The following is a 53469-nucleotide window of genomic DNA, read 5'->3' as shown; positions in this document are numbered from 1 at the left end:
CATTGATTTAGATGTTATTTTCAGAAGTGGCTAACTTGTACTTGAAATTTACCATGAAATTTTCACAAAAATAACGGGGACATTTCTGCAATGTCCCCGTTACCGTGGTTAAAGTTGATGCTTTTTGCCGTTTTGACAAAGTTGTGCGCGTTAACTTTGCACTATTCGTAACGTTCGTACGCACAGAACGCCACGTACCCCTTCGCGCGGGCCTGGGCCAACGTCATCGCCACGCGGCCGCCGCGTTGTTCGAGGCCGCGGCAGTGCGGGTCTTTGTGGTAGCGGCCCGGGATGTTCGCACTAACGTAGACAATCTGGCTGTCACCGGTCTTGGGCACCGGCTTGTACGCGTAATGGCGGGTACCGGTGTTAATGCCGGCACGGGCGGGGTTGTGGGTCGTGCCGCGGGTAGTGCTGTAGCGGGTCGTTGCCCGGGATGAGGTGCGGGCGACTGGGCGGGAGCTGGAAACAGCGGGCGCGGGTGTACTGCTGCTAACGGCAGACGCTTCAGTCGTGGTGTCGGTCGTGTCGCTGTCTGTGTCCGTCGTGTCGTCACTGCTTTCGTCCGTATACGACGTGTCGTAATCGTCACTGTCGTCCGTGGAGTCTTCTTCCTCGTCGTCACTGTCCGCGTACTCGTCGGGATCTTCGTCATCGGCGTCGCTATCGGCGGTGGCTACCGTGCTCTTTGCAGGTTCCGCAGATGAGGTATCTTGTTGTCGCACCGCCACCGCGGTAATCGTCAAGACCAGCGCCGCGAGAATCAGTATCGTCGCCCGGTTTGGGGTCATTTTCTTCTCACCCCAGTTCAGAATAATGTACAGCCACAGGGCAATCACTAAGCCCCACAGCACAATCCAACCTAATGTGTTCATAATTTCCTCCAATTTTACACAATAGGCATGAGTATACCGGATTGCTGAGGTGGAGGGAATACCGAAAATAATGGAATAACATCCCTTATTTACGAAAATAGCGGTTTAAAAAAGATTACAAACAAACAAAAAAATGCCTCCCGCAACATTTTGCAATGGAAACATTTAATTGGCCAAAGCTGTGATTACTATTTGTTAACAAACATTCCCTCTAAATCTGTAACCGTAATTGCCATGATTACGTCGCCATCAAGCTTATGCGGTTCACCAATGTCCTTGAATCCTCTTTGTTCATAAAATCCACATGCATCCGCCAAAGATTCAACAACGAAAAGACCAGCTCCAACCTGTCGAGTGACTGCCAGAACTTCTTTTAAAATTACGCTAAGAATTCTTTTGCCTACACCTCGGCCCTGGTACTCATCTGCGACCGCAAACCATATCAATTCGACAGTTGGAATAGCCATATTCTTGGCTTTATGGGGAATATGCGTTTCCCTACGAAATTTTTTGAACACTGTACGGGTGCCCGCACACAGCGAATAGAACGCAATAATGTTGCATTGTTCATCGAGGATTAGCGTGGTTCTGAACAGATGATTTTGTTCCATAGTTAATGCTCTTCGCTGTAAAAACTCATCAATACGTTGGTAATCCTTGGCCACATTATGAATTTGTTCATTCACTCTTGCCGGCATGCAGGTGAAGTTTTGTAAAGCCGCCTGATTGTCTAACTCGCTGATTCGCACCTTAGAAAATTCCACTAACGCTATCCTCGCCGCTTATCGATGATTTTTATATCTGATCTTTCATTCATGTCACGTGCAATTTGTTTTAACTGCTTTTTCCGGGCAGCTGTGGTTTTTTCGTAAATCATTCGCAGCATCTTGTCGTATGCCTTCTGTGTTACATACGGGTTCAGTTGACCCATTGACATATAATCATCCCCTAAAAGAATTGCTTTCCGCACTCCTACAGTAGCACACGTTTATGTTTTTTAATAGCACATTTTTCTTCGATGCTTATCGATTTTAGAACGCACTACACGTTATTAAATAAACAATATTAACCAATTGCATCTCAGAGACCATTTCTTCAGCGATCATCGCAAACAATATAAATTTTTAAATAAAAAAAGCACCGATGCCTGTTTCCACCAGTGCTCTAAAATAACGCTTCTACTGCTCTTCCTTCACCCGTCCCAGCACGTGCTTCGCCTTGGCGTGCGGGTACGGCTCGTCGTCCTCGGTGTAATACCCGACGCCGACCACGGTGGCCGGGGTGGCGGTGTTGTCCGCGCCCACCGGCACAATCACGTGGTCGCCCTCATCGTAGAGGTCCTGATCGGCGATGTAGTCGTACTTGCGGTCGCTGTCCTTGAACTGCACCTGAACGTAGATGCGCTCGTTTTGCCGCTGGCCATACGCGAACCGGCTCGGGTTGAACGCCTCGCCGATGGCACTCTGGCTGATGGCGTTGTACAGGATGTAGAGGATGTTCGGCCACTTAGCGGGCAGACTCGGCCGCAGGTAGGTGCCGCCGATTTGGCGCACGGTGCCGTCTGCAAACTCCATCTCCAGCAGGTACTGCGCCGGCGGAATTCCCGCCTGGCCGACGTGCTTGTTCCACCACTCCACATCGTCCATGTTGACGGTGTAGTCAAACTCGCTGAGCTGCTCCAGCAAGTCGGTTATGAGCAGCTCGTTGTGCAGCCGGCTGACGTTCTCGATATCGCCGTCTTTTTGCCCGTACTCCATCGTCGCCGTCTCTTGGTTGAGCTCAATCATTTCCTGCAGCTCATCCTTGGACTCATCCAGCGACAGTTTAAAGCGCGTCAGGTGGAGGTCATCTGGTGCGTCCGGGTCATCATCCGCCGCCGCATCCCCGTCCGGCATGTCGTCGGCGAACTGCTTGGTCAGCTCCGGCGCCTCACCGTCGAAGCCGAACTGCTTCTTCAGCAGGTCGCCGAACATATCGGCCAGGTGGCGCGCCGTGTTCTGCGCGTACGGCACGACAGCGAAAATGTCGAGGTCGTCCCAGCCGGTTGCCTGCGCCAGGAAGCGGTTCAGCTTGGTCTCCACCTCACTGGCATCCTCCGCTGGCATCGATGTGGTGAGCTTAATGCCTGTTTCATCGCTGTGGTCGATGGTGACAAAATCGGCGTCGGGCGCCATGGGTAGCGGCACCGACTGAATGTCCCGCACCAGGGCCAGGTACACCCGTGCGTGCTGCTCGTCAATCAGGGTTGCCCGCAGCTGCTCGGCATCTTCATCCGGATATGCCTGCGCGGACAGTGTTACCAGGCCGGTGCTACTCAACGTCAGCGTCGTTTCCATGGTGTCGCCGTTTTCTGGTTTCAGCATCCCCCCACGCGTGGCGGTGATACTTGCCTGCTCGTGGGCCTGGTGTGGCAGGTCGTGGGCCAGTTCGCGCAGCCGCATGAACAGTAGGATGAACTGGGCGCGCAGATTTGGCGTCCCCACATCCTGGCCGTCCGTGGCCGTCAGCTGGTGCCAGTAACCAAACGTCGCGTCCGCCAGCAGCGACGCGTCCGTGATGGGCGCCAGGCTCTGGGCCAGGCTATTCAGGTCTGTCGTTTGCGCCGCGGTCAGTTTTCCGTTCGCCTGCATTTTCGCCAGGCCATCCAGGTTCAGCCCCGCATCGATGGCATCGCGGCCGAACTCCTTACCGAAGTCGTGCTCCTCAGTATCAGTGAATTCGCGGTACCACTTGTCGATGAAGGCGGTTAATGTGTTGTCCATGCCGGCACTTCCTTTCTGCATCCATTTGTTTAATTATAGCGTGTCTGTGGCCGCGTGCTCAATCAGTTATCCGGATTTGTCCGCCACAGATATGGACCGTCGAACAGTTTGCTTGACCATTTCGCCCAGTTTTTGCAACAACATGCTACACCCTTAAAGATTGGCCGCGCGCGTTGTACAATAGAAGTATCAATTTTGCCCCACGAAAGGACCCCACCATGCGCCGCAACATCATGAATCTCGATACCACCACGCCCCAGACCTTCTCCGCCTTCTTCAACCGCACCGGTTACCGCGTTGACCGCGATGCAGACGACATCGAGCGCTTCGAACCCACGCTGCTGGTCACGAACGTCAAGGACGGCAACGGCCGGATGATCACCGACCACCTGTGGTTCAACTACAGCGCGGACTTCCAGGCACTCGGCCAGCTGAAGAGCGGCGAGCTGCTGAAGTTCACGGCCACCCCGCAGACCTACATGAAGGGCCGCCCCGGCGAGCACCACAAGGACTTCCAGCTGACCGACCCCACGGACATCGCGCTGGTGCGCAAGGCCGACCACAAGCCCGTACCTGACACCAAAGACGCCCTGATTGGCTGGATTATGAAGACCAACGAGAAGTTCTACCGCATTTCCGGCCGGATGATTGACCCGGACATGCTCGCGGCCTATGAAGAATGGCTGGCGGGACAGGAATAAGTACAGCAAAATAGCACTGGTGCAATCCTATCAGCACCAGTGCTATTTTGATATTTTAAGTCAAACATTTATTTTTAACGAGCTCAGCGGAACTCATTAATATTTTTAAAACTAACTATCCTGGTCTAACCAACCTTAGAGATCATAGAAGCTATCTCAGTCATACTAATTCCCAGATAAATATCTTCTCTTTGTTTATGCGGTTGGCCAATATCGACGAACCCACGATTTAAATAAAAGTTTCGAGCGACATAAAGCGAGTCAACCACAAACAAACAGGCACCAATATTGTGACACGTTTTGAGTACCCGCCTTAGAATCACCTTTAATACTTCAGAACCAATTCCTTGATTTTGAAATTTTGCCGCAACGCCAAACCACACCAGCTCAATTGTGGGCAATGCTGTATTTCTACCAATTGTAGGCACTGAATATACATGCCGAAACTGCTTGAAAACACGCCTTGTTCCAGCACACAACGAGTAGAACGCCAGTATCTCACCATCATCGTTGACTATCAGGCGCGTTCGCATCAGGTTGTCTGCATCATACTTAATTGCCGACTTGTGTAAAAAATCATCTATCAGCTGGTAATCATACAACACAGCACTAGGATATTTTGATGTAACCAGTGGAATACACGAAAATTGATCAATTGTCCTTTGATCTTTTAGCGCGGCTAAGGGTATGTCGCGTACTGACATATTGTTAATCCGTTAATCGGTCACAATGATTTCTATTTCAGGATGTGCATTTAAAAGCTTCCATGCGTCATCTAGCTGTTTTTGACGTTCGGGAGTAATCGGTTGCTCAACCATCTTAATCATCTGGTCGAATTCCTCCTGTGTAACGTAAGGATTCGTATAACCTTTCACAGAAATCACTTCCTTTCTCTACGGTAATTATATACCATGATTAGCAAAACTCAAAGAAATAATAACGTGTTTTGCTAATTTGCCGTTGATGTTCGGTAATTAAATATTATCAGTTATCCCTGTCAAAGCAGCATTATAAACGAATTAATATGGTAAAAGTGCTAACAATTGCATAACACCAGCCAGACGCCGTGCTAGTAAATATCTGATTATAAAAAACCACTGATGAATTTTACCACCAGTGATTACATTAAAACCTAATTTTTTATATATGCAGCAGTTCCGCCGGTGCCACCTGTGACATGCGCTGGTGCCCATCCGCGGTAATCAGGATGTCGTCTTCAATCCGGACCCCGCCAATGCCAGGCAGGTAAATGCCGGGTTCGTCGGTCAGCACGTTGCCGGGCAGAATCGGCGTCTCCATGAACTGCCCCCACGCACCAGGGCCTTCGTGGATGTCACGGCCAATCCCGTGACCGGCACCGTGGCCGAAGTATTCCTTGTAGCCGGCCGCGTCGATTGCACGGTGGGCCGCCGCCTGCATGGTCTTCCCCAGGGTCCCGGGATTCATGACGTCCGCCATCTCCTGGTTAGCCTGGAACACAATCTTGTAGACTTCATCCATCTTCGGGTCGGGGGTGCCGACCGCGAACGTCCGGGTGAGGTCGGACATGTAACCCTTGTACAGCGCGCCCCAGTCGAGCGTAATCACGTCGCCGGCTTCAATGACCTTGTCCACGGCGAATCCGTGGGGCAAAGCGGAACGGTAGCCGGACGCCACGATGGTCTCGAAGGACACCGCGGATGCGCCCTGGCCGCGCATGAAGAAGTCGAGGTCAGTGGCCACCTGCTGCTCGGTCATCCCCGGCTTAATCGTGGCAATCACGTGCTCGTAGCCGGCCTGGGCGATGTCGACCGCCTTTTGAATCAACGCAATCTCATCTGCCGACTTGATCTCGCGAATCTGTTCAACCATGTGCCAGGTTGGCACCAGCTCTGCCTTGGTGTTCTTGCGCAGCGCATCGTAGTTTTCAAACGTCATGTACGCGGACTCAAAGCCCACGGTCTTAGCGCCCCAGTCATCGACCATCTGGCCCATGTACGGCACGAGGCCCTTGGTGTGCAGCACGATGTCTGCGTCGTGCACCTCACCCTTAGCCGCCTCAACGAACCGGGAGTCGGTCACCAGCGCCGCTTGAGTCTGCGTCACCACGAGGCCGCTCTCGTCCCCACTGAATTCACTCACGTACGACACGTTCACGGGATCAGTGATAATGACCGCGTCCACGCCCTTGGCCGCCATCGCTGCCCGCAACTCTTTAAACTTCGACATGTTTCGCTCCTATCTGCGCGCCAGACTGCCGCGCCCTATGTATTCTGTATTGTTAATTATACGTCTTTTGGCGTGACGCCGGCCATTTAATTTTAATGTGGGGTTAATGGAAAATGTAGCCGCAGCTGGCGGGCGTAATTGCAGGAAATGGGGATTTGGGTCAGGAAAAATACGATGATTCACGTTATTAAATGGTACTGTGGAACTTTATGTGTTCCGCAAAAAATCAAGTGCTGCAATAGCGGCGTTTTAGTTTACGCCCAAACATAACTGGCAAATTGCAGACGGCTAGATGCTACACTTATTCTGCGGACAAGTGTGCCCGCAATTTTGTGTCAATGCGTAGGAGCAACGCGGTGCAGAGTGCTGTTCTGACGGCGATGCAGAAGGGAGGCAGACGCATCAAGACAACAATTGATGTCGTATTGCCTATGCACCAGCAGTCACCCAACTGACTACTGCATTAGCAGTGCTGGTTAAGTTCTTTGTGGACAACCACCACAAGAACCAATAGGCAACTGGCCTAAAAATCATCTGCAGGGAGGCTGCACCCTCCCGTACATAACTTGTTATCAAAGAAAAGTTGCAGTAGAATATATTTGCAGATGATTATACGGGCTCAGTTGCCTACAAACACTCGTGTCGGCCCACGTAAAAAGGCCACGTAGTCAACACCGCCATCTTTTGATGGTGGTGTTTTTTCGTGGCCCCAACCTTTAATTTTCAGCTGCAGGCAAATCGCCCATGAGCTCCCGGGCCGTCCGCAGCACAACTGGCCCGTCCATGACGCCATAGCTGTGCATGTTGATCATCTGTACCGGCACGTCGGGCATCGCGACCCGGAACCGGTCAATTACGAACCGCACTTGTGGCCCCACCAGCACGACAGCCGGGTGAAACTTGGCGTACTTGTCCGGCGCGGACTGCACGCCCGTGGCGAAAATGCGGTAGTGCAAATGTGCATCCGCCGCGGCATCTTGCATGTGCTTCACGAGCAAGCTGGACGACATCCCCCCGGCACACACGAGCATGATGGTTTTCTCGGCCATCGCCATTCCTTCTTTCGCAGCCAGCTACTTATCTGCCCCATCCAGCCGCCGGTACAGCTTGATGAAGTGCCGGGCCATCTCCGTCATCGCCGTGGCGTCGGTCAGGTGCGTCTCGGCGTGCACGAGCAGCACCGAGAAGTCGGGCCCGTTGCCCTGGGCTTCCAGACTCAGGATGTGGTTGTGCGCCTTTTGCGCCGCCGCCGTGGCGTTAGTTGCGCGGGTCACCCACTTGGTGGCCTCGGCGAAGTCACCCTCTTCGGCCGCGGCGATGGCCGTCAGTGCGGCGTCGCGCGCGGTGGCCGTGGCGGTGATGATGTCCATGACGCTTGCTGGATTATCTTCTGGAATTCCCATTGTCCTATCCTCATCTATGTATTGGGTGGCAAATTACACCACCCATTGCGCTTAGTTTTGCTGCTTCTTCTTTGGTTTACCCTTGCTCTTCTTGTCGCGTGCCCGGTTCTTCTTGTGCGGCTTGCGGGCTGGCTCGTCGCTGGCCTTACCCTGCCCGGTTGCGCTGCGTTTGCCGTTTGCCGCCGCAGCGTTTTGGCCCTTCAGTGACTTTGCGCGGGCCACCTTGCGCAGCTGGTCGGCGTCGACTTCGGGCTTCTCGGTGCTAATGCCGCCGTCCACCACGTACGCGCGCTGAATATCATAGTCCGCCGCAAGTTTGCGCAGGTCGCGCAAATCGTGGTCGTCCCCCATCGTGATGACCATCCCCGGCTGACCCATGCGTCCCGTCCGGCCGGCACGGTGAATGTAGGTCGTGGCGGTGCGGGGCACTTCGAAGTTGATGACCGCCGGGAGCTTTGGAATGTCAAGGCCCCGCCCAGCGAGGTCCGTTACCAGCAGCAGTTGCACCTTACCCTTGCGGAACAGCGCGAGGGCATTTTTGCGCGCAATCGAACGGTCGTTACGGTCGAGCACGGCGTAACTAACGCGCTGGTGGCGCAGAATTCCGGCGGCCTTGCTCAAGCTGGAGTTCTTGTTGAAGAAGACGAGCGCGGCAAAATGCGGCTGGCGGGCCAGCCGGCCGAGCCATTCAACCTGATGCTCACGGCCGCCCTGCAGGAAGTAGTGCTGCACAGGGCCCTGGGTCTTGTCGATTGGCCGCACGTCAATCACGCGGGCGTCGCTGCCGAACCACTTTGGCAGTTCGCGCAGAATGGGACTGCTGGTGGCAGAGAAGTATGCCATTTGCACGTCCGCCGGCGCGTCCTGGGCAATTTCGCGCACCTGATCCAGACCAGGCTGGCGCAGCAGTTCGTCCGCTTCGTCCACGACCATGGTCTGCAGGCGGGCCAGGCGGACTTTGCCCGCCCCAATCAGTTCGAGCAGACGGCCGGCTGTGGCCACGATGACCTCGGGGTGCTTCTTGAGCTGTTCCTTCTGCCGCGCCACGTTGGTGTTCCCGGTGATGGCCAGCACACGCACGCCGATTGCCTCCGCGTAGGGCTGCAGAACGTCGCGCGTCTGGATGACCAGTTCCTGGGCCGGCGCCAGAATCAATACCTGCAAGCCGTCGTCGGGGACAACTTTGGTGAGCAGCGGCAGGCCAAACGCCAGGGTCTTCCCGGAGCCGGTTGGGGCAAGACCGATAATGTTCTCGTCTTGTGTCAGTGGTTCCGCCACCGCCGTCTGGATTGGCGTCTGGTCGGTGAAGCCCGCCTTCTGCCATAAATTCTGAAATGGTTCCGCTACTACCAAAATATTTCTCCTCGTTAACGGCAAACCGCGTTCCGCGCCATCTGCCGCCAGTTAATTTTGTTCGTTCAATATCACAACTACGCTAATTATCCTTGTCACGGCCGGTGGGGTCAAGCCGACGGGGCATAATTATTTTACGCGCAATAATTACGCCCTACCAAAAAAGTCGGCAGCCCGCCCAGAAAAAATCTGCACGAACCGCCGACCACGGTTAAATCAATGTTCTTAACATCGAAATACCCTTCCAGTAATCATCGTAAGCATTTTGCGTTTGTTCTTTAAAGTTAGTCCAGGCCCGCGCTTGTGGTTCTGTCAACTGGTAATGGTCGACTGAGATTGCTCCGGAAATTTCTCGCCGAATCGGTAGCACTTCATTATACAATGTCGTCCCCTGACAACGTGGATTGGCAATCACGTTAATTGTTTCCTTAATTTTTCCCGCCACTTCCACCCCAAAAGTAGTTGGATTATCATCAGCAAAACTATGCATCAAATCGATTAGCGCGGCCATGATGTGTAACTTTTCGTCGTTCAAGTCAGACTAATGCCCCTTAGGTAAATTACCTAATCCAGATGCTCCACTTACAGCTGAAGATATTGCGTTGTTCCAAATATTCTCTGCAACTCGGTTGTAGTCAACCCAGCACTTACCATTTTTCATATTATCCCCTCCAAAAAGCGCTTACGTGATTACACACTTAGATTAATATTGTTGACTGTTAATGGCAACCACTACAATTTAAATCATGCAGGCTTTGAGACGTTTTTCACAAATCATCTCATTTTTCCAGTACTGAGTTAAATCACCGCAAGATTATTAATGACGCAACCACAGCTTCACGCACTAAAAAACGATGCCCTAAACTTTGGGACACCGCCTTCAAATTACCACTCAACTGTGTACAATGTGTTCCAGACGCCGTTTATATATACCTACTACGCAAAGGTAGGCTCCACCTTGTACCATGAGTGTCATAAGACAGGCAAACCATTCACAGAAATTGTGCATAATCTGACGTCTTGCGTTAGCTAGTCTTGGTCACTCGAGAAAACGATGCCTGCGTCGGTACGAATCTGGGTCATCACCGTGTGCACCCGACGTGCCAGCAGCAGTTTCTCGTCGCGGGCGGTGGTGTCGCCGGTGTTAATCGCCTTGGCGAAGTACGCCGCCTCGCGAATCATCGGGTTCTGATCCTGGGCGCCGGCCAAATCGACGGTGTCCTCGCTGGTCGTGTAGTCGATGCGCTGAATGCTCTCCGGCGCGTCGATGGTGAGCGTGTCGCGGCCCGTATAAATTTCACTTGGCAAGTAGCTCTGCGTTGTCTTGCCGGTAATCAGGTTGACGGAAAAGTCCGGGTAGTCGAAGTGCATGACCCCGGAGCCGTCAACCCCGGTGCGCAGAATCTGCGGACTGTAGTTGGCCTTGTCCGGCACGCCAAACCAGGAAATCGCCGCGTAGACCAGGTAGACACCGAGGTCTTCCAGGGCGCCCCCATCGAAGGTCGTGGTGAAGACGTTCGGGTTCTTGCCGGAGAGGAATGCGTCGTATTTGGACGAGTACTTCATGTACGTCAACGTCGCGCCACTGATAGGGTGCGTGTGGGTGAACTTGCTGACGCGCTGGAAGTTGTCCTCGTAGATGTGCCGGGCCGCTTCGAAGATGAACAAGTGCGGGTTGGCCTTGAGCGCCGCGTCGATGCCCGCCATCTGCTTGATGTTGGTCACCATCGGCTTCTCCACGATTACATTCTTGCCCGCATTCAGCGCCTGAACGGCCTGCGCAGCGTGCAGACTGTTGGGGCTGGCGATGTACACAACGTCAAAGGCTGGGGACGCGAAGAACGCGGTCAGGTTGGTGAACAGTTCCGCGTTCGCCCGCGTCTCGTCGGCGAACTTCTGCGCCGTTTCCTCGCGGCGCGAGTAAATCGCGGTCAGACTGTACTCACCCGTCTCGCGGGCTGCGGCCACGAACTGCGCGGTGATCCAGTTGGTACCAATAATGCCTAAACGTAACATAAATTTGTCCTCCTCATAAGCTAGTTACGGCCACTAGTTGCGGCGATAATCGGCCCGGGTCCATTGCAGAACGCCAAGGTGCTAACCATGTCCACAATCGGGCCGATTCTTAATTTGAATTCTTAAAAAGCTCCACAATTATTGTAACAGCTTTCACGGATATAATGCCAGTTTTTACCGCGCAAACCCGCAACCAATTTGCGCTTGCTTGTGAGAATTATGTGACATTAGTGAAAAGTAAATAATCTTTAGCAAAACAAATAAAGTAACAAGAGTTAGCTAATCCACATTATTTTGGTATGGGAACAATCCCCACCAGACGGGCAAAACTTTGCGCGGCAGATGTCAATTACGCATATTTTTGTAACATGAAAGTGGCAGAAAAGTTACGTTACACTCGCGGACAAGTGCTAATATGATGTTAGTGAAATAAAGTGTACGGGAGGTAGACAAATGGCTGGCAAGATTTCCTCAGCATTCAACGCAATTTCTCATAGTTTCGGACGCAAGAGTTCGGTTCGGCCCAATCCTGCGCTCGCGCTCGCTGATCTGTATCGCGGTGATTTCAACTTCATCGATAATAATACTCATCGTCACCACAGCCTGCAGGTCTCACCTAAGCTGGACATTTCAATCGATGGCAAACGCCTGCCCGGCAAGATTGTGGGGATTACCACTGACGCCCTCACCTTCCTCGACCACTACGGTTATGAATTAATCATTACCTGCATGGACGGCCTGCCAACGACGGTGTACGACGAAGCCGAAGATGAGACCTACCCCATCATTTACCCCGAATTAGAAGCCGAAGATTAACCAAAAAGCGACACCAAGCTTGGCCATTGTGGTCAACTTGGTGCCGCTTTTTGTGTACCCCAGTTGCTGGTTTATGCACAAGGGGATTATTTGTGCTGTAATGCACGCGCCCGCTACGGCAGCTTCTTGGCCACGATGCAGTGGTACTCAGTGCTGCCCCCGCCCGGAATCTTGGCGTCCGCGGCGTATTCCCAGAACATGGCGGACTTAGCCGCGCGCGCTTTGCTACTAATGACCATCCGCCCGGCAGTCGGTGCCACCGACTTGACCTTGGCGAGCATTGCTGGCGTGCCCATCAGAATTACCTGCACGCCGTAATGCGTCTGCAGCAGTGTCACCAGCTGCTGCAAGTTGCGCGTGAGTTCCGCCTGCTTGGGTACCGTGGTGTAATTGGTCACCTCAATGGCAAGCGGCAAGTCGCCGATGCTTCCGCCCACGTGCTTATAAAACGACGCAGCCTGCTTCCTTGGTGTACTACTGAAGCTGAAGTAGTGGTAGACGCCCACACGCAAGTTACTGCCGGTTGCCTGGCTATAGTTCGCATCGAAGTTATCGTCGAAGTAGCTCGCACCCTCAGTGGCCTTGAGGTAGACGAAGCTCACCTGCTGTTTCTTAAGCGCGTCGAAGTCCTGACTGCCATCGGTCTGGCTGATGCGCACACCGAGCTGTGGGTACTGCTGGGCATTCGGCCGCGGGTTGCGCAGGTGCAGCCACAAGACGCCGCCGACCAGCACGGCAAGGCACAGCACCACGATGACCGTAATCCAAGTCCGCCGGCGTTTGGTGAAGGTATTACTATAGATTGGTTTGACGCGGGGCATGGCTGCACCTCCTTATTTCCCTGGAAATCATTGCTTCGGCTTGGCCCGCCGCATTGCATACGTCAGCCAAAACAGCAGCAGTGCGGGCAAAATCAGCGTCTTGGCCAAGTCGTGATGGCCGGTGTACTGGGCGATGAGGGCCACCACGACCAGCGCGATGACGACCAACCACAAAAAGCGTACCAGCAGCGCATTGTTTTGCATTCGGAATCCCTCCATTTGTCGTGGCCAACTTACGGCCGGTTCTCAGAATACTTTACCACATTCAAGGCCAGACAGCATTCACTTGTGCAAAAGTGCATAAGCGCATTATCGCGGCCATGTAAGCGGTATGCGACTTTGGACTGATTTTGCATTTTAGGTGATTTAGGGTATTGCGTAAATTTTTTTAAAGGACAATAATTTTCATCAAGGAGGCGATACTCATGCTTGACGAACGACTACTCGGCACCACATTCACCCTCAAGACCGACGCGGACACCGGTTCAATTTCACTCTATGGAATTCACTACCACTACCGCGTCGTGGGGCTGGCTGTTGCGGGCGATCTAGTCGCCGTCACCCAGGTAACGCCTCTGGAACTGGTTGTCCGGCGTGCGGTGGACCTGTTGGAGTACTAAGTCCCCGCCTGCCGCAGTTAAGCTTTTCTGTTAATGTCGACGCGCGACATATGCGCGCGACCTGAGATTATTCGAATTGTTACTCGGCGCATGGCCAACCACAAGCGATTACTTGGGTTAGGGTCCAAACATCGTGAATGCGCGCACTGCGCGTTAAACTGAGGAGGAAACATTTATGCTTACATCGATTTTTTCAATTGCCGGCACCGTGGTTGCGGTAGTTGTTGTTCTCGTCTTGCTGTTCGTTCTGTTCACCCGCTGCCTGGCGATTATCCACACCGGGGAAGTAGGGATTGTGGAACGACTGGGGAAATACACCCAGACCCTGGAACCAGGCCTGCACCTGGTCATGCCCTTCATCTACCGCATCACCGAAATCGTCAACATGAAGCAGATTCCGCTGAAGGTCGACGAACAAGAAGTAATCACGAAGGATAACGTTGTGGTCCGCATCTCTGAAACCATCAAGTACCACATCACGGACGTCCACGCTTACGTTTACGAAAACAAAGACTCCGTGCTCTCCATGATTCAAGACACCCGGGCTAACTTGCGCGGGATTATCGGGAACATGGATCTGAACGACGTGCTGAACGGAACCGAAACCATCAACACCACCCTGTTCGACCAGATTAGCACCACCACCGCCGGCTATGGCCTGAACGTGGACCGCGTCAACATCGACTCCATCCAGGTTGACCAGACCATTCAGGAATCCATGAACAAGCTGCTGCGGGCATCGCGTGAACGTGAAGCCAACATCATGGAAGCCGAGGGGCACAAGCAGGCCGCCATCGCCAAGGCTGAAGGGGAAAAGCAAGCCGCAATCCTCGAAGCTGAAGGGAACAAGCAGACTCAGATTCTGGAAGCCCAAGGGAAGGCCGAAAGTCAGCGGGTCGTTGCCGAATCCGTTAAGGACCAGATTGACAGCATCAACGCCGGCCTGATCAACAACGGCCAGCTCTACCTGCAGTACAAGAACGTCCAGGCCCTCGAAGCCCTCGCCAAGGGCACGGCCAACACCGTCGTCATGCCAAGCTCCGCGGTCGACTCCCTCGGCCAGCTGCCAGCAGTCGGCGCCATCTTGAACCAAACCGCCAAGAACGACAAGTAATTTTTCACCCTAAAGCAGGTCACATGTGGCCTGCTTTTTTGTTGTTCAAGCAAGTTGACACCGTTTTCAAATCCTGCTATTCTACATTATGTAATGACATAATAAACGGCAAAAATGGAGGCACATCATGGCAGATTACACACTAGACGAATTAGCACGGTTCGTGGACCACACCAACCTGCACGCATACGCGAACCACGCGGACATGGACAAGCTGTGCGCGGAGGCGAAACAATACCACTTCAAGATGGTCGCCATTAACCAGGTGCAATCCAAGTATTGTTCAGAGCTACTCAAGGGCACTGACATCGACACGGGTGCTGCCATCGCCTTCCCGCTGGGCCAGACGAGCATCGCCGCCAAGGAATTCGAGACCCGCGACGCCATCGCGAACGGGGCAAACGAGATTGATTACGTCATCAACCAGACCGAGCTCAAGGAAAAGCACTACGCCTACATCGAAGACGAAATGACGCGCCTGACCAAGATTTGCCATGACGCCGGCATCCCCATCAAGGTGATCTTCGAAAACTGCTACCTGACCAAGGACGAAATCGTGCAGGTCGCCACCATCGCCCGGCGCGTCCAGCCAGACTTCATCAAGACGGCCACGGGCTTCGGCACGGGCGGCGCCACCGTCGCTGATGTCCAACTGATGAAACAAACCGTGGGCCCGGACGTGCAGGTCAAAGCTGCCGGCGGGATTCGCAATTCCGACGATTTCCTGGCGATGATTGCCGCCGGGGCCACACGCATCGGCACCAGCTCCGGGGTCAAGATCATCGACGCCCTGCGCCAGCGGATGGCCGACGACCACGTGACCACGATTCACGTCGCGCAGACCTGGTAGGCCGCGATTTGACCGCAGACGCCCTTTTTCGGTCCGTCTGCGGTTTTTTCGTATCGTATTATAGGTTATAATATATTACGTAAGCGCGTACAATGCCGTGATGTCGGCGTCGAGCGTGCATCTAGAAAGAAGGTCCACTGATGACAGTCCCTAAATATCGCACAATTGAGCAAGATTTGAAGCGCAAAATCACTGATGGCACCTACGCCAAGGGCAGCCTGATTCCCAAGGAGATGGAGCTCGCCGCTGAGTACGCGGTTAGCCGCCCCACCATCCGTCAGGCCGTCCAGGAGCTGGTGAACCAGGGCCTGCTGGAGAAGAAACGCAAGCGGGGGACCATCGTGTGCCAGAACAAGATTGCGCAAGAATTCACGCACGTCATCAAGAGTTACGACGCCGAAATGCACGAGAAGGGCCTGCAGACCGCCACGCGCGTGCTGGACTTCAAGCTTGAACACGCGCACGATGATGTCGCCTTCGCCCTCAACCTGACGCCCGGCGCCGATGTCTACAAGCTCGAACGGCTGCGGTCCGCCCAGGGCGAGCCCGTTGTGCTGGTCACCACCTACATTCCCGCGGCCGTGGACGCCGACTTGCTGGATGTTGATTTCACCACCGAATCCCTGTATCCTGAGCTCAAAGCGCGCGGCTACCAGGTGGCGCACGTGCACCGCAAGCTCGAACTGAGCACCGCCACCCCGACCGTCGCCAACATGCTGGAAGTGCGCACGGGTGCCCCTCTGTTTTACTTCCACACGTATGGTTCCACCAAGGCCGGCCAGGTAGTCGAATACTCGACCGCCCTGTACCGCGGCGACACCAGCTACTTCGAGATTTCGCTGGATAACGACTAACTGCTAAGGAGGTGCATTATGCCCGATTACATTAAAACCATCCGCGCCAAGACTGGGCACATGCCCCTCATCCTGAACGCGGCGGGCGGGATTGTCATCAACGCCCGCCGCGAGGTCCTGCTGCAGGAACGCGCGGACGGCGGGTGGTGCGTGCCCGGCGGCTACCTTGAGTTCGGCGAGACCTACCGCGAGGCCGTCTTGCGCGAGATGCAAGAAGACGCGGGTCTTGAGGTCGAAATCATTGCCGACCTCGGCCTGTTCGATAACCACTACTACATGCACTACCCGAACGGCGACTTGGTGATGAACATCGCCAAATGCTTCTTGGTGCGGCCGGTTGGCGGCAGTTTGGCTGCCGCAGCGCCGTGGGAGACCAAGCAGCTCAAGTACTTCCCGCTGGACGAACTGCCACCCATCATCTTCCAGCAAAACGAAGACATGGTGGTTAAGGCCCACGCGCTACTGACGGCCGGCAAAATATAGACACGCAAAAACGACACCCCGCGGGATGTCGTTTTTTGGTTTAGATTACCGTTGCGCCGAGCACCGATTGGAAGTGGTTCAAGGCAAATTCGCTGCCGGCTGGGTTGAACGTGGCGCACGCGTCGCTGTGGATAGTGATGTCATAACCGAGGTTGTACGCATCGATGGCCGTGTGCAGAACGCATATGTCAGTGCAGACGCCGACGATGTGCACGGACGTGATGCGACGTTCACGCAGCCACTGATCCAGCGGCGTGCCGGCAAAGCTGGAGTAGCGGCGCTTAGGAAAGGCGGTCACCTTGGCGTCTCCTGAATGGGCCGCCACCCAGCCCGCCAGTGGTCCGTAAAACTCCCGGCCCCAGGTATGCTCCTGGTTGTGCGGCGGGAACAGCTTGGTTTCGGGGTGGTACGGGTCGCCGGCCACGTGAATGTCAGTCGGCAGGTAGACAAAATCGCCCCGCGCGCTGAACTCCTCCGCCAGTGCCGTGATGCGCGCGGCAATCGCCTGTGCCGGCTTGCCCGCCGTCAGAGCCCCGTTATCCGCCACGAAATCGTTCGTGTAGTCCACAATGATCAGTGCTTCAGCCATCAGCATTTCCTCCGTAATTCACCTGTTTAACCAACATTCTACCTGTCTTGACACGTTTTGCAAGCCCTCTTCCGCAAAAAATGGCCGGCCCCTGTTGGCCGACCATTTACATGATTAATTATTTTATGCCCACCGCATGGCAACCCAGATGCTGGCAAATAGCAGCGCCAGCCCGAGGAAGAAGCCGATGGTCAGACCCTCGCCCAGAATCAGCCAACCCAGCAGCGCCCCAACGACCGGCTGAAACAGGAAGAACAGCCCCGACACGTTGCTGCGCATGCGCCGCAGCCCGTCATTCCAGAGCATAAAGCCCATGGCCGTCGACACGATGCCGAGGTAGCTTAGCCGCAAAAACACCGCGGGCCTGCCGAAGTTGACCCCTGCCACTGCACGCCAATGCATGAGCGACCACGGCGTCAGGCAAATGATGGCCACGACCGTCGAACACAGCGTCACCTGCAGCATGCTGACGTCCGGCGACACGAGCCGCACCAGCGCGGACATGAGCGCCCAGGCAATCCCGGAGACCAGCAGCGACAATGCGCCCAGCAGTAGTTGCCGACCGCTGAACTGCAAGCCGACGATGCAGATAATGCCGAGCATCGCTAAGGCTAAGCTCACCCAGTCCCCCGTACTCGGGTGGACCTTGAGAATCGTCCAGTTGAACACGACCATGAACGCGGGCGTGGAGGCTGTGACCACCGCGCCAAGTTGGGCCGATGAGAGCCACGTCCCCGTCTCCTGCGCCGTGCTCGACAAGGCGTACCCGACGACGCCCATGAGGATGATGAGCAGCACGTCCTTCTTGCGCCAGTGCCACTTGATGCGCTGCGCGAGCGCCACCAGCAGCATCACCACCGCGGCGATAGAGTAGCGAAACCACACCAGTTGCACCGGCGGGATTTGGCCCACAATCGACTTCACCACGACGAACATGCCACCCCAAATACTAGCCGCGATGGTTAACATCACTGCCCCAACTACTTTATCCCGTTGCATCATTTACTCCCAGCGCGGCCACAGCAATGGCCGCCATTAATTATGTAATAGGAATATAGTACACCTATTTCGGGCAGAAAAAAGCCCGGAAAACGGCTGCCAGCGGGCATTTTCCGGGTTCAATGTTGCATTAATAAATGCGTATCTGCATCTTAGACCAGCGTCTTGCCGAGCAGCACTAAATCCTGGTTGCGGTCGGCAAAGCGCATCACTGCGGGCAAAAAGCCCCACTGTTCATAGCCAAGTTTTTTGAACAAGCCGATACTGGGTTTGTTCGCACCGATAATTAACGTAATAATGGTGTTAATCCGGGCCGCGGCGGCATGCGCCTCCGCCCACTGCACGGCCAGCGTGCCGATGTGTTGCCCTTTGGCCGCCGCGTCGATGTAAATGCTAATCTCGGCGGTGCCACTATACGCCGCCCGCGTGTTCCACTGCGACAGGCTAACCCAACCGACGACCTGGCCGCCGCGGGTTGCGACCCACATCGGCCACTTATCCGGCGTGTGCTGGGCGAACCAATCTTCGCGCTCCATCACCGTGACCGGTTCAATCTCGGCCGTGACCATGTGACTGGCGATGTTTTGGTTATAAATTGCGACAATATCTGGCAAATCGTCGTGTTCCGCCAGGCGGAATTGAACGGATTCTGTGGTCATGATGTGCTCCTCTATCCATGCAAGTTTTGCACGAAATCTTCGTTAATGTCCTCATTCTAGCACCACCAACTTAGTTCGCCCATCTTTTGTGTTAGATTACCTAACACAGCCCCAATTCGACCGTTTTTACCAATCTAATACCCACAATCGCAACATTAGCCAACTTTCCCGCTTTTTTACTATAAAGTGCTTTCAGTTTGTGATATTTTAGGTATGAAAACTCGCGCGCAATCCCGCGTATGGAGGAACCCGCAATGGAAGAAAGCATGAAGCGGCCACGGCCACCAAAGCACACCCTATCAGCTTGGCAACTATTAATTTTTGCCGTCGTCGTCTTCATCGCGACCACCTTCGTCATGACCTTCGTCGTCAGCAAGGATACCGTCAGCGGGCCATCCATGGAACCTGGCCTCAGCACCGGCGACCGGCTGATTTCGCTGCAGCACAAGAAGGTGCGCCGCAACGACATCGTGGTACTCTACGCCCCCGACGAAGCGTCGAGCGCATACATGGAGCACACCGGCGCGAAGAACAGTGACCTCACCTACGTCGGCAACGGCAAGTTATTTAACGGCGACAGTCTCGTGCCGCTCAAGAGCCGCGAACTGTACATCAAGCGCGTTATCGGCCTGCCGGGTGACACCATTCGCAGCAAGAACGACAAGCTCTACATCAACGGCAAGCGCGTCAAGCAGCCGTACCTGAACAAGTCGTTCATGGAAGCCGCCATCAAGCGCTACAACATCGCGAACGGCACCAGTGAAAAGTACTTCACCAAAAACTTCTCGCTCAAGACTATCACGGCCAGCCAGACGGCCAAGGTGCCCGCCGGCGAGTACTTCGTCATGGGGGACAACCGGATCATCTCGCACGACAGTACCGCGTTCGGGTTCGTGCCCGCCGAGAATATCCAGTCCGTCGTCGTGTGGCGGTACTGGCCCATTAGCAGTTGGAAATTCTATTAAACAATTAATCCCCCGGCACGCTGGAAAATGCGCCGGGGGATTTTTGTCGTTAAATCATTGCTAAGGCGTGCAGTTCCTGCTGCACCGCTGGGTCAGCCAGCTGACCGCGAGTAGCCAGCTGACCATCCTTGACCACCAGAATCTCATCGGCAGCCAGGAACGCATCGTGGTTGTAGGTGTGGGTGATCATCAGGAAGCCCTGCGGCATGGCGCCTAGGTCGCGCAGCAGTTGGTCGGCAATCTGTGGATCCAGGCCGGTGGTGAGCTCATCGAAAATGTAGAAGTCATACCCACGCAGGAACAGCCGGGCCAGGGCCAGCCGCTGCTTCTCCCCACCCGACAATTCACCGCCAGCCTCGCTGATCTTGATCTCGAGGCTGTGCTGGGCGAGCCATTCCGTCAGTCCGGCGCGCGCCATGGCGGCCGTAATCGCACCGTCCGCGTAACCATCTGCAAAGAGGGTCATGTTCTCCCGCACGGTGCCGGCGAATACGTAGCCGCGCTGGGCGAGCAAGCCGACGCGGCCATACACCGCATCGCGGGCCAGGTCAGCGGCCGGTACATCCAGCAGCGTTGCCGTCCCGGTGGTGGGCGCCATTTCACCGAGCAGCAGGCGCACCAGCGTTGATTTGCCCCCGCCGCTCGCGCCGACCAGCAGATACTTCTTGGCTTGGGTCAGCTCCAGGTTCACGTCGCGCAAGATTTCGTGGTCGTCAATGGTCAGCCCCAGGTCGCGAGTCGTGAAGGTAATTGGACCAGCGGGCGCGGGTACCCCGCCCTCCTCCGCTCGCGGACTGTCGATGAATTCCAGAATGATTTCCCCCGCCTTCTTACCACTGATGATGGCGGGAATCGACTGGGTCAGCTCGGTTAGCGGCCAGGTCATGAAGTTAGTCAAGTTGGCGAATGCGACCAGTTGGCCCATCCCCATCATCTGCTTCTGCACCAGAATCGCGCCGACCACCCAAATCATGACGGTCATGATGTCGTTGAAGAAGATCGACAGTCCGTTGGCAATCTGGTTAATCTGCTCGTTCTTGCGTTGCGTCTGCAAGAGCGCCGTGTTCGCCTGCGCGTGCTGGGTAATGAGGGTGCCGGGCATGAGCGCATACTTCAGCGTCGTGAACCCTGACAGTAAATCAGTAATCCGGTTGGTGTAGCGTTCAATTTGTGCCACCTGCGCCGCACTTGCCCGCCCAATGGCCTTCTTGGTCACCAAGGGCAGCACCAACGTTGGGATGCAAAGCAGCAGCGCAATCAGCGTCACCAGAGGGTTGAGCATCAGCGTGCCGATGAGGGCGAAAGTGCCCGTGAAGGCGCGGCTAATCACCATCATCCACTCGCGAAAGTACTCGGTTTCCACCTTGTCCAGCTGCTTAGTCAGCTTGGCGATGATGCCACCAACGCCGACTCGGCCGAACTCGGCGGGTGACAGTCGCGCGGTGGTTGCGACAATCTGTTTGCGCACATTCGCCACCGCTTCAAAGAGCAGCGATTTGCGCAGGTACATGTCGGCGACGAAGATTAAATCCATGACGATGATGTAACCACTAATAAATAGTGCCAGGGTCCCGAACTGCCAGTTACCCTTACCCATCGCCGTATCGACGATTAACTGGTACAGGAAGGACCAGCAGGTAAGCGCGAGCCCGTCCACGACCATTAGCGTGATGACACCCCAGAATTTTCGGGGCTTGGTCATGAGGTACTTAAACATAATTTCCTCCGGGTGCGTCCGGGGGAATGAATCGCAAACTATTAATTTAGCGTGCACAACAAAACTTGGCCTTAAGCACGCAAAAAGAGACCGCCCGCGGCAGTCTCCACCGGTGAGCGCATACATGATTCATTCATTGGACGCACGGAACTAAACGTACGGGCAGAAGCGCCCCGCACGCGCCGATGTGCAACTTATCACGACTTAGGATAGTCGGAACAGTTCAAATCCAAACGAATTCATGATTTGCTCTCCTTATTAATTGATAAGGGTAGAATAGCAAACCCACACAGGGATTGCAACCGCTTACGGGATTTTGGGCAAAATAAAAACGAATCGGCCCAGATTACGCCAATTCGCATGCATTTAAAGTTAAATATTCGTCTGCAGGCTATCAAGCAGCAGCCCAGTCTCCTCGTCGAACACCGCGATGTTACCCTGGTTCTCCTTGTAGCCGGAGTGCACCCCACCATCGATGAAGTACCGCGGGGACTCGCCGTCGTAGTGGACGGCCAGAATTGGGCACTTCGGGAATTTGGTTTCGATGTAGGTTTCATCGCCATCATAACGGCCCTTGATGAGCCCCGTTGGCGTGTGCCCCGAAACCAAGGTGTAGTCAAACGGGTTGTGGGCGAAGATGGGTTCCGAGCGGTCGTTGCGGTAGATGTAATCCTCGCGAATCCAGATGCGATCCACCGCACTCGTGTCGCGCAACGGGTCGGCCTTGCTCAGGTCGAAGCCGGCGTGGATGAAAATGATTTTGCCGTACACACACATTGTCGGCAGCTGGGCAATGAATTCGCCCATGTCCGTGTACTTATCGATCATGGCGTGCCGACTCGCATCACTTTCGGGCGGCATGTCCTTGCCCGTAGCCGCGTGCACCATCGACGCAACGGTCTTGTCGCCGCCGTTCATGAACCATGCCTGCCGGTTCACGTCGTCGCGCAGGTAATCAAGCAGCATCTGGTCGTGATTACCCAGAATGGCGTACGCACGGCCATCGGCGACCTGCCGCATAATCGAGCGCACCACTTCCGCAGAGTGCGGGTGCCCGTCGATATAGTCGCCGCAAAAGACGGTGACGGCATCAGGATATTTTGCTTGCATCCGGCGCAGGTGCCCCATTACGGTCATGCTGCCGTGGATGTCTGAAACTGCGATAACTGTCATATATTTCCCTCGCTCGTGGGGGCATTCCCAGCGCGCCCCACTATTTGCGTTGGCCGAAGCTTACCGCCCCGAACCTTACATATCTATGGTAACACGAAATCGATTTCTTGTAAGCGCTATTTATTGTGTCGTGAAAAAGATAACAAGGTCGATTAACCTGCGCCAAACCGATGCGAGTCTGGCGGTGCTGCAGTAAAAATTAAATATGCACCGTTTTCATAATGGCCCTATTTCCTGGGAAATGACGGTCCCGCACTATTTCGGGTCGACTCTGCCTGACCAATTGTATTTTGCCGCAAAAATGCTTAGAATTAGAAGCAACTAGTTACTGGGGCTACAGAAAGTTAGGTTTAGTTATGAAAATTGCAATTGTGACCGACAGCACCGCCTACTTGTCACCCGCGCAGATTGCCGGGCTGCCGATTAGGATTGTGACCACGCCGATTATTCTCGATGGGGATACATATAATGAAGGGGTCGACATCACCCCGCAGGAATTCTGGGACAAGCTGAAGACGGCCAAGGAGTTCCCCCACACCTCACAGCCACGGCTCGGCGACGTGCTGGCCATTCACGAGCAGCTCAAAAACGAGGGTTACGACACCGTCATTAACATCTATCTCTCCGCAACGATTTCCGGAATTAACAGCACGATTTCCGCGCAGGCCAAGCAGATTGAAGACCAGCACGTCATTGTGTACGACAGCCAGATCACCGTGGCGCTGATGGGCGAAATGGTGCTGGTCGCCGGGAAGATGGCCGCGGCCGGTAAGAGTGTGGACGAGATTCTCGCCACCCTCGATGACTTACGCGCCACCACCGGCGAGTACTTCATCGTCAACGACCTGCAGCACCTGGTGCGCGGCGGCCGCCTTAGTAGCGCCGCCGGCTTCGTGGGCAGCATGTTACGCATCCGACCCCTACTCACCTTCAACGAGGAGCACAAGATTGTCGTGGCCGAGAAGGTGCGCACCGCTGCCCGTGCTAGTGCCCGCATCGAAGAACTCTTCGGCAAGGCGATGGCGGATGTCGACTACCCCGTGAAGGCCTGGGTCATCGACTCCGGTGCGCCGGAAGAAGCCGCCAAGTGGCAGGCCAAGCTGCAACAGGACTACCCACAGATCAATCTGGGTCGGTCGTACCTCGGCCCGGCCATCACCACCCACATCGGCCCCGGCGCCCTGGCGCTGGCGTGGATGAAGGATTGGGACGCGGAACAGAAGTAAACTGAAAGATATGAAACCGTCAAGCCGTTAACCGGCTTGACGGTTTTTGCCATAATGCATCCCGTGGGGTTGCGATATGACACTATTTGCCTTATTCTGTAGTTAGGAGGTGATACCATGGATTACAACGAAAAAAGTAAGGAAGTCCGCTTAAGCATCCGTCTCGACCGCGAGCTCAAAGAAAGCGCAAGTTCTGTTCTGAGTAATATGGGTTTGGACTTAACGACCGCAGTGAAGATGTTTCTTACCCAAACCGTGACCGACCAAGCTCTACCCTTCCATCCCCATGCACTCCCTGAAGCGACTCAAGAAGCATTAGCGGAAATGAAACATGCAAAAGAGTATCCAACCTACGCAACGGTTGCAGAAATGAAGCAGGCGATTGATGCTGAGGATTAACCCATTTAAAATCTTTGTCCGCGACTACAAAAGGTGTCAAAAGAAACATTGGACAATAGACGAATTGGATTATGTAATCCAATTAATTCAGGAAGACTGTCACGAAGAAGAACTAATAAAAAAATACGATGACCACCAACTTCAAGGAAAAAAATGGGACCATGCACGCGACTTACATGTAGTCGGCGGTAAAAGCGGAGATTGGTTACTAATTTATCAGATAATCCGTCCACAGAACCGTGTTGATTTATTGCGCACCGGAACCCATGATGAACTTTTCGGGAAGAAATAATCGCTTACCCAACTGCACAGATTTGCGCTACAATAGCCCTAACGCGTAGTCAGTTATTGTGATCGGCCTCTCTGGCTGGAATAGTTTGCTCGGCGTACTATTCCAACCAAAGGGGTATTTTTTATGGCTTCAGAACTCATTCCACTGAAGAACAAGCTGGCAATACTCGCTGCCGGCCTGCTCTCATTCATCGGCATCCTCGTGGAGACGTCGATGAACGTCACCTTTCCCACGCTCATGCGCACCATGCACGTCAACATTGCGATCGTTCAATGGCTCACGACCGCGTACCTGCTGGCAGTCACTATCGTCATGAGCGCCACGGCGTTCCTGCTCAAACGCTACAGCTTCCGCCACCTGTTCCTGCTGTCAGTGCTCATGTGCCTGCTCGGGAGCATCTGCGCCATGACCGCGCAGAGCTTTAGCATGTTGCTTTCAGGCCGCCTGCTGCAAGCCGTGGCCACCGGGATCTCCACCCCGCTGATGTTCCAACTCGTCTTCACCCGCATCCCCCACGACCAGGTCGGCCTCTACACCGGATTCGCCAGCGTGATTGTCTCCCTGGCACCCGCCCTTGGCCCCACGTACGGCGGCGTGCTCACCAGTTTGTGGTCCTGGCGCACCATCTTCATCGGCATCGTGCCGCTCATCGTCATCGTTGGCATGCTCGGCGCCTACGCCATTCACGGAGCGGCACTGGGCACGCACGGGCAGCGGTTTGACCTGGCCGGCATGATGCTACTGGCCTTGACCTTTGCCAGCATCGTCCTCACCTTCAATAATGGCGGCGAGCATGGGTTTCTCAGCGTGCGGTTCGTCATTGGCGTTGCAATTAGCCTAGTACTGAGCTTGGCCTTTTACAAATACGCCCAGCACGGTCAGCGGCACCTGTTTGACTACCACATTTTGCGCTCCATCCGCCTGCGCCAACGCCTCCTGCAATACTTCGGGCTGCAGTTCATCAACATCTCTCTATCCTTCATTCTGCCGGTGTTCGCCCAGGACGTCCTGCACGCCAGCCCCATGGCATCGGGGCTGATGCTGCTGCCGGGGGCCATCGTCGGGGCTATCTTCTCCCCAATTGCCGGTAAAATCTACGACCGGCGCGGCCCCAACCTGCCACTGATTCTAAGTGCCGCTTGTGCCGCCCTCGCCCTCGCGCTCTTTGCCGGTAGCACCCGCATTCTGAGCGTCGGCAGCATCGGCTTGTTCTACACACTCTTACGCATCGGCTTCAACACCGGCTTCGGGACGGCGGTCGCCGACGCCAGCACCACCGTTACCGGCCGGCAAAAGGCAGACCAAAACGCCATGTTCAGCATGATGCAGCAGTTCGCCGGCTCCCTGGGCACCAGCGTCATGGCCGCGGTGATTGCGGCCACGGCCCTGCGGCAACCAGTGACGCAGGCGACAATTAGCGGCAGCCAGGTGGACTTTGGGCTGCTGCTCGCATTCGCACTGATTCTGTTGGTTAGTGCGATACTGATACGCAAACTGAGTGCAAACCATAATTAGACCGCAAAACGCCCCCGCAATCGTGACTTGCAGGGGCGTTTACTTTCGCGCTATTTAGTTTGAATAATCAGTCTTGGCATTAGTAGAAGTACTGCAAATTACTCGCCACGCTCGGATAAACCGGGACCCACGACTGCAGTTTTGCGACTGGTTCACCGTTACTGATCATCTGGCTGAGGTAATTAATCAGCTCCTCGGCGTTCGTCGCGTAGGCAATTGCGCCCACCAGCAGACCACTATCCTTATTTGTGATGGTTGTTACCTGCGCGTGCTCGTCACGCACCCGGTTGTAGGTGTACCACTTGCCGACCTGCTGCGTGGTGACGGTGTACTTGTCCGGCTCGGCCACCGCTTCGTCGTACGTGCGGCCAACTTGTGCCAGTTCGGGGCCGGCGAAAACTGCATGCGGGATAGCTGGGTATTTGATGGCGTCCGTGTTACCCAGAATCTGCCCGGCAGCGTATCGGCCCTCAATGCCGGCCACCGGCGTGAGTTTCGGCACCGGACTAGCAGCAACATCCCCGATGGCGTAAATATTCGCGGCGCTCGTCCGCAGGTGGTCATCGACCTGGATGCCGCCCCGAGTCAGTGCCACACCGGCATGCTCCAGGTGCAGCCCGTCAACGTTGGCCGGCCGCCCCATTGCCGTGTACAGGTGGCTGAGGTTGAACTCGCCGGCACTGGTCTGGGCCACCACGCCGTTGTTTGCGGCCGTAACCCCCGTGACCTCGGTATCCCAATGCCAGATGACACCCTTTTGCGCCAAACTAGCTGCGACTAACTCACTGTAAGCCTGCGGGAAACCGCGCAGCAAGCGGTGGTTGTGCTGGAAAATGTGGACGGTCACACCCGCAGTCACCGCGATGTTGGCCAGCTCCACGGCCACGTAACCCGCACCGATGAAGCCAATTGTCGTTGGCCGGTCGGGCAGGCTCAAGAAGTCCGTGCTGGTTTCGAGCAGGTCGCTACCCGGAATATCTGGCCGCTGGGCATGAGCACCGGTGGCAATGATGATGTTCGTCGCCGTCACCTGGTCACCATCAACCAGCAACGTGTGCGCGTCCACGAACTCGGCGTGCGCGTGCCGGTGGTCAATCTGCGCTCCCGTCAGTCCGGCCGCGGTTCCCCGCGGCACGTTCTCCGTGTACCCGCGTTTGAACGCCATCATCGCCGGCCAATCAACAAGGGACGCCCCCGTCACGCCAAAGCCCGCGTAGGCCTGACTCTGGCGCACGTTCTCGACCACGCCGTACAGCATCTTCTTGGGGTCACAACCGAAGTTCGGGCAGGTGCCGCCCCAGAGGTTATCCTCCACGACCAGCACCTTCTTGCCGGTTAGCCCATATGCAGCCGCCAACCCACCAGGGCCGCCACCAATCACTACAACATCATAAGCTTCTGCCATCAACCTGCGCCTCTTTCTATCAATCATTCAGCGACATCTACTACTCCAGTGTGCGCGCATGCGGCAGCGGTTGCAACCGGCACCATTGCCGGTGTGTCGGTGGACGCAAAAAGACCAGCTATCCACAGGGGATAACTGGTCTGTCTGCAATGCGTATTAACGGGTCAATGCCGTCACGGATTCAACGTGCTGGGTCTGTGGGAACATGTCCACAGGCTGGGTCTGTTCCGCCTTGTAGCCATACGCAGCCAGGTCCTTGATGTCGCGGGCAAGGGTTGCGGGGTTGCAAGAAACGTAAACAATCTTCTTGGGTAACATCACGCCAACGGCTTCCTTGAATTCTGGGGCCAAACCCTTACGTGGTGGGTCAACCATCAGAACGTCGGCCGCGAGCTTCTCGTCCTTCCACTTGGTCATGACTTCTTCAGCCTTCCCGGTGACGAAAGAAACGTTGTCGATGTGGTTGATTTCAGCGTTCACGCGCGCGTCGTTCACGGCTTCAGGGACGATTTCGACCCCGTAAACGTGCTTCGCGTGCTTGGCCATGGTCAAAGAAATGGTCCCGATCCCGGAGTAGGCATCGATGACGGTCTCTTCGCCGGTCAGACCGGCCGCTTCAATCGCCTTGGTGTACAGCGTTTCGGTCTGCACGGGGTTCACCTGGTAGAAACTAAGGGGTGAAATCCGGAAGGTGCTACCGAGCAAGCTGTCTTCGAGGTAGGGCTTGCCGAAGATGGTGCGGGAACGGTCGCCCATGATGACGTTCGTCTTGTCGCCGTTGATGTTCTGAATGATGCTGGTGACTTCTGGTAGCGCGGCGGTGATGCCTTCAACCAATTGGTGCATCATTGGCAGCTTGTTGGTGCGGGTCACGATGACCACCATCATCTGCTTGGAGTAGTAACCGCGCCGAACCATGACGTGGCGGACAACACCCTTGTTGGTCTGTTCGTCGTATGCAGGCACGAAATATTGCCGCAGCAAATCACGGACAACCACAATGGCCTTATCAATCTCGGGGTCCTGAATGTAGAAGTTCGTAATGGGCAACAGCTGGTGACTGCGCCGCTTGTAGAACCCGGTCTCAAGCTGGCCGTTAACCATGCGTACTGGTACCTGGGCCTTGTTGCGGTAACCGGTCGTCAGCGGGGAGCCGATGGTTGGCAGCACGTTGATGTCCAGGTGCTGCTTCTTAAACAGCTGCTCAATCTGGTTTTGTTTGAATGTCAGTTGTGCGGGGTAAGCCAGGTGCTGCAGTGGGGCAATCCCCGTCTGCGTGTACGCCTTGTCCTTGACCTCGACCCGATCTGGAGAAACCTTACGCAGTTCCTTAACGAAAGCGAAGCCGTACTGCTTCTGCACCTTGATGACGTGCACCAGTGCAACTTCACCTGGAAGTGCGTTCTCGATGAACAGCGGGTACCCGTCCACCTTCGCAACACCGAGGCCTTCGTAGGTCAGGTCTTCGATGGTTACTTCCAATTCTTGGTTCTTGGCTAATTGTGCCATGTATTGTGTATCCTTTCACGCATTCCGCGTAGTTCACGTCCACGCACACCGGCTATTGGCGGCGTGGACAGTAATAAAAATGTTCCACTAGCCATTGTACACGATTGTTATGTGGTTGTCGCTAATGGGCGTTAAAAGTGATTCCAGACCAGTACCGGAAAATCATTTTGGGGCGCAATAATCAGCTAATGCGGACAAGCACAACACCGAAACGCAAACGAGCACGATTAAATGATGCTTGCCCGGCAAAAGTTATAACGCGATGACCTCTATTTATTTTGCTCATTTTTTACCAATGTAATTCCTCCGCATATAACGGTGCGCACTTAATTGTGCATCCCCAACACCAGGTGTATCGTGGTTGCGCAAATTAACCAAAGCACCAACACCCCAGCCTAATGGCGGATAAAATAACTCATGATATTCTTAGTTGAATTGGACTATTCTCTTTAGGAAATTTGCTGTATTCTGCGGGTGTGCCAGACAGCAACGTCTATATGACAGGGGGAAACCAACATGCAAACTGCTCTACGCAACGAGGCATTAGAACTGTTATGTGAATTGAACTTAAGCTTCCGTAAAACCAGCCGGCACACGCTGATCGAGCTTGAGGCCCAGCAAATGATTGACGACGTGCTCACAGTATTTTTCAACCCCAAAAGCGAGGGCATGACTACCAATTTTGCACTCAGCCGTTTCTATGGTGGGTTTAGCCGTTTGCTCGGTCTCCAGAACTTGCAATTAGCTCCAGAAACAAGGCAATGCTGGCGCCGCCTATTCACATTCATGAACGGCCCGATTCTCAAGGACTTTCGCGGGATGGGCGTACCGGTCGGATTAGCGTAAAGATATGCTGACAGCCAAAATGATTACCTGCCCCAATACAAAAGCGGCCCACCAGCTGGTAGGCCGCTTGTTTTATTTCCGGTTATGCACCACATGTCCCGCAATCCCCGTCCCAATCAGCGCTGATAAGCACGCGAACGCGGCCAATACCAAGTACTTCACCCACGTCGGCAGATCGAATTGATTCAGAATCAAGCTGACGACGAACACAACGACAAATACGATTGCGCCAACGATTAACATAATCGTGTTTTTCTTTGAACTCATTTCGGCTCCTCCAGTTATCCCGCATTCCCGCGCGTGCGGTTATACCCTTTATTGTACGCGTTAAAGGCGCGAATGGTAGCCTTTTCGGCGAATTTCATCACGGATAGAAAAACGCGCAAACCAGGCAGTTTGCGCGTTCACTTTATTTAGCTTTAGCCAATCTTGCCATCCCCGTCGAGGTCCTTCTGCGAAATGTTCTCGACTTCCTTGACCACGGCGTCCTGGGTTTCGTAGTTCTGCGCCAGGTTCTTGTCCGGAATCTCGTCCACGTTCGCGAACATCTCGATGTGCTGCGTGAGGTTGAGGAATTCCATCGGCGTGTCGCCACCGTATTCGCCGTCCAGGTTAATCTTGAGCGGCTCGCCGTCCGTGCGTTCAGCGTGGAGGCTGTGGGTCTTGGTGTAGATGATGTTGGGGTCGTCCACGTGCCTGCCGCCGTTGAAGACGAGGGTGATGAGTCGAATCATTTCGACCACGTTCGCCGTCTTGACGATGATGACGGTGAACTGGCCGTCGCCGAGTTCGGCGTCGGGCACAATCTGCTCGAATCCACCAACGGAATTGGTCAGGCCGACCAGGAACATGGAGGCCGGACCGTTGTATTCGCCGTCGTCAAAAACAATGTGCATTGGAATCGACTTGATGCCCGGCAGCATCTCTGCCCCCTTGAGCACGTACGCCAAGTAACCGAAGACAGACTTGAATTCGCTTGGGACGGCGTAGGTCAGCTCGGTCATGGACCCGCCGGCCGCGATGTTCATGAAGTACTTGTCGTTGGCCTTCCCGATATCCATCTTGAGCGTCTGCCCCTTGCCGATGAGGGCCGCAGCGGCGACGGGGTCTTCCCGCGGAATCCGCAGGGCCCGGGCATAGTCGTTGGTCGTGCCCCCAGGAATAATCGCCATCTTGGGCCGCTTCTTGGCGGGCGCCACCCCGTTGACGACTTCATTAATCGTCCCGTCCCCACCAGCTGCAACAATCAGGTCGAAGCCGACCGCACAAGCGCGGGCCGCTTCCTTCTGTGCGGAAAATGGCTCGGGGGTCGTCTGGAATGCGGATGACTCGTAGCCAGCCTTCTCCATTTCGTTCAAAATGTCGGCGACGTACTTGCGCATGCCCTCATTACCACTAGTTGGGTTATAAATCAGTCTTGCTCTCACGGTTTGCGTCCACTCCTTTTACAACAGATATTCTTTGCCATTGACGGCGCTCTCAATTTAACTTACTAGACCAGTATACACGAACGCCATTAACTGCGGAAAAGAATTTTGTAGCAAAACGGTGTTGTTGTCGCATTTAGACCACAAAAAGGACGCACCCTTGACGAGTGCGTCCTTTGCAAGTTTAGCGCTTAGCCAGTTCTGCATTCAGAATGCTGTTAACCACCTTAGGGTTAGCCTGACCGTGCGTCTTCTTCATAATCTGACCGACCAGGAAGCCCATCGCGCGATCCTTCCCGGCGTGGAAGTCGTCGATACTCTGCTGGTTGTCGTCAAGAATGGCGTTGATGATTGGCGTCAAGACGGCAGGGTCGGATTCTTGCACCAGACCCTTGCTGCGAACCCATGCTTCAGGGTCCGTGTCGTTCTTGATGATTTCCACGATGACCTTCTTGGCAATCTTACTGGAAATCGTGCCGTCAGAAATCAGCTTAATCATGCTTGCCAGGTGCGCAGGCGTGAGCGCAATATCCTTCAGCTCAATGTGCTGGGCGTTCATGTACGCGTTCACGTCACCCATCAGGTAGTTGGATGCGAGCTTCGGGTCAGCCCCGTCGGCAACCGTCTCCTGGAAGAAGTCAGACATTTCCTTGGTGATGGTCAAAACGCCGGCGTCGTATTCAGGCAGACCCCAAACGTTTACGTAACGGGCCCGCCGCTGGGCTGGGTTTTCCGGCAACTTAGCCTGCACTTCACTGATCCATTCATCAGATACCCGCACTGGTGGCAGGTCTGGTTCTGGGAAGTAACGGTAGTCGTCCGCGCCTTCCTTAACCCGCATCAGAATGGTTTGCTTGGATGGTTCGTCCCAGCGCCGGGTTTCCGGACGCACAGAACCACCAGCCAGCAACAAGCCGACCTGACGCTTCTGTTCGAAGGTCAGGGCTGCACGGACGTAGTTGAAGGAGTTCAGGTTCTTAACTTCCGTCTTGGTCCCCCACTTGTCGGCCCCGATTGGCGCAACGGACAAGTTGGAGTCCACACGCATGGACCCTTCTTCCATCTTAACGTCGGAAGCACCGGTGAACTGCACAATCTGGCGCAGCTGTTCCAGGTACTGGTAAGCTTCTTCCGGACTCTTGATGTCAGGCTTCGACACGATTTCAATCAGTGGTGTGCCCTGACGGTTAAGGTCGACGTAGGAGTAGCCATCCCCAGGGTGTGTGTTCTTCCCGGCATCTTCTTCGATGTGGAGTTCTTCAATCCCGATGCGCTTCTTCTTGCCGTCCACTTCGATTTCGATGTAACCGTTGCGGGCCAGTGGCGTTTCAGATTGGGTAATCTGGTATGCCTTAGGGTTGTCGGCGTAGAAGTAGTTCTTCCGGTCGAAGTGGGTGAATGGCGTGATCTCAGCGTGCAGTGCCAGGGCCACCATCAGGCCCAGTTCGTACGCACCCTTGTTGACGGTTGGCAGCACCCCAGGGTAACCCCAGTCGATGATGTTCGTGTTCGTGTTTGGTTCAGCACCGTAAGAAACGGGCGCTGGGGAGTACATCTTACTGTTCGTCTTGAGCTCAACGTGGACTTCAAGACCGATTGTTGTTTCGAAATTCATTAGTTCTGCCCCCCTGGAATCTTGTCCATGTAGTCGGTTGCGTCCTCGAACGCTGCGGCTGCCTGGTAAATTGTGGCTTCGTTGAAAGGCTTAGCGATGAACTGGAGCCCAACTGGCATGCCATCAACGAATCCAGCGTTGATGGATGCGGCAGGCAGCCCGGCGAGGTTCACGGGGATGGTCAGGATGTCGTTCATGTACATCGTGAGTGGGTCCGTCACCTTGTCGCCAATCTTGAAGGCCGTGGTTGGTGTGGTTGGGCCGATGATGAGGTCGTAATCTTCGAAGACCTTTTCGAAGTCGCGGGTGATGAGCGTCCGGACCTGAGCCGCCTTCTTGAAGTAGGCATCGTAGAACCCAGCACTCAAGCTGAAGGTCCCGAGCATAATCCGGCGCTTAACTTCACTGCCGAAGCCTTCTGACCGGGTGCGCACGTAGACGTCTTCCAAGGAGTGCACGTCCTTGGCGCGGAAACCGTAACGAATCCCGTCGAAACGCTGGAGGTTGGAGCTAGCTTCGGAGCTGGCAATGATGTAGTAAGCCGGCACTGCGTACTTGGTGTGTGGCAGGCTGACCGTCTCAACGGTTGCACCGAGTTCTTCCAGCTTCTTAGCGGCTGCTTTAATCTGGTCCGCAACGGCCTTGTCGACCCCCTCGCCCAGGTATTCAGCGGGCAAAGCAACCTTCAAGCCCTTGATGCTCTGGCCAATCTTAGCCCCGAGGTCTTCAGCAGGCCGGGGAACCGTGGTCGTATCGTGGTCATCGGCACCAATCAGTGCGTTCATCACGTAGGCCGAGTCGCGGACGGAACGGGTGAGCGTCCCGATGGCATCGAGGGAAGAACCAAAGGCAATCAGGCCCCAACGCGAAACGCGGCCGTAGCTAGGCTTGAACCCGAAAATCCCGTTGAATGCGGCTGGCTGGCGAATGGAACCACCAGTATCAGAACCAAGGGACGCAACCACTTCGCCGGCAGCAACGGCGGCTGCGGAACCACCTGAAGAACCACCAGGCACCTTAGTGTAGTCCCAGGCGTTCTTCGTGGTCTTCATCGCGGAGTTTTCCGTTGATGAACCCATGGCGAATTCGTCCATGTTGGTCTTACCGACAATCACCATGCCGGCATCCTTCAGCTTCTTTACGGCCGTTGCGTCATAGATGGGTACGAAGTTCGCGAGCATCTTGGACGCTGCCGTGGTGGTCAGGCCGTCGGTAACGATGTTGTCCTTGATGGCAACGGGAATCCCGGCGAGCTTGTTATCTTCAGCAACGCCAGCGGCATCAATCTTCTTGGCGGTTGCGGTTGCTTCGTCTTCGTTCAGGGCGAGGAAAGCCGCAACGTCTGCATCCTTAGCGGCAATCTGCGCGAAGGTGTCCTTGGTCAGTTCGCTACTGGTAAGCTTGCCGCTGACAAGGTCATCGTGCAGCTGGTCGATACTGGTCTTAAAGTAATCCACGCTAGTCCTCCTCCTTGTCGATAATGGCGGGCACTTGGAGCAAACCAGCCTTTTCCGTTGGTGCGTTCTTCATCAGTTCCGCCCGTGGTGTCACGAAGGTCGCAACGTCTTCGCGCATCACGTTCTCGAGGAGCACGTTCTGCGTCGTTGTTGGCACGCCTTCAGTGTCAACTTCACTGAGCTGATCCACCATGTTCAAAATTTCGTCGAGTTGACCGGTGAACTGCTGCAATTCTTCATCGGTAAATTGTAGTCGCGCCAGTTGTGCAACGTGGGCAACGTCATCCTTAGAAATCATCTAAAAACCCCGCTTTCTATATATACTTTGCTATTTTACCACAAACGCCGTAAGGGCCCTATTATTACGAACCCCGCGGGTAAATTTTCTTCAAAGGAACAATAATCGCTTTTTATACTCGATGTTTACAACAACTTGAAGAACTAAAACAGCTTTCAATAAAGTATGACTACTTTATTGAAAGCTACCCAGTTGTTATATTTGATTATTGCCTACATTTTTAATGTGGCACCATTCGTTTCAACTATATATTTATTCGGTGTCATCTTATGACAACTTTATCTACTTTTATTAAAGTAAATAAAGCTCGTTGCCATTTTTAACTTATTTCAAACAATCAAAAAAATCGTATAAAGTATCGAATGTAGCAAACGTATTTTTAACATAATAAATAATTACTAATCTCAGCTTTATATAACTATATAAAGCTATATATGGCCGTAGTGGTGTATATTCTAGTTCTGAGCAGTCTTACGATATTTTTGCCTTGGGCTAGTCGGTTTTTCAGGAATCGTTCTCTCAATCTGATTATGTTGTAGTAAGTAGTTCAAAACATGATCTCGGAAGTTAGCCATAGTAATATTCAAGCCACTAACTAATGCGTAGATTTCCTTTGCAGATAAATCGCCGTTCATAGATTTAATAACCAGCTCTCTAGCAATAGTAATTGAATCCATTTGGCTACCGTCATTTTCTACTGTCTTAAGCTGCTTGATTGCGTGGCTCTGACGACTAATTCCATCACTGGTAATTGGAAGACGAACCGAAAAAATCTCATCGTCGTTTACTACGGGTTGACCACCGAAATATGTTGGTGCATACTTCTCAACTTTCTTCATACCTGAGCCAACTTCATCAACTAACCCGAGATGATGAAAAACTGTCGCAATATTGGGATTTTTTGAGTAAGGCCTGATGTCATTAATATTTATAATCCCAGGCTGAAATGGCTTATTAGCATTTTCGAAGTCAATGCGATTTTTGTAAACTAGAATTCTTGATGGATAGGGACTTGCATACTCTCTGTGCACTAACATATTTACCACTAGCTCACGAAATATTATCTCACGTGGATTAACTCGTGTGGTTCCATCAAGTAAAAACGGCTCGCTGAAATACCTATCGAGAAACGCCATAATTTCGCTGTACGCATCAATCAAATTAATTTGTATCCGCAAACGATCATCATAACGCTCTTCATCAACAATCTTGATTAAAACATCAATTACATAGTATGGCGCTACAGATTTAATGGCCTCATCAGTTCCGAAGAGCAAAATAGCTGCCAAAGTTATACCTTCAGTTCCGGATTCCAAACTTCTTTTATACAAGCCCAGTGCCTTAAGCACATCCACTGGTTTCAAACCAATTAGTGGCTTTTCACCTGTTTTAGAGTTAGTTACCGAATTAGCCACACGAATAATCAATTTTTCCTGAAGATCTGCAATGTCGGCATATGGGTATACTTTGTTCTCAGAATATTCATTCTGTTTTTGCAGATAGACTTTTTGAACCCTTGAAGTTTGCTTTGTAATATCAACGTCTGCATCATCATTTCTATCAAAAATATGTGTTCCATTCAGTCGGTGCACCTGAGAACTGTTAGGAACGTAAACGTACAGAATGGCTTTGCCTTCACTGCAAAAAAGTTTAACATCCAAATAAACGGCTGGGGAAATTTTATTTTCAGACTGTGCCGCTAATATCAAATCTTTTCGCATTAACTTTGCACGCTCAACGGTCAGGCCTAAGATTTGTCCTGAGTCGTCCACTCCAAGAAAAATATTGCCCCCAAAATGATTAGAAAAAGAACAGATTGTCTCATAGATAGACTTAGGCACCCTACCCAAACCGTCCTCACCTTGGGCCGCCTTAAATTCGATGGTATCTGACTCAACACCATCATCAAGCATTTTCTTAAACTCATTTGGTATTTGCTGCACAATCATCACCACGACTTGTTTTTGTCTTGATTATAGCAAATATGAGTTTAAAAAAACAAAGCATCAGTGAATAGATATAGATTCAAATAGATGTTTTAGTACAAACAGCAAACCAAAAAGACAGGCTCTTCGAAATGAAAACCTGCCTTCCAATTGCAAATATTAATAACTGCTAAACACGTGCGTGTAGTAACTCTTCTCGGTCGCCTTGCGCGCCACGAATGCCTGCATCCCCTGCACGGACTGGATGGAAATATTGATGTCCGCACCCGATGGCAGGTACTTAGAAGCCGCAGTCGAGACGTACTGGGTGAAGCTGTTGATCTCAGTCTGGCCGTAGAACTGCGTGTTGATGGTGATGTTCATCCCTGCCAGCGCGCCGTTCTTGTAGTGTACCTGGGACGTAATGCCGGCGAGTGTCGGGAAGAAGGACTTGATCTGGTTGGTGAAATCAGAGAAGTCGTTGGCCACCGTGCTGTTAATGGCCTTGTTGCCGTTCACCACGGGCAGTACTTCATTCTGCTCGTCGACGCTCTTCCAGTTAGACACGTTCGTGCCGGACTTGGACACCACATAGCTGACGAAGGTCCCACCAACCAAGCTGTCCTGCTTGGTCTGCTTGTAGATACCGACGATGATTGGCGTGTTGTTGCCCACCTTCTTCATGCGGCGGAACCGCTGAATCACCTTTGCCGCCATTGCTTTACCCTCAGAGGTCAGCTTGGAATCGCTGATGTTCGTCTGGTAGGTTGCGCCATACTTCTCTTTTTGGAAGTAATCGACGGAGTTCATCCCCAGGGCAATCGCCACCCCGCCGAGGCTGAAACTACTGCCGTTCTTGACCATGTAATCCTGCTCCAGAATCTGCTGGAGGTAAATCGGGTTGCGCTTGTTCGCGTCGCTATCGTTGTACTTGTTCTTAGCGGGGTTCAGGCCCAGGCTGTTGTCCGCGAAAGAATCCTGGTCGTTCTTCTTGGAGTACTTCCCCTTTTGGCGGGCGAGCCAGTTCTCGGTCGTTGCGGTTGTGAGCAGCTGGCCTTCCTCGAAGTAGTACTTGTCGGTGGCGAACTGTCCCTGAGCAATCGTCTGCAGACCATCTTCCATGCTGCGGACGTTGAACGTGTTCCCATTCTGGTTATTCTGGGTCAACGTCAACCCACGCGCCTGGGAGGTCTTGTACTTGCCGCCCTGAATAATACCCTGGTAGGTGCCAGAGTCATTGGTCCCGGTGGTGGTGAAAGAGCCCGCCTTGGTGCTGGTCGAGCCGCTACCACTGTCATTATCAAAATTAAGCTTGCCACACCCTGCCAGGAGCAAGAGGACCGCACCCGTCAACGCGATTTTAAGTGTTTTGTTCATGATTATCCTTCGTCTGCATTCATTTTCGCGGTCAATTCGGCCTCGCTCAGCACCTCAATGCCCAATGTTTGGGCCTTGGTGAGCTTACTGCCGGCATCGGTGCCCGCTACGACCAGGTCGGTCTTCTTCGACACGCTGCCCGTGACCTTCGCGCCCAGCGCCTGCAAGCGGCTGGTCAAATCACTGCGGGAGAATTCGGTGAACTTCCCGGTGATGACCACCGTCTTGCCGCTGACGAACGAATCCGTCGCTGCTGGGGCTACCTGCCCATTGTAGCGCAAGTTCACGTTCGCCGCGCGCAGCTGGTCGAACAGAACGTGCGTTTCGGGCCGCGCTAGGTACTGCACCAGCGTGTGCGCGATGATTGGACCCACGCCGTCAACCGCGGCCACGGTGTCTTCATCCGCCGCCAGCAAGTGGTCGATGTCGCCGAAATGGGCGGCAAGCACGGCCGCCGCCTTGGCGCCGACGTGTCGAATCCCCAAACCGGTTAACAACCGCTCAAGTGAATTATCGCGGCTACCGGCTATGGAACGCAAGAGGTTAGCGATAGATTTTTCCTTAAACTTATCAAGTTGGGCCAAATCATCCGCAGTCAGCGTGTACAGGTCGGCAACGTCGTGCACCAGATTCTTCTGCTGGAGCTGGGCAATAATCTTCGGCCCCAGCCCATCAATATTCATCGCGGGGCGGCTGGCGAAGTGCGTCAGCTGCTCTTGTACTTGCGCCGGACACAGCGGGTTGATGCAGCGCAGGGCCACTTCATCCTCGATGTGCACCAGCTTAGCACCGCAGGACGGACAAGTTGCGGGCACCGTGTACGGCTTAGAGTCCGCCGGCCGCTTAGCGATGACCACGCGGGCGACTTCCGGAATGATGTCGCCGGCCTTGTGCAAATCGACGGTGTCGCCGAGCCGAATGTCCTTCGCCGCGATGAAATCCGGGTTGTGCAAGGTCGCGCGACTCACCGTGGTTCCGGCAAGTTGCACCGGATCCATGACGGCCGTCGGGGTGACAACGCCCGTCCGGCCCACCGTCCACTCAATGTCGCGGACGATAGTCGCTGATTCTTCCGGCGGGAACTTGTAGGCAATTTCCCACCGCGGCACCTTCACCGTCGCGCCGAGTTCCTCCTGCAGGTGCAGACTGTTAACCTTGACCACGATGCCGTCAATTCCGTAACTCAGGGCATCACGGTCGCTGGTGTAGCGCGTGATGTACGCGTCGATGTCCGCCAGGCTGGTTAGCGCCTGCGAGCTGGGGTTGGTGGCGAAGCCGAGGCTGGCCATGTACGCAATGGCGCCATCCTGCGTGGTCACACCGAACTTGTCGGGGTCCATGAGCGTGTAGATGAACGTGGCCAGCTTGCGGCGTTCCGTTACTTGCGGATCCAGCTGCCGCAATGAACCTGCTGCCGCGTTGCGGGGGTTGGCAAAGGTCGTTTCGCCCGCCGCTTCACGCTTGGCATTCAGGTCCGCGAAGGCCGCCTTGGGCATGTAGCATTCGCCGCGCACTTCAATCGTCAGTGGCTTAGGCAAGGTCATCGGCACGTCCGCAATCTGCATGACATTGGCTGTGACGTCTTCACCGACGCGCCCGTTGCCACGCGTGGAGGCCCGCACAAGCTTACCATCAGTGTACTCCAAGGCCAGTGACAGCCCGTCGATTTTGAGCTCCACGTTGTAATCCAAATCGCGCTCGGCGTCGGCATTCAGGTGGTCAATCCAGCCGCCCAACTCTTCCAGGGAGAACACGTCCCCCATCGAGAGCATCGGCACGGGGTGTTCCACCTTCCCGAAGTCTGGCAGCAACGCATCACCAACCAGTTGCGTCGGCGAATCTGACGTGACCAACTGTGGGAAGGCCGCCTCGAGTTCTTCCAGCCGCCGGTACTTTTGGTCGTACTCCGCGTCCGTCACGCTCGGCGTATCACGCGTGTAGTATTCGTCGCGCCAACCATTAATCTGCGTCCGCAGCTCCTGCAGTTCCGCAGCTGCTTGCTTTTCATCTACAGCCATTAGCTTGTCCTTTCTGCCACTGGCATAGTTAAACGTGGTCTGAACCTAATCCGTTACCTGCTTGATGGGCGCAAAGGCCGCGAGCAGACGCTTGATGCCCATGCCGTCAAAGGCCACATCCAGCTCCTGTTCCTCGCCCTTACCGGTCACCTTGACGACCGTGCCGACACCCCACTTGCGGTGCTCAGCCTTATCGCCGACCTTCCACGTGATTGCGCCCGCACCCGTCGTGCTGGGGCCCGTGACGCTGGCACTAGTGGCTGCCACTGTCCGTGTGGCACTCCGCCGCTGATTGTAACTGGCCGTACGTGAACCGGTGCTGACCGTGTTGTCGTGGCGGTAGTCCGTGCCGGTCGCGTAGGCGCCGCGGCCGTAATCTTGCCGGTTGATGAACGGAATGTCTGTCCGCTGGGCCGGGGCACCGACCGTCTCCAGCAGGTTCTCGTCGATTTCGTCCACAAAGCGGCTAGCTGGGTTGTTCTGGTGCTGACCGTGGAACATCCGGGAGTACGCGTTGGTCAAGAACAGCTTCTTCTTCGCGCGGGTAATCCCCACGTACGCCAGGCGCCGTTCTTCTTCCAGTTCCGTTTCGTCCATCGCCGCCCGGGACAGGGGGAACAAGCCCTCTTCCATGCCGACAAGGAAGACCACGGGGAACTCAAGCCCCTTCGCCGCGTGCAAGGTCATCAGGGTAACTTCCTGCGCGTCTTCTTCAACCTCATCGACGTCACTAACCAGCGACAGTTCACCGAGGAAGTCAGCATAGATGTCGGAATCTTCGTCTTCGGGTTCGTACTTGTCGTCGAAGGTCTTGGTCACCGTCAGCAGTTCCTCCAGGTTATCCACCCGGGAGTCGGCTTCGAGGCTGTGCTCGTTGCGCAGCGCATCCACGTAGCCGGTATCTTCCAGAATCGCACTCATCAGGTCGGTAATCGACGAGCCGGTCTGCTGCTTCTTGCGCAGATCTTCGATGAGGGTGGCAAACTTGGCCAACTCCTTGCGTGCCCGCGCCGGAATGTTACTGAGCTCCACGTTCTGCGCCGCTTCGAGTAGTGACCAGCCGTTCTCGTCCGCGAACTGCCCGAGCTTCTCGAGGCTGCTAGCCCCGATACCGCGCTTAGGCTCGTTGACAATCCGGCCGAAACTCAGGTTATCCACTGGGTTCACAATCAGGCCGAAGTACGCCAGCGCGTCGCGGATTTCTTTGCGGTCGTAGAACTTGTGGCCGCCGACAATCTTGTAGGGAATGGAACTCTTGAGGAATGCTTCTTCAATGCTCCGGGACTGGGCGTTGGTACGGTACAAGACGGCAAAATCGCCGTACTTGTAGTGTTCCTGACGCATCATCGTTTCAATCTGGCGGATGATGAAGTAAGCTTCATCACGGTCACTCTGGGCGCGGTAATAGGTAATCTTGTCGCCCTTACCATTTTCCGTCCACAGGGTCTTCACCTGCCGCTGGGCGTTGTTCTTGATCACCGAGTTGGCGGCGTCCAGAATCGTCTGCGTACTACGGTAGTTCTGTTCCAGCAAAATCACCTGCGCGTCCTGGTAGTCCTTCTTGAAGTCCAGGATGTTCTGCATGTTGGCGCCACGCCAGCCGTAGATACTCTGGTCCGCATCCCCCACGACACACAAGTTGCGGTAGCCGGCGGACAGCATCTGCACGAGCTGGTACTGGGCCTCGTTGGTGTCTTGGTATTCGTCGACGTGGACGTAGTGGAACTTGCGCTGGTAGTACCCGAGCGTCTCGGGGTCCTGCTTAAACAGGATGATGGTCTGCATGATCAGGTCATCGAAGTCCAGCGCGGAGTCGGCCCGCAGCCGCCGCTGGTATTCGGTGTAGACGTCGCTCACAACCTTGTCGAACGGGTTGCCATTATTAGCGTGGTCCTTCGCGTAGTCCGTTGGCGTCAGCAAGTCGTTTTTGGCACTCGAAATCGCGCTCAGTACCGCCTTGGCGTCGAATTGCTTGGGGTCCACGTTCTGGGCCCGCAGCACCTGCTTGACGAGCGTCAGTTGCGCGGAGGTGTCGGTGATGGAAAACGCGCGGTTGTAGCCCAGCTTTTCGATGTCGCGCCGCAAAATCCGCATGCACAGGGCGTGGAAGGTGGAAACCCACACGTCGCGCGCCGCTTCTTCATCCAGGAGGTTCCCAATCCGCTCCTTCATTTCCCGAGCGGCCTTGTTCGTAAAGGTAATCGCGAGAACATTCCACGGATTAACGTGCTTCTCTTCAATCAGGTACGCGACCCGGTGCGTCAACACCCGCGTCTTCCCTGATCCAGCCCCAGCCATGATGAGGACCGGCCCTTCAGTCGCCAGTACAGCCTCACTCTGCTTGTCGTTCATCCCATTCAGCAATACATTCTCGCCCATTATACGTCCTTTCGGTTCACTCGGTGTTCGTGCTGCCGGTGAACGAATCGTTGTTCTTGCCTTCCAATTTTACCAAACATTTGCACGTAATGCGACGCACAGACGGTGGCAAAACGTCGCGAATCACCTGCCGGCATGGTCAACCCTGGCAACTGACGCCACAACAAAAGGGTAGGACTAGCGGGTCCTACCCTTTTGCATGCATCAATTCTATTCCAAGCCCACGCGGTGGAAGATTTCGTCCACGTGCTGCAGGTGGTAGTGGTAATCGAAGGCGTCCGCGATGTCTTCTGGCTTCAGTACCGCCGTCACTGCGGGGTTGGCCTCAATCAGCGTGCGGAAGTCCTTGCCTTCGTCCCAGGCCTTGGCCGTCATTGGCTGCACCAAGTCGTACGCAGCTTCGCGGGACAAGCCGCCTTCATCGATGAGCTTGAGCATGAAGCGCTGGCTGTAAATCAAGCCGTGGGTCGCGTTCATGTTCTGCAACATCCGTTCGGGGAAGACGTCGAGGTTAGCCACGATGCCGGTGAAGCGGTGCAGGATGTAATCGAGCAGGCCGGTGGCGTCGGGCAGCATCATCCGTTCCGCAGAGGAGTGGCTGATGTCGCGTTCGTGCCAGAGGTTGATGTCCTCAAGCGCCGCGGTCTGGTAGCCGCGAATCACGCGGGCAAGCCCGGAGACATTCTCGGAGGAGATGGGATTGCGCTTGTGTGGCATTGCCGAGCTCCCCTTCTGGCCCTTGTTGAAGTGTTCTTCGACTTCGTGCACCTCGGTCCGCTGCATGTGGCGAATCTGGGTGGCGAAGCGTTCAACGGAGCTGGCAATCAGCGCGAGCGTCTGAATGTAGCGTGCGTGCAGGTCGCGGGGCAGAATCTGGGTGGAGATTTCCTGGGCCCGGATGCCAAGGTGTTCGGTCACGTAGGCTTCAACGGCTGGCGGGGTGTTGGCGAAGGTGCCGACCGCACCGCTAATCTTGCCGGCTTCCACCTCATCGGCGGCCTCATCGAACCGCTGCAAGTTGCGCTTCATCTCGGAGTACCAGGTAGCAAGCACGAGGCCGAATGTGGTTGGTTCGGCGTGGACCCCGTGCGTGCGGCCCATCATTGGCGTGTCCTTGAACTCACGCGCACGCTTAGCAATCACGTCGATGAGTTCCTGAATATCTTGGCGCAAAATAGCATCGGCCTGCTTGAAGATGTAGCCCTGCGCGGTGTCGACCACGTCGGTACTGGTCAGGCCGTAGTGCACCCACTTCTTCTCGGGCCCAAGCGTTTCGGAAACTGCACGGGTGAAGGCCACAACGTCGTGGCGCGTCTCCAGTTCAATCCGGGCCACTTCATCGGCGTCCACCGAGGCGTTGGCGCGCACGGCCTTGGCGTCTGCTTCCGGGATGATGCCCAGGTGTGCATGCGCCTCGACGGCCAGAATCTCAACTTCAAGCCATGCCTGGTAGCGGTTTGCTTCCGTCCAAACTGCCGCCATATCCGGGCGGCTGTAGCGTGTAATCAAAGTTTCTCCTCCTCGAATTACGTACGGTTTCCCGCACGGGTTCAAAATACCCTACAAGCTGCTGCAACTCTACGCGCGCTAATGCGCATTACGTATTCATTATTTAGACTGCATGTTGAAAGCGTCGGTCGCCGCAATCGCGGGAATCGTCGTCTTCAGCGGACCCGGGACGATCACCTCGCCCACGGGATTACTGCCGGCCGGGAAGAACTGCCAGCGCCAATCCGGCTTGATCTGAATCTGGGTGTTGATGGCACCTTGTTGTTGCTGCCGAATCGGTAGCAATACAGCTTCACCATTCACCTTAACGTTCGGGATTGGCCAGCCCAGGATGGCCCGCAAATGCAAGTTGTACTGCGTGGTGTTGGTCATGCCGCGCAGCACATCCCCGCCAGGACGGGGACCAGGGGACAAGCGCTTAATGTACAGACCCCCGGCATCGGTGTAGAAGAACTCAATGGCGAAAACGCCGGTGTAGTTGAGGCGCGCAGAAATTTTTTCCGCGATGCGCAGGATTTCCATGACGACATCGCCATCAACCTGTGCGGGAGCGACAGTCGCTGTCAGCTCGTGTCGCTCGTGCTGGTTCTCCACTACCGGGAAGACCTGCAGGCCCGCTTCAGTCTTGACGCAGGTCACCGCCAGTTCGCGCGGATTGTCGAGCCAGGCTTCCAGGATGTACGGCCGCTTCTGGAGCAACCCGCGGGCGCGCCAAACATCGACGTCGCTGGCCAGTAAAAGCTGCTGGTCGGCGCCAATCCCCTTTTGGATTGGCTTGAGCACACTCGGAAAACCGACCGTGGCCACAACCTTGTCAATGTCTTCAGCGGTAATCACCTGCCCGTACGGCAAGACGTTCAGGTTGAGGTCCTCCATGAACACCTTCTCCAGGTACCGGTCTTGAGTCATCGACAACACGTCGGTGCCACTAGGCAGCTGCTGATCCGTGAAAATATTGGCTAGTAGGTCCGCATCAACGATTTTTTCATCACTGAACGTCACCACGCTGCACACCGCAAGCCGCTCGTACGCCGCGCGATCCGTGCCCACGATGCGAATATCCGCACCCTGCAGCGCCACGTCGTCCGCCCGGGTGGTCAAAACCGCCACGCGCATGCCGATGTTCTTCGCGGCCCGCGCGAGCTGATAAGCACCAACGCCGCCACCGATAATCCCAATGGTGGCACCAGGTTCGACAAATCCGGCCATCATGAATTCCCCCTTTTTGCCGTCCACCTTGGCGCACGGCAATGTCTATGCGTTTCGGCAGCAGCGGGTGCGTGCATGTCACGTAGCCCCGCATTTTTGTTATCGAAACGTTCCTATAGACAATTAAACGACACACTGGTCGATTCGTCTACCGGTGTGCCGTTTTTTAATTGTGAAAGAACTAACTTTCGTGAATATTATATTTTTTAAGTGGAAAATTAGGCAAAGTTGGCTGGTTTGCGCACCATTTCACCGCTATTCGTCTTTTTCGTTCAGGCCAGTCTCGCTGTCCATCTCTGGTGCGGGGTGCTTGGCGTTAAAGAGTAAGTTGAGAATGACCGCAGACAGACTGGCCATCAGAATCCCGGAGGAGCAGAACAGCTGCAACGTCTTCGGCAGGAACTGCACGATTTCGGGCTGCACGGTGACCCCGAGACCCAGACCGATGGAGATGGCCGCGACGAGCAGGTTCTTGTCGTTATGGAAATCAACCTGTTGCAACATGCGAATCCCCTGCACGGCGACCATGCCGAACATCACGAGCATCGCGCCCCCAAGAACGGGTGCGGGAATAATCGTGGCCAGCGCGCCGGCCTTGGGCAACAGTCCGAGCAATACGAGGAACCCGGCGGAGAAGATCACCGGCTTGCGGCTCTTAATCCCGGACAGCTGCACGAGCCCAACGTTCTGGCTGAAGGTGGTGTACGGGAACGTGTTGAACAGACCACCAAGCATGACGGCAATCCCTTCAGCGCGGTAACCCCGCTTCAGGTCGTCCTGCTCAATCTTGCGGCCCATAATGTCCCCCAGGGCGAAGAACACCCCGGTGCTTTCGACCATCGACACGAGTGAAATCAGCACCATGGTCAAGATACTGCTCCATTCGAACTTCGGCACCCCGAAGTAAAATGGCGTGGGCACGTGGAACCAGTGCGCCTGCGCAACGGGGCTCAGGCTAACCATGCCCATCCCGCCGGCAATCAGGGTACCGACGATAAGGCCGACCAGAATGGCGATGGAGCGCAGGAACCCTTTGGCCCAGACGTTAATGGCGAGAATAATCAGCACGGTGATGGCGCCGAGGGCCAGGTTCTGCATGCTGCCGAAGCTCTTGGCGGTCGTGCTCCCGCCACCAATGTTCTGGAACGCGACGGGAATCAGCGACAGGCCGATGACCGTGATCAGCGTCCCGGTCACCAGTGGCGGGAACAATTTGCGTACCTTAGCGAACAGGCCGCTAATCAGGAAAACAAAGAATCCGGCCGCGATAATCGCCCCGTACATGGTTTGAAAATCGTACTTCTGGCCAATCATAATCAGGGGCGTAACGGCCTGCACCGCACAGCCCAGAATGACGGGCAGGCCAATCCCGAACACTTTGTTCGCGAAGACCTGTAAGAATGTGGCGACCCCACACATGAAGATGTCAATCGACACGAGGTAGGTCATCTGTTCGGACGAGAAGTGCAGTGATGCACCAATCAGGATGGGAACGAGGACGGAGCCAGAATACATGGCGAGAAGATGCTGTATACCCAGTACAGCCGCTTTTGGGTTGGATACATCTTGCTTACGTTCCATGCTTCCTCCTATGCGTCCTGTTCGTCAGCGAAAACAACCTGACCGTCTTCAAATGCCGCAATGCGAGCAAGGGAAACGACGCGGACACCCTGGTCATCGAACATCTTGCGGCCCTTCTGGAAGGTCTTCTCGATGACAATTCCGGCGCCAACGGTTTCAGCTCCGGCCTGCTTGATGATGTCGGTGAGACCCTGCACGGCCTGGCCGTTAGCGAGGAAGTCGTCGATGATGAGTACCTTGTCGTCGGCGCTCAAGAACTTCTTCGCGATGGCGATGGTGTTACTGGTCTGCTTCGTGAAGGAGTAAACGGTGGCGGTGAACATGTCATCCTTCAGCGTCAGCGACTTGTGCTTGCGTGCGAACACGAGCGGCACGTGGAATGACATTGCCGTTGCCAATGCCGGCGCAATCCCTGAACTTTCAACCGTCAAAATCTTGGTGATCTTGGAATCCTTAAACTGGTTGTAGAATTCCTTCCCCACTGCGAGCATGAGGTCTGGATCAACCTGATGATTCAGGAAGTTATCAACCTTGAGCACATCGGCCCCTAGTACAACACCGTCTTTACGAATGCGATCTTCAAGCAACTTCACCCGAATATCCCTCCACTTTTCATATATTTTAGATTGTTATTTAGATTAACACAAAGCACGTCCGCATACAAACGAATATCAACGTTGCTAATCAACTTTTCATTCGGATATTTTGCTGTTTTCACGATTTGGCGGCCGAGCATTCGTGATTTTTGGCTAAAAGACAAATAATGGCGTTTTCATTTTCCCGTTTGCAGATGAAACATTCCGCGTTTCCGAATAAAGCCGAACAATAGACGAAAAGCAGCCGGCAAAAGTACGCGGCCCGACAGTTCAACGTGGAAACCAAAAAAGTCACATATTTGCATATTCGAACTACGCAAACACGTGACTGGGCGGCGCTGGGCCGGATGTTAGGAATATGAGATTTTGCTGCGCTTAGTTAGCGTCGTAATTATCCAAGTCGTATTTTTCGACCACCTGGATAATCTTCTGCGCGTAGCCGGGATCGGTGGCATAACCGGAACTCTGCAGGGCGCTGGCCGCAGTCTTGTAGTCGCGCGCCGCAATCACCTGCGCGTACTGGCGCTGATTCCAGGTGGTTCCGTGTGCGAGCAGCTGGGCGTGGTCGCGCATCGAGGCGTAATCGTCGCTGTAACTGCGAAAACGGGCGGTGACTACTTTCCACTTGCCGTTGACGTACTCCTGCGTGGTCATCTCCTGACCCGCCTGCGCTTTGGTCGCCTTCACCCCGAACAGGTTGTGGTACTTGGCGGCCAGGTCGCTCGTGCCCCAGTTGCTCTCGAGGATTGCCTGGGCGATGGTGATGCTGGGCAACACGCCGTAGTTGACCTTCAGGGTGCGCGCGTATGGTGCCAGGTGCGCGATGAAGGCCTTCTTCTTCGCCAGCGTTGCCGCCCGCGACGACGCGGCCGCTTCATCGGCGACCTGCACGCCATGTTCGTATTGCCCGACGACCGTCACCACGCCGACCGTCAGTGCAATCACCACGGCCACAATCCCGACATACGCCGGGTTACGCCCGCGCCGGCTTCTCCGTCTTGCCACTAACTTCGCCCCTTCCGCTGTATTTAACATCAAGAATACCACAGCCCTGGCGCCAATTTCTGTTAGTATTGTGTTAAATATACTTCATTGGAGGATTCCATTATGCCGAACTATAACTGGGCCATCGTCGGCCTTGGCCGGATTGCCACCACCTTTGCGAACTTCTTCCCGCGCACTGACCAAACGCTGTACGCCGCCGCGGCCCGCGATTTGACCCGCGCGCAAACATTTGCGGCCGCGCACGACATCCCGCATGCGTACGGCAGCTACGCGGAGATGTTCGCCGACCCGAACGTAGATGTCGTGTACATCGCGACGCCGCACCCGTTCCACTACGCGCAGATTAAAGCCGCGCTCCTGGCCGGCAAGCACGTGCTGGCGGAAAAATCCATCACCATGAATAGCACCCAGTTGGATGAATTGGTCACGTTGGCTGCCAGCAAGCAGCTGATTTTGATGGAGGCCCAGACCATCTACCACATGCCGCTGTACCCGGCGCTGCAGGAATTCGCCGCAACCAACCAGCTCGGCCAGCTGAAAACCATCCAGGTGACGTTCGGCTCCAGTGTGCCGTTCGCCCCGGATGACCGCTTGTTGAACCCCAACCTGGGTGGCGGCGCGCTGCTGGACATCGGCGTGTACGCCCTCAGCTTCGCCCGCCGCTTCGTCGCCAGCAATTTGGAATTGGTCGCCACCCAGATGACTGAAACCAGCACGGGGGTTGACGGCCAGTCCAGCTTCCTCCTGCGCACCGCGGACGGCGTACAGATTACGGTCGCGCTGAACCTGCAGGCCAAAATGCCGAAACAGGGTCTGGTCGCCTACACCAACGGCTTCTTCACGGTTGATCAGTACCCGCGGGCCGACGTCGCGACCTTCACCACACCCGCTTTGACCAGCAGCACCATCACCGCGGGCGACCGCACCACCGCGCTGGCCAACGAGGTCCGTGACATGGCGGCCGCGATTACTTCCGGCGCTAACCCCACGCTGGCGTGGACCCAGAACGTCATGGCCATCATGACGGCGGCCCGCGAGCAGTGGCAATTCAAATTCCCCAATGAATAGCAAAAATCCCTGACCAGGCACCCGGTCAGGGATTTTTTTCGCACTGATTTAGACCAGCACTTGAATCTTGTTCAGGAACTTCGAAACCTTCTCGGATGCTTCATCCTGCTGCTTCTCAGCGGCATTGAAGGAATCAACGTCAATCTGCTTGTCGTCGCCGAGGCTGTCGGTCATCTGCTGACAACCTTCAACGAAACTTGCAAACGCCTTGGTCAACAACTTGTGGTTCCCGATGAAACGGGCAGGGACCTGTGCGCTTTCGAACTTCTTCAGCATTTCGGCATATTCGGCCGTGCCGGCAGCGAACTTGCTGCGGATGTCTTCGTAATCATCCTTCTTGAAGTCATCTACCTTGTTGTTGTCGATTGCTTCACGCAACTGAATGAACAGGGGATTAAGCTCGTCCTGCAGTTCATCGGTGCGGGACATTACGTTGTTAATCGTGTAGCCGTACTGGGCCATTTTCTGTTGGTTCTTATTCATCGTCATTCACCTCTCCCGTATTATACCCAATTCGCCGCGTGGCGCAAAATATAATCCAGGCAGCGCCATTACTTCTGCCGGCGCCGTTCAAAGAGTTTGACAATTTCGACGATGGCCACCATCAGTACGCCAGCACCGAGCACCATCCCCCACTGGATCAGGTCAAGTTCGGTCACATGGAACAGCCCGTTGAAGCCCGGGATCAGGACGGTAACCGCCAGTGCGGCTGCCGCAATCAGAATCGCCCAGTTGAAGGCCTTGTTGCCAAACGGCTTGATGGTAAAGAGGGACTGGTGCAGTGACTTCACGTTGAACGCGTGGAACAGCTGAATCAGGCCCAAGGTCACGTACGCCATCGTCAGTGCGTCGGCGTGAATCGCCGCGCTACTCGTGTGGATTGGGAACGTAATGGCCAGCCAGTATACGCCGAGGGTCAATGCGCCTTCCAGCAGACCCTGCCAGATAATTGCACTGCCGACCCCACCGCTCAGGAAGCTAGAGTTGCGTCCGCGCGGCTTTTGTTTCATTACCCCCGGTTCGGTGTGCTCCAGCCCCAGAGCAATGGCTGGCAACGTGTCGGTCACCAGGTTAATCCAGAGAATGTGGACGGGCGCGAGGATGTCCCAGCCGAGCATGGTCATGGTGAACAGGGTGAGCACTTCACCCAGGTTCGCCGAGAGCAGGTACTGAATGGACTTCTGGATGTTGGCGAAGACCTTGCGTCCCGCCTTCACCGCCCGGACGATGGTGCTGAAGTTGTCATCGGCCAGAATCATCGCACTGGCGCCCTTCGCAACTTCCGTCCCGGTAATGCCCATGGCAATCCCGATGTCGGCAGCCTTCAGGGCGGGCGCGTCGTTCACCCCGTCACCGGTCATCGCGACGACCTTCCCTTGCTTCTGCCATGCGTTCACGATGCGTACCTTGTGTTCCGGCGCCACGCGGGCGTAGACGGAGTAGTCCTGGACGTGCTGCTCGAAAGTAGCGTCGTCCATCTGGTCCAGGTCGCGGCCAGAAATGACTGCGGCGCTGTCGCCGCGCGGAATGATTCCCAGACGTTCAGAAATCGCCTGGGCGGTATCCCGGTGGTCCCCGGTAATCATCAATGGGCGAATCCCCGCAGCCTTCGCTTCGGCCACCGCTTCCTTAGCCTCTGGCCGTTCAGGGTCAATCATGGCCACGAAGCCGGCAAAGACGAGGTCATGTTCAATGCTTGCGGGCGTCACGGTTTCGGGTAAGGACGGCAAAATCTTGTACGCCATCCCCAGCACCCGCAGTGCCTGCACCGCTAGTTCGTGGTTCGTCGCCAAAATAGCGTCGCGGTCCGCAGCGGTCATTGGCCGTGCGGAGCCCGCTTCGTCAATCATGGTCGCCTGGCGCAGCAGTTCGTCCGGTGCCCCCTTGGTGGCCACTAGAATCTGCCCATCTGGCAGCGCGTGCAGCGTCGTCATCAGTTTGCGTTCGGAATCAAACGGCACTTCCGCCACGCGCGGCGTCTTCTGCAACGCGTCTTGGTAAGCGAAACCGTGCTGCTTAGCGAACGCCACCAGCGCGGTTTCGGTTGGGTCCCCGAGCAGCGTACCGTCAGCCTGTTCCTTCGTGTCGTTGGCGAAGGTCATGATTGGCAGCAGCTTACTCGTATCTGCCACGCCATCAGCGGCGGCATGGAGCTTACCGTCGTAGTACGTCTGCTCGACGGTCATCTTGTTTTGCGTCAGCGTCCCGGTCTTATCGGAAGCAATAATGTCCGTGCTCCCCAGTGTTTCCACGGCGGGCAAGCGGCGCACAAGCGCGTTGTGCCGCGCCATTTTCTGCGTCCCGAGTGCCAAGATGATGGTGACAATAGCCGGCAAGCCTTCCGGAATCGCGGCCACGGCCAGCGAGATGGCCGTCAGGAACATTTCGGCTGGCGATTCGGTACCACGCATAATGCCGACGATGAAGACAATCACGGCGATGACCAGGATGAGCCAGGTCAAAGAGCGGCCCAGCTTAGCCAGGTTCGCCTGCAGCGGCGTCTGATTTTCCTTCTGGTTGTCCAGCATCTTGGCGATGTGCCCAACTTCGGTCTCCATCCCCGTCGCGGTGACGACCCCGACCCCGCGACCGTACGTCACGTTGGTGCTCATGAACGCCATGTTCGTGCGATCCCCGATACCGGCCTCGTCTGCGATTACATTGATGTTCTTCTCAGTCGGCACACTTTCACCAGTCAGCGCCGCCTCTTCAATCTTGAGGTTCGCCGACTCAATCAGACGCAGGTCCGCGGGTACCACGTCCCCCGCTTCCAGCAGCACCACGTCGCCGGGCACCACGTCGCTGCTCGGGACGATAACCACTTCACCATCCCGGCGCACGTGCGCACTCGGGCTGGTCATGGCCTGCAGCGACTCGATGGCCGCCTCCGCCTTGCTTTCTTGAATCACCCCGAAGACGGCGTTCAAGATGACCACCGCCAGAATAATCCCGGCGTCGGCCCATTCGTGCACCACGACCCCGGCAATCAGTGCCGCCACCAGCAGCACAATAATCATGAAATCCTTGAACTGATCCAGGAACCGGGCCAAAGTGGTTTTCTTCTTCTTGCCCGCAAGCTTGTTTTGCCCGTGTTCTGCTAGGCGTTTGCTTGCTTCCTGCGCACTCAATCCTGATGTCTGCACCTGCTCTTTGGCAAGCACTTCATCAGTACTTAGTTGGTAGATATGTTTTTCTGCCATTGTCGGCCCCTCCTGTATTGGTTGGTCAGCAACCGCCGTCTGGATAAAAAAAGAGACTTACAGACCAAATACATGGTCCATAAGTCTCACCAGTTTAATGCGACACCAGAATATTGTCCTAGTTGATGATGTCGCCACAGCTGTTGCTGCCGGTTACTCCCTTATTTACATCTAATATTTTACATTAGTATCAGCCTGTTAACAAGCGGCTAAATGTAAAGGTTGTGTATCTTGCGACTACTTCCAGAAGGTGTCGTACGGCGTGATTGGCAAGTGGCGCTTGTGCTCGGTCTTCGTGTACCAGTTCTCAATCTTCTCCGCGACCTTTTCCGCCACGTCTTCGCCCCGCAGGTAAGCGTCGATGTCCGCGTAGGTGACGCCGAGAGCCACCTCGTCAGCCAGTGCGGGCCGGTCTTCCTCGAGGTCAGCGGTTGGTGCCTTCTTGTACAGGTGGGCCGGTGCGCCCAGTTCCTTGAGCATAGCCGCACCCTGACTCTTGTTCAGGCCGGTCAGGGGCGTCAGGTCAGCTCCACCGTCACCGAACTTGGTGTAAAAACCGGTGATGGCTTCGGCCGCGTGGTCCGTCCCGATAACGGCGCCGTGGGTCTGGCCCGCGATGGCGTACTGGGCAATCA

At 55.0% G+C, this 53469-nt stretch carries 50 protein-coding genes (1 of these 50 only partly in view); 14 read left to right on the top strand and 36 right to left on the bottom strand.

Translation table 11 applies throughout. The annotated features are described in order from the left end of the window. Positions 1-161: 161 nt before the first annotated feature. The 3 genes from FC18_RS11855 to FC18_RS11845 form a co-directional block, all read right to left on the bottom strand. Positions 162-875 (bottom strand): hypothetical protein, encoded by a 714-nt coding sequence (locus tag FC18_RS11855; protein ID WP_054675935.1) that lies wholly within the window; start codon positions 873-875, stop codon positions 162-164. Positions 876-1063: 188 nt separating this feature from the next. Next, positions 1064-1639, bottom strand: a complete 576-nt coding sequence (locus FC18_RS11850; protein ID WP_054675933.1) for a GNAT family N-acetyltransferase — start codon at positions 1637-1639, stop codon at positions 1064-1066. 414 nt (positions 1640-2053) lie between these two features. After that, positions 2054-3637, bottom strand: coding sequence for a hypothetical protein (locus FC18_RS11845; RefSeq protein WP_056976403.1), 1584 nt, complete (start codon positions 3635-3637; stop codon positions 2054-2056). A gap of 218 nt (positions 3638-3855) precedes the next feature. Between FC18_RS11845 and FC18_RS11840 the strand changes: the two genes are divergently transcribed. Further along, a complete protein-coding gene (locus tag FC18_RS11840; RefSeq protein ID WP_054675926.1) occupies positions 3856-4338 on the top strand; it encodes a hypothetical protein in 483 nt (160 codons plus the stop codon). A gap of 125 nt (positions 4339-4463) precedes the next feature. Here FC18_RS11840 and FC18_RS11835 read toward each other — a convergent pair whose 3' ends face one another. The 7 genes from FC18_RS11835 to FC18_RS11805 all read right to left on the bottom strand — a co-directional run bounded on the left by FC18_RS11835 (position 4464) and on the right by FC18_RS11805 (position 11318). Further along, a complete protein-coding gene (locus FC18_RS11835; protein ID WP_054675923.1) occupies positions 4464-5042 on the bottom strand; it encodes a GNAT family N-acetyltransferase in 579 nt (192 codons plus the stop codon). Positions 5043-5478: 436 nt separating this feature from the next. Next, a complete protein-coding gene (locus tag FC18_RS11830; protein ID WP_054675921.1) occupies positions 5479-6546 on the bottom strand; it encodes a M24 family metallopeptidase in 1068 nt (355 codons plus the stop codon). A 716-nt stretch (positions 6547-7262) separates the two neighbouring features. Then, the gene (locus FC18_RS11825) at positions 7263-7595 is read right to left on the bottom strand and encodes a hypothetical protein (protein ID WP_054675919.1); all 333 of its coding nucleotides are present in this window, start codon (positions 7593-7595) and stop codon (positions 7263-7265) included. 24 nt (positions 7596-7619) lie between these two features. Further along, on the bottom strand, positions 7620-7949 hold the full coding sequence (locus FC18_RS11820) for a PTS lactose/cellobiose transporter subunit IIA (RefSeq protein WP_054675916.1): 330 nt from the start codon (positions 7947-7949) through the stop codon (positions 7620-7622). Positions 7950-8000: 51 nt separating this feature from the next. Beyond that, positions 8001-9302: a DEAD/DEAH box helicase gene (locus tag FC18_RS11815; protein WP_054675913.1), complete on the bottom strand. Its 1302-nt coding sequence runs from the start codon at positions 9300-9302 to the stop codon at positions 8001-8003. A 211-nt stretch (positions 9303-9513) separates the two neighbouring features. Further along, positions 9514-9837 carry a hypothetical protein gene (locus FC18_RS11810; RefSeq protein WP_054675910.1) on the bottom strand — a complete coding sequence of 108 codons (324 nt, stop codon included), beginning with the start codon at positions 9835-9837 and terminating at the stop codon, positions 9514-9516. Positions 9838-10331: 494 nt separating this feature from the next. Continuing rightward, a complete protein-coding gene (locus tag FC18_RS11805; protein ID WP_056976401.1) occupies positions 10332-11318 on the bottom strand; it encodes a Gfo/Idh/MocA family protein in 987 nt (328 codons plus the stop codon). Positions 11319-11771: 453 nt separating this feature from the next. Here FC18_RS11805 and FC18_RS11800 point away from each other — a divergent pair, with 453 nt between their 5' ends. Beyond that, on the top strand, positions 11772-12134 hold the full coding sequence (locus FC18_RS11800) for a DUF4828 domain-containing protein (RefSeq protein ID WP_054675907.1): 363 nt from the start codon (positions 11772-11774) through the stop codon (positions 12132-12134). A gap of 113 nt (positions 12135-12247) precedes the next feature. Here the strand turns inward: FC18_RS11800 and FC18_RS11795 are convergent, their stop codons facing one another. Both FC18_RS11795 and FC18_RS12180 read right to left on the bottom strand, forming a co-directional pair. After that, positions 12248-12955, bottom strand: coding sequence for a GH25 family lysozyme (locus FC18_RS11795; protein WP_054675904.1), 708 nt, complete (start codon positions 12953-12955; stop codon positions 12248-12250). A gap of 27 nt (positions 12956-12982) precedes the next feature. Further along, positions 12983-13159, bottom strand: coding sequence for a hypothetical protein (locus tag FC18_RS12180; RefSeq protein WP_156300757.1), 177 nt, complete (start codon positions 13157-13159; stop codon positions 12983-12985). A gap of 221 nt (positions 13160-13380) precedes the next feature. Here FC18_RS12180 and FC18_RS11790 point away from each other — a divergent pair, with 221 nt between their 5' ends. From FC18_RS11790 to FC18_RS11770, 5 genes are all read left to right on the top strand, one after another. Then, positions 13381-13575, top strand: a complete 195-nt coding sequence (locus FC18_RS11790) for a hypothetical protein (RefSeq protein WP_054675901.1) — start codon at positions 13381-13383, stop codon at positions 13573-13575. Positions 13576-13750: 175 nt separating this feature from the next. Further along, a complete protein-coding gene (locus tag FC18_RS11785; protein ID WP_056976399.1) occupies positions 13751-14689 on the top strand; it encodes an SPFH domain-containing protein in 939 nt (312 codons plus the stop codon). Positions 14690-14816: 127 nt separating this feature from the next. After that, positions 14817-15539: a deoxyribose-phosphate aldolase gene (deoC, locus tag FC18_RS11780; RefSeq protein WP_054675899.1), complete on the top strand. Its 723-nt coding sequence runs from the start codon at positions 14817-14819 to the stop codon at positions 15537-15539. A 140-nt stretch (positions 15540-15679) separates the two neighbouring features. Further along, on the top strand, positions 15680-16393 hold the full coding sequence (locus FC18_RS11775) for a GntR family transcriptional regulator (RefSeq protein WP_054675896.1): 714 nt from the start codon (positions 15680-15682) through the stop codon (positions 16391-16393). 18 nt (positions 16394-16411) lie between these two features. Continuing rightward, positions 16412-16876, top strand: a complete 465-nt coding sequence (locus FC18_RS11770; RefSeq protein ID WP_054675894.1) for an NUDIX hydrolase — start codon at positions 16412-16414, stop codon at positions 16874-16876. A 40-nt stretch (positions 16877-16916) separates the two neighbouring features. On the opposite strand, the gene FC18_RS11765 is transcribed toward FC18_RS11770, so the two are convergent. The 3 genes from FC18_RS11765 to FC18_RS11755 all read right to left on the bottom strand — a co-directional run bounded on the left by FC18_RS11765 (position 16917) and on the right by FC18_RS11755 (position 19123). Continuing rightward, positions 16917-17471, bottom strand: a complete 555-nt coding sequence (locus tag FC18_RS11765) for a cysteine hydrolase family protein (RefSeq protein WP_420806111.1) — start codon at positions 17469-17471, stop codon at positions 16917-16919. Between the two features lie 117 nt (positions 17472-17588). Beyond that, positions 17589-18467 (bottom strand): DMT family transporter, encoded by an 879-nt coding sequence (locus FC18_RS11760; protein ID WP_225353604.1) that lies wholly within the window; start codon positions 18465-18467, stop codon positions 17589-17591. A gap of 149 nt (positions 18468-18616) precedes the next feature. Then, complete coding sequence (locus FC18_RS11755; RefSeq protein WP_054675889.1) at positions 18617-19123, bottom strand: GNAT family N-acetyltransferase; 507 nt, start codon at positions 19121-19123, stop codon at positions 18617-18619. Between the two features lie 254 nt (positions 19124-19377). Between FC18_RS11755 and lepB the strand changes: the two genes are divergently transcribed. Beyond that, on the top strand, positions 19378-20088 hold the full coding sequence (gene lepB, locus FC18_RS11750) for a signal peptidase I (protein ID WP_056976395.1): 711 nt from the start codon (positions 19378-19380) through the stop codon (positions 20086-20088). A 49-nt stretch (positions 20089-20137) separates the two neighbouring features. On the opposite strand, the gene FC18_RS11745 is transcribed toward lepB, so the two are convergent. After that, complete coding sequence (locus FC18_RS11745) at positions 20138-21805, bottom strand: ATP-binding cassette domain-containing protein (RefSeq protein WP_056976394.1); 1668 nt, start codon at positions 21803-21805, stop codon at positions 20138-20140. 372 nt (positions 21806-22177) lie between these two features. Then, positions 22178-22978 (bottom strand): metallophosphoesterase, encoded by an 801-nt coding sequence (locus FC18_RS11740; RefSeq protein ID WP_054675878.1) that lies wholly within the window; start codon positions 22976-22978, stop codon positions 22178-22180. A gap of 356 nt (positions 22979-23334) precedes the next feature. Here FC18_RS11740 and FC18_RS11735 point away from each other — a divergent pair, with 356 nt between their 5' ends. The 4 genes from FC18_RS11735 (at position 23335) to FC18_RS11720 (ending at position 26410) form a co-directional block, all read left to right on the top strand. Then, on the top strand, positions 23335-24204 hold the full coding sequence (locus tag FC18_RS11735; protein WP_056976392.1) for a DegV family protein: 870 nt from the start codon (positions 23335-23337) through the stop codon (positions 24202-24204). Between the two features lie 117 nt (positions 24205-24321). Next, the gene (locus tag FC18_RS11730) at positions 24322-24603 is read left to right on the top strand and encodes a type II toxin-antitoxin system RelB/DinJ family antitoxin (RefSeq protein WP_054675875.1); all 282 of its coding nucleotides are present in this window, start codon (positions 24322-24324) and stop codon (positions 24601-24603) included. Continuing rightward, a complete protein-coding gene (locus FC18_RS11725) occupies positions 24590-24895 on the top strand; it encodes a type II toxin-antitoxin system RelE/ParE family toxin (RefSeq protein WP_054675871.1) in 306 nt (101 codons plus the stop codon). The genes FC18_RS11730 and FC18_RS11725 overlap by 14 nt, the downstream gene beginning before the upstream one ends. 123 nt (positions 24896-25018) lie before the next feature. Further along, the gene (locus FC18_RS11720; protein ID WP_056976390.1) at positions 25019-26410 is read left to right on the top strand and encodes an MFS transporter; all 1392 of its coding nucleotides are present in this window, start codon (positions 25019-25021) and stop codon (positions 26408-26410) included. 79 nt (positions 26411-26489) lie between these two features. Here the strand turns inward: FC18_RS11720 and FC18_RS11715 are convergent, their stop codons facing one another. Both FC18_RS11715 and rlmD read right to left on the bottom strand, forming a co-directional pair. After that, positions 26490-27815 carry a dihydrolipoyl dehydrogenase family protein gene (locus tag FC18_RS11715; protein WP_056976388.1) on the bottom strand — a complete coding sequence of 442 codons (1326 nt, stop codon included), beginning with the start codon at positions 27813-27815 and terminating at the stop codon, positions 26490-26492. A 156-nt stretch (positions 27816-27971) separates the two neighbouring features. Next, the gene (gene rlmD, locus FC18_RS11710; RefSeq protein WP_054675868.1) at positions 27972-29324 is read right to left on the bottom strand and encodes a 23S rRNA (uracil(1939)-C(5))-methyltransferase RlmD; all 1353 of its coding nucleotides are present in this window, start codon (positions 29322-29324) and stop codon (positions 27972-27974) included. A gap of 516 nt (positions 29325-29840) precedes the next feature. On the opposite strand from rlmD, the gene FC18_RS11705 reads away from it, so the two are divergent. Then, on the top strand, positions 29841-30170 hold the full coding sequence (locus FC18_RS11705) for a hypothetical protein (RefSeq protein WP_054675866.1): 330 nt from the start codon (positions 29841-29843) through the stop codon (positions 30168-30170). 72 nt (positions 30171-30242) lie between these two features. On the opposite strand, the gene FC18_RS11700 is transcribed toward FC18_RS11705, so the two are convergent. From FC18_RS11700 to FC18_RS11635, 14 genes are all read right to left on the bottom strand, one after another. Next, positions 30243-30437, bottom strand: coding sequence for a hypothetical protein (locus FC18_RS11700; protein WP_054675863.1), 195 nt, complete (start codon positions 30435-30437; stop codon positions 30243-30245). Positions 30438-30589: 152 nt separating this feature from the next. After that, the gene (locus tag FC18_RS11695; RefSeq protein WP_082403775.1) at positions 30590-31597 is read right to left on the bottom strand and encodes a diacylglycerol kinase; all 1008 of its coding nucleotides are present in this window, start codon (positions 31595-31597) and stop codon (positions 30590-30592) included. Positions 31598-31781: 184 nt separating this feature from the next. After that, positions 31782-33212 carry an Asp-tRNA(Asn)/Glu-tRNA(Gln) amidotransferase subunit GatB gene (gene gatB / locus FC18_RS11690; RefSeq protein WP_056976386.1) on the bottom strand — a complete coding sequence of 477 codons (1431 nt, stop codon included), beginning with the start codon at positions 33210-33212 and terminating at the stop codon, positions 31782-31784. Next, positions 33212-34669, bottom strand: coding sequence for an Asp-tRNA(Asn)/Glu-tRNA(Gln) amidotransferase subunit GatA (gatA, locus tag FC18_RS11685; RefSeq protein ID WP_056976384.1), 1458 nt, complete (start codon positions 34667-34669; stop codon positions 33212-33214). Before gatA ends, gatB begins: the two co-directional genes overlap by 1 nt. Before the next feature lies 1 nt (position 34670). Then, complete coding sequence (gene gatC, locus FC18_RS11680) at positions 34671-34967, bottom strand: Asp-tRNA(Asn)/Glu-tRNA(Gln) amidotransferase subunit GatC (protein ID WP_054675857.1); 297 nt, start codon at positions 34965-34967, stop codon at positions 34671-34673. A gap of 455 nt (positions 34968-35422) precedes the next feature. Further along, positions 35423-36916, bottom strand: a complete 1494-nt coding sequence (locus FC18_RS11675; RefSeq protein WP_056976382.1) for an RNA-binding domain-containing protein — start codon at positions 36914-36916, stop codon at positions 35423-35425. Positions 36917-37072: 156 nt separating this feature from the next. Further along, positions 37073-38269 (bottom strand): CamS family sex pheromone protein, encoded by a 1197-nt coding sequence (locus FC18_RS11670; RefSeq protein ID WP_056976381.1) that lies wholly within the window; start codon positions 38267-38269, stop codon positions 37073-37075. Between the two features lie 2 nt (positions 38270-38271). Then, positions 38272-40287: an NAD-dependent DNA ligase LigA gene (gene ligA, locus FC18_RS11665; protein ID WP_056976379.1), complete on the bottom strand. Its 2016-nt coding sequence runs from the start codon at positions 40285-40287 to the stop codon at positions 38272-38274. 45 nt (positions 40288-40332) lie between these two features. After that, entirely contained in the window at positions 40333-42666 is a 2334-nt protein-coding gene (gene pcrA, locus FC18_RS11660; protein WP_056976376.1) for a DNA helicase PcrA, read from the bottom strand. A 210-nt stretch (positions 42667-42876) separates the two neighbouring features. Next, complete coding sequence (gene purB, locus FC18_RS11655) at positions 42877-44175, bottom strand: adenylosuccinate lyase (RefSeq protein WP_056976374.1); 1299 nt, start codon at positions 44173-44175, stop codon at positions 42877-42879. A gap of 99 nt (positions 44176-44274) precedes the next feature. After that, entirely contained in the window at positions 44275-45387 is a 1113-nt protein-coding gene (locus FC18_RS11650; protein WP_235804228.1) for an ATP-grasp domain-containing protein, read from the bottom strand. A 252-nt stretch (positions 45388-45639) separates the two neighbouring features. Further along, positions 45640-46965 carry a nucleobase:cation symporter-2 family protein gene (locus FC18_RS11645; RefSeq protein WP_054675847.1) on the bottom strand — a complete coding sequence of 442 codons (1326 nt, stop codon included), beginning with the start codon at positions 46963-46965 and terminating at the stop codon, positions 45640-45642. 8 nt (positions 46966-46973) lie between these two features. Then, a complete protein-coding gene (locus tag FC18_RS11640; protein WP_054675844.1) occupies positions 46974-47558 on the bottom strand; it encodes a xanthine phosphoribosyltransferase in 585 nt (194 codons plus the stop codon). 378 nt (positions 47559-47936) lie between these two features. Beyond that, positions 47937-48566, bottom strand: a complete 630-nt coding sequence (locus tag FC18_RS11635) for a glycoside hydrolase family 73 protein (protein ID WP_056976370.1) — start codon at positions 48564-48566, stop codon at positions 47937-47939. A gap of 102 nt (positions 48567-48668) precedes the next feature. On the opposite strand from FC18_RS11635, the gene FC18_RS11630 reads away from it, so the two are divergent. Beyond that, positions 48669-49634 carry a Gfo/Idh/MocA family protein gene (locus FC18_RS11630; RefSeq protein ID WP_054675836.1) on the top strand — a complete coding sequence of 322 codons (966 nt, stop codon included), beginning with the start codon at positions 48669-48671 and terminating at the stop codon, positions 49632-49634. A 48-nt stretch (positions 49635-49682) separates the two neighbouring features. Here the strand turns inward: FC18_RS11630 and FC18_RS11625 are convergent, their stop codons facing one another. From FC18_RS11625 to nadE, 3 genes are all read right to left on the bottom strand, one after another. After that, positions 49683-50123 (bottom strand): hypothetical protein, encoded by a 441-nt coding sequence (locus tag FC18_RS11625; RefSeq protein ID WP_156300755.1) that lies wholly within the window; start codon positions 50121-50123, stop codon positions 49683-49685. A gap of 62 nt (positions 50124-50185) precedes the next feature. Continuing rightward, complete coding sequence (locus tag FC18_RS11620) at positions 50186-52834, bottom strand: cation-translocating P-type ATPase (protein ID WP_056976368.1); 2649 nt, start codon at positions 52832-52834, stop codon at positions 50186-50188. A 237-nt stretch (positions 52835-53071) separates the two neighbouring features. Continuing rightward, positions 53072-53469, bottom strand: the 3' end of a protein-coding gene (gene nadE, locus FC18_RS11615; RefSeq protein WP_054675830.1) for an ammonia-dependent NAD(+) synthetase. 427 nt of this gene lie beyond the right edge of the window; the window shows 398 of its 825 coding nt (coding positions 428-825); the start codon falls outside the window, past its right edge; its stop codon occupies positions 53072-53074.

The sequence above is a fragment of the Lacticaseibacillus sharpeae JCM 1186 = DSM 20505 genome, from assembly GCF_001436225.1.
Taxonomy (GTDB): Bacteria; Bacillota; Bacilli; order Lactobacillales; family Lactobacillaceae; genus Lacticaseibacillus; species Lacticaseibacillus sharpeae.
This window is presented reverse-complemented; position numbering and strand designations above follow the sequence as displayed.

What these genes read in the sequence shown, in the direction of transcription:
- FC18_RS11855 (WP_054675935.1), bottom strand. Translation starts at nt 875, where the DNA reads ATGAACACATTAGGTTGGATTGTGCTGTGGGGCTTAGTGATTGCCCTG.
- FC18_RS11845 (WP_056976403.1), bottom strand. Translation starts at nt 3,637, where the DNA reads ATGGACAACACATTAACCGCCTTCATCGACAAGTGGTACCGCGAATTC.
- FC18_RS11840 (WP_054675926.1), top strand. Translation starts at nt 3,856, where the DNA reads ATGCGCCGCAACATCATGAATCTCGATACCACCACGCCCCAGACCTTC.
- FC18_RS11835 (WP_054675923.1), bottom strand. Translation starts at nt 5,042, where the DNA reads ATGTCAGTACGCGACATACCCTTAGCCGCGCTAAAAGATCAAAGGACA.
- FC18_RS11830 (WP_054675921.1), bottom strand. Translation starts at nt 6,546, where the DNA reads ATGTCGAAGTTTAAAGAGTTGCGGGCAGCGATGGCGGCCAAGGGCGTG.
- FC18_RS11825 (WP_054675919.1), bottom strand. Translation starts at nt 7,595, where the DNA reads ATGGCCGAGAAAACCATCATGCTCGTGTGTGCCGGGGGGATGTCGTCC.
- FC18_RS11820 (WP_054675916.1), bottom strand. Translation starts at nt 7,949, where the DNA reads ATGGGAATTCCAGAAGATAATCCAGCAAGCGTCATGGACATCATCACC.
- FC18_RS11805 (WP_056976401.1), bottom strand. Translation starts at nt 11,318, where the DNA reads ATGTTACGTTTAGGCATTATTGGTACCAACTGGATCACCGCGCAGTTC.
- FC18_RS11800 (WP_054675907.1), top strand. Translation starts at nt 11,772, where the DNA reads ATGGCTGGCAAGATTTCCTCAGCATTCAACGCAATTTCTCATAGTTTC.
- FC18_RS11795 (WP_054675904.1), bottom strand. Translation starts at nt 12,955, where the DNA reads ATGCCCCGCGTCAAACCAATCTATAGTAATACCTTCACCAAACGCCGG.
- FC18_RS12180 (WP_156300757.1), bottom strand. Translation starts at nt 13,159, where the DNA reads ATGCAAAACAATGCGCTGCTGGTACGCTTTTTGTGGTTGGTCGTCATC.
- FC18_RS11790 (WP_054675901.1), top strand. Translation starts at nt 13,381, where the DNA reads ATGCTTGACGAACGACTACTCGGCACCACATTCACCCTCAAGACCGAC.
- FC18_RS11785 (WP_056976399.1), top strand. Translation starts at nt 13,751, where the DNA reads ATGCTTACATCGATTTTTTCAATTGCCGGCACCGTGGTTGCGGTAGTT.
- deoC (WP_054675899.1), top strand. Translation starts at nt 14,817, where the DNA reads ATGGCAGATTACACACTAGACGAATTAGCACGGTTCGTGGACCACACC.
- FC18_RS11775 (WP_054675896.1), top strand. Translation starts at nt 15,680, where the DNA reads ATGACAGTCCCTAAATATCGCACAATTGAGCAAGATTTGAAGCGCAAA.
- FC18_RS11770 (WP_054675894.1), top strand. Translation starts at nt 16,412, where the DNA reads ATGCCCGATTACATTAAAACCATCCGCGCCAAGACTGGGCACATGCCC.
- FC18_RS11765 (WP_420806111.1), bottom strand. Translation starts at nt 17,471, where the DNA reads ATGCTGATGGCTGAAGCACTGATCATTGTGGACTACACGAACGATTTC.
- FC18_RS11760 (WP_225353604.1), bottom strand. Translation starts at nt 18,467, where the DNA reads ATGATGCAACGGGATAAAGTAGTTGGGGCAGTGATGTTAACCATCGCG.
- FC18_RS11755 (WP_054675889.1), bottom strand. Translation starts at nt 19,123, where the DNA reads ATGACCACAGAATCCGTTCAATTCCGCCTGGCGGAACACGACGATTTG.
- lepB (WP_056976395.1), top strand. Translation starts at nt 19,378, where the DNA reads ATGGAAGAAAGCATGAAGCGGCCACGGCCACCAAAGCACACCCTATCA.
- FC18_RS11745 (WP_056976394.1), bottom strand. Translation starts at nt 21,805, where the DNA reads ATGTTTAAGTACCTCATGACCAAGCCCCGAAAATTCTGGGGTGTCATC.
- FC18_RS11740 (WP_054675878.1), bottom strand. Translation starts at nt 22,978, where the DNA reads ATGACAGTTATCGCAGTTTCAGACATCCACGGCAGCATGACCGTAATG.
- FC18_RS11735 (WP_056976392.1), top strand. Translation starts at nt 23,335, where the DNA reads ATGAAAATTGCAATTGTGACCGACAGCACCGCCTACTTGTCACCCGCG.
- FC18_RS11730 (WP_054675875.1), top strand. Translation starts at nt 24,322, where the DNA reads ATGGATTACAACGAAAAAAGTAAGGAAGTCCGCTTAAGCATCCGTCTC.
- FC18_RS11725 (WP_054675871.1), top strand. Translation starts at nt 24,590, where the DNA reads ATGCTGAGGATTAACCCATTTAAAATCTTTGTCCGCGACTACAAAAGG.
- FC18_RS11720 (WP_056976390.1), top strand. Translation starts at nt 25,019, where the DNA reads ATGGCTTCAGAACTCATTCCACTGAAGAACAAGCTGGCAATACTCGCT.
- FC18_RS11715 (WP_056976388.1), bottom strand. Translation starts at nt 27,815, where the DNA reads ATGGCAGAAGCTTATGATGTTGTAGTGATTGGTGGCGGCCCTGGTGGG.
- rlmD (WP_054675868.1), bottom strand. Translation starts at nt 29,324, where the DNA reads ATGGCACAATTAGCCAAGAACCAAGAATTGGAAGTAACCATCGAAGAC.
- FC18_RS11705 (WP_054675866.1), top strand. Translation starts at nt 29,841, where the DNA reads ATGCAAACTGCTCTACGCAACGAGGCATTAGAACTGTTATGTGAATTG.
- FC18_RS11700 (WP_054675863.1), bottom strand. Translation starts at nt 30,437, where the DNA reads ATGAGTTCAAAGAAAAACACGATTATGTTAATCGTTGGCGCAATCGTA.
- gatB (WP_056976386.1), bottom strand. Translation starts at nt 33,212, where the DNA reads ATGAATTTCGAAACAACAATCGGTCTTGAAGTCCACGTTGAGCTCAAG.
- gatC (WP_054675857.1), bottom strand. Translation starts at nt 34,967, where the DNA reads ATGATTTCTAAGGATGACGTTGCCCACGTTGCACAACTGGCGCGACTA.
- FC18_RS11675 (WP_056976382.1), bottom strand. Translation starts at nt 36,916, where the DNA reads ATGATTGTGCAGCAAATACCAAATGAGTTTAAGAAAATGCTTGATGAT.
- FC18_RS11670 (WP_056976381.1), bottom strand. Translation starts at nt 38,269, where the DNA reads ATGAACAAAACACTTAAAATCGCGTTGACGGGTGCGGTCCTCTTGCTC.
- ligA (WP_056976379.1), bottom strand. Translation starts at nt 40,287, where the DNA reads ATGGCTGTAGATGAAAAGCAAGCAGCTGCGGAACTGCAGGAGCTGCGG.
- pcrA (WP_056976376.1), bottom strand. Translation starts at nt 42,666, where the DNA reads ATGGGCGAGAATGTATTGCTGAATGGGATGAACGACAAGCAGAGTGAG.
- FC18_RS11650 (WP_235804228.1), bottom strand. Translation starts at nt 45,387, where the DNA reads ATGATGGCCGGATTTGTCGAACCTGGTGCCACCATTGGGATTATCGGT.
- FC18_RS11645 (WP_054675847.1), bottom strand. Translation starts at nt 46,965, where the DNA reads ATGGAACGTAAGCAAGATGTATCCAACCCAAAAGCGGCTGTACTGGGT.
- FC18_RS11630 (WP_054675836.1), top strand. Translation starts at nt 48,669, where the DNA reads ATGCCGAACTATAACTGGGCCATCGTCGGCCTTGGCCGGATTGCCACC.
- FC18_RS11625 (WP_156300755.1), bottom strand. Translation starts at nt 50,123, where the DNA reads ATGACGATGAATAAGAACCAACAGAAAATGGCCCAGTACGGCTACACG.
- FC18_RS11620 (WP_056976368.1), bottom strand. Translation starts at nt 52,834, where the DNA reads ATGGCAGAAAAACATATCTACCAACTAAGTACTGATGAAGTGCTTGCC.